Below are 57,671 nucleotides of genomic sequence, written 5' to 3' on the forward strand. Positions count from 1 at the left end.
TATCATCCTCCCAGCATATTTCTTCCTTCATCCTCCTAAACCAGTCAGGCAAGTGGGGCTTGTAGCCAGTGGCCAGTACCACGCGGTCGGCAGGAAGGTCAAATGAAGTATCTTCTTGCCATTGCCGGCAGTGTAATTGCCCTGATTCAAAGCCCGTCACTTCTGTTAACGGCTGTATATGTACATGCGGATCTTTTCCGTAAATCGAGCGATGATACAGCTCATCATAAATCGCTTTTAGCGTTGCTTCGTCTATGCCGTTGCGCAGATGCTCCAGTTCATCAAGTGACTGCTTGCGTGTTTCGTAGGACAAAGTTTTAAAATATGAAACGTAGTCCGGTGAAAACACTTCCTGGCCGAGCTTCCCTGATTCCAGCTGTGAAAAACCAGGGGCCCGGGTCAGCCATGAAAGCGTGTAGCCATGTGCTTCCTTTTCCTTGAGCAGCTCTAAAAAGATTTCAGCGGCGCTTTGTCCGGAGCCGACAACAGCGATGGAGGACCCTGTTTGAAGGTGTGCTTTATGCTGTAAAAAGAAATTGGAATGAATCACATCTTCAGACACATGGAAGCCGGGCGGCAGCATCGGTTTTGTGCCTGTGCCTAAAACGATGTGGCGTGCATAAATCGTTTCGCTTTGATTAACGGTTATTTTGTACAGGCCATCGACATACTGAACGTCGGTTGCTTCTGAGCTGAACCGGCAGGAGGAAAGCTGACCCGCTACCCATTTGGCGTATTCATTGTATTCGCGGCGGGGAATTTCCAGCCGCTGAAAAAAGAAAAAGGCATATAAGCGGTTTTTTTGATGCAAATAATTTAAAAATGTAAAGGGACTGGTCGGATCGGCAAATGTGACGAGGTCGGCTAAAAAGGGGACCTGTAAATCACTGCCATTAAGAAGCATACCCGGGTGCCAGTCGAAAGCTTCCTTTTTCTCTAAAAAGACTGCGTTTAAAGCTGTTCCTTCAGCAAGTGCGGCCATCCCCAGGTTAAAGGGGCCAATGCCAATGCCGCACATATCATAAATGTCTTTTTTCATTTATTGGTCATTCCTTTCTGTTTCATCGGGCGGTTTCTTATCAATTCCCGTAGCGGTTCTTTTTTAAAACCTGCCCTGTTTTTCCGCAAAAACGGAATTTCCGTGTTTTCGGAAAGAAAAAGAAGCTGAATTCCGCATTTGCGGAAGAGGGGGTTGTATAATAGCTGTCAGAACGTTCTTTTATCATTGGCACGCTCCTTGCATTTATATTTGTAAGCGTTTACTTTGAGGGGGTTGAAAAATGGATTTAGTCATCATTTTATTGTCACTGGGCTTACTGATGTTCACAGCATACCGTGGCTTTTCAGTTATTCTGTTCGCGCCGATTTGTGCGCTGTTAGCGGTTTTGTTGACAGAGCCAAGCTACGTACTGCCGTTTTTCTCAAATATATTTATGGAAAAAATGGTCGGCTTTATAAAATTGTATTTTCCTGTGTTTTTGCTTGGGGCCATTTTCGGCAAGGTGGTCGAGATGTCAGGCATTGCGGAATCGATTGCCAAGACGATTGTGAAGCTGGTCGGGGCAAAGCAGGCGATCTTGGCGATTGTGCTCATGTGTGCGATTTTAACTTACAGCGGCGTTAGCTTGTTTGTCGTTGTGTTTGCTGTTTACCCATTTGCGAAAAACATGTTTATGGAAGCGAATATTCCGAAGCGGCTTATTCCGGGGACAATTGCACTTGGGGCTTTTACGTTTACGATGGACGCGCTGCCGGGCACACCGCAGATTCAAAACGTCATTCCCACTACGTTTTTCAAGACGGACATCTATGCGGCACCGGTTCTTGGCATTATCGGTGCGATTTTCGTGCTGACTGCTGGAATGCTGTACCTCGAAATGCGCCGGCGCAAAGCTGCCAGGGCGGGCGAAGGGTATTATGGGCTCAGCCATGAGATTGTGGAAGAGGATGATGAGACGGTAGCAATTGAAGAAGAAACGACAACAGGGCGGAAGATTCTTGCCTTTGTTCCGCTGGTCCTGGTCGCTGTCATGAATAAATTTTTCACAGAAACACTGCCGCGCTGGTATCCGGACGGCTTTGATTTCGAAGCGATCGGTCTTGGAGCATTCGGAAAGGTGGAGCTTCCATCTGTGCTGGCCATCTGGTCGGTGGAAATGGCTCTTTTAACCGGTATCATCGCAGCGCTTTTTTACAATTGGAAGCGGGTGGAAGTGAATTTTCAAACAGGAATTAATACAGCGATCGGCGGGGCCCTGCTTGCGGCGATGAATACAGGCGCGGAGTATGGATTTGGCGGTGTCATCTCCTCACTGCCTGGCTTCTCGATTGTCAGCAAAGGCATTTCTGATACGTTTACGAATCCGCTTGTGAACGGCGCTGTCACAACGACGACACTTGCCGGAATCACCGGATCGGCATCAGGCGGGATGGGCATTGCGCTTAGTGCAATGTCAGACAAATATATGGAAGCGATTACGGTATACAATATTGACCCTGAGGTGATGCACCGGGTTATTTCAATGGCGTCTGGAGGGATGGATACGCTGCCGCACAATGGAGCCGTTATTACGCTGCTAGCGGTCACCGGTCTGACGCACCGCCAGTCGTACCGGGACATTTTTGCGATCACGATTATTAAAACCATTGCCGTGTTCTTTATTATTTTCATTTACAGCATGACAGGATTAGTATAATGAGGAGGTACAATCAATGAACAAAAAAACAGCGCTTATTACAGGGGCCGCGAGCGGCATTGGCCTTGAACTCGCGCGCTCTTTTGCAAAAGAAGGCGTCCGTGTGGTCATAACGGATCTGAACGAGGAAGCAGGCGAACGAGCGGCCGCTCAGCTGAAAGAGCAGGGGCTTACTGCGGTGTTTCATGTGTGTAATGTTACGAAGGAAGAACAGGTGAAGAAAAGCATTCAGTACGCGGTAGAGACGTTTGGTTCGCTTGATATTTTAATTAACAACGCAGGTATGCAGCATGTGGCGCCGCTTGAGGATTTTGCGACAGACCGGTTTGAGCTTCTTGTGAATATTATGCTGACGGCGCCTTTTACTGCGATCAAGCATGTACTGCCGATTATGAAAAAACAAGGCTATGGCCGCATTCTGAATATGGCGTCGATCAATGGAATGATTGGCTTTGCCGGGAAGGCAGGCTACAACAGCGCGAAGCATGGAGTGATCGGCTTAACAAAAGTGGCTGCTCTAGAAGCAGCCGCACACGGCATTACCGTTAATGCGCTTTGCCCGGGATATGTCGACACACCGCTTGTACGCGGTCAGTTTGAAGATTTGGCGAAAACCCGGAATGTGCCGCTGGAACGCGTACTGGAAGAAGTGATTTACCCGCTCGTTCCGCAAAGGCGGCTGCTGGCTGTAGAAGAAATCGCTGATTATGCGCTGTTTTTGTGCAGTGACAAAGCGAAAGGTGTGACCGGCCAGGCTGTTGTACTTGACGGGGGTTATACGGTTCAATAAGCGAAAGCTGCCTTACAGGCGGCTTTTTTTGATAAGATAGACGTAAAAAAGAGGAGGTTTATCATGAAAAAGCTTCCTTATGATTGGCTGGAGGAAATTATCAATCTGGCGGCTGAATGGGTCGTAGTGGTGGACAGAGAAGGCATCGTGCTGTTTATAAACGAGGCGTACTGTGATTATTTGGGCACAACGCAGGAAGCTGCGCTTGGCCAAAACGTCCGCGACGTCATCGAAAATACACGCATGCACATTGTGGCAAAAACAGCCCATGCGGAAATCGCCTCCATCCACACGATTAAAGGCAGTGAAATGATTGCCAACCGGCATCCTTTATACATAGGGGGAGAACTCGTCGGAGCGGTTGGCGCCGTCATGTTCCGTAATGCAGCGGATTGGATGGCATATTCGAACAAAGTTCAGCCATTAATCGAAGAGCTTGATTATTATAAAAAGCGCTTCGCCAATGAATTAAAAAGCAAATACAGCTTTCACGATCTGGCTGGGGAGACGGAGGTGTTTTTGCAGGCGAAGCAGCTGGCGGAGCGAGTGTCCTCCAGTCAGTCAGCTGTGCTCCTTACCGGGCAGTCCGGTACGGGCAAAGAACTGTTTGCTCATGCCATTCACGGTGCAAGCAGTAGATGTGCGTTCCCGTTTGTGCGTGTAAATTCTGCTTCTATTCCCGAACAGCTTTTGGAATCGGAGCTGTTCGGCTATGAGGAAGGCGCGTTTACGGGCGCAAAAAAAGGCGGCAGCAAAGGGAAATTTGAGCTGGCACATAGAGGCACTATTTTTCTCGATGAAATCGGGGATATGCCGCTCGCCATGCAAAGCAAGCTGCTCCGTGTTTTGCAGGAAAAAGAGATTGAACGGGTTGGCGGACAGGAAACGAAGCCGATTGATGTCCGGATTATTGCCGCCACGCACCGGGATTTAGAGGCAATGGTGAAGGAAGGTACTTTTCGCGAGGATCTCTATTACCGCTTGAACGTGATGAAAATTGATGTGCCGTCGCTGGCAGAGCGCAAAAAGGATCTCCCCCTGCTGGCAGCCGTTTTATTAAAAAAGCTGGCCCGCGCATTTGACCGTCCGCAGCTGACGCTTTCATTGGAAGCAAAAAACCGTCTCCTTCTTCACAGCTGGCCAGGCAATATACGCGAGCTTGAAAATATATTAGAAAGAGCTGTGAATGTGATGGATGGGACCGTCATTCGAATGAACCATCTTCCGCTTTATTTGCAGGACGATCCTGCTATGGAGCAGCGTTCATCAACTGAAGAAACAGCCATCATTCCGTTAAAGCATGCGGTCCAGCAGGCAGAAAAGCAGGCATTTAAAGCGGCACTTAACAGGTCCCCAAATAAAACAGAAGCTGCCCGCCTGCTCGGAATCGGCAAAACGAAGCTTTACGACAAGTGCCGGGAGTACGGTTTGTGATAAGATGACGTCGAAGTTATGTTGAGGAGGAGATCAGATGGAATCGATTAAACAATTTATTTTCACACGAAATGCGGCACTTGGGACAATTGCCAGCGTCCCAAAAGACAAGTGGGATCAAATGCCGGGAACGTCTTCGAATAATATTCGCTGGAATGCCGGACATATTTTCGTGTCAGCGGAAGGACTTTTGCATAAAGCAGACCCGACATATGTAGTGGAAAATGAAGGGTGGCAGGCTTTGTTCGCAACAGGCACACGCCCGGCAGACTGGCAGGGGGATATTCCGTCGGATGAAGCCATTGTAGAGGCGTTAAAGGAGCAGGTGGGGCGGATCGAACGCCACTTCTCAGCCAAGCTCGAACAAGAGGCCGCTCAGTCTGTTACAATCGGGCCGCTTGAAATGACAACCGTCAACGCCGTGCTGCAATTCGTGTCGTTCCATGAAGGACTGCACACCGGTGTTATTAAAAGCATGTCCAAAACCATTTGAACAAGCGCAAAAACGGGGTTGTGAAGAAATAGCAAAAAAGCCGGACGCCTAACAGGGCATCCGGCTTTTTTGCTGTTAAATTATTCGGTGCATTGGCATCAAGCAAAGGCTAACGCCGATAAAATAAATATAACGCCGGTATGCACCTGCCGATCGCCGGTATCTACATGATACCGGCGATCGGCTATTCGGTATCGGCGCTAATCAAAATATACCGGCGATAGCACCCTTCCTGTCAGCGCTGGTTGTTATCCTGCTGACTGCTCCTGCTTGATGGTTTTCTGAACGGGCGTAACCCGCTTCATAAAGAAAGCAAGGAACAGTGCGACAATGGCAATGAATACTGAAACCGTGAAGGAGAAGTTAATGCCGTTCAGCATGGCTTCATTTGCGATGTTTGCCATTGCGGACGGATCGCCGGCAGCTGATTCGGCCAGGCGTTCTGCTTCAGCGTTCGTCCGGTTTTGCATCAGTGTAACAAGGAATGCGGACCCGACCGCACCGGACACCTGCTGTAAGGTGTTGTTCATCGCGGTGCCATGAGGATTCATGGCAGGCGGCAGCTGGTTTAACCCGTTTGTCATCACCGGCATCATCACCATCGACATGCCGAACATGCGAAGAGTGTAAATAAACATAATGTAGCCGTAAGACGTATCCATCGTTAAGTTGCTGAACATAAACGTCGTTAAAATCGTAATGGACAGCCCGATGACTGCTAAAATACGTGCGCCGAATTTATCGAATAAAATGCCGGTGATTGGCGACATAATCCCCATCGCAATGGCACCCGGCAGCATTAACAAACCAGAGTCAAGCGGTGAAATGCCGCGAATGGTTTGAACATAGATCGGCATAAGCAGCATCGCGGAAAACATCGCCATCGCAAGAACGACTGAAATGGCGGATGACAGAGCGAACATCGGATACTTGTAAATGCGGAATTCAAGCAGCGGCTCCTCCAGTTTCATTTGGCGTAAAACGAATAACACCAGTCCGGTTACACCAGCGGCAATCGCTCCGTAGACGTGAATGGAGTCCCAGCCCCGCTCACCGGCAGAGCTGAATCCGTACAGGATACCGCCAAAGCCGATGCTTGATAAAACAAGAGACAGAACATCCAGTGAAATATTCCGCTGCGGTGTAATGTTTTTCAGCTTAAAGAAAGCAAACAGGAGCGTAATCGCCGCAATCGGAATCACAACGTCAAACAGTGTGCGCCATGAATAGTGCTCAATGAGCCAGCCGGAAAGCGTTGGACCGATGGCAGGCGCAGTAATCATCACAAGGCCGAAAATGCCCATCGCTGCTCCGCGCCGCTCGACCGGGAAGCTTGCCAGCATCACGTTCATTAAAAGCGGCATCATTATAGCGGAGCCGGACGCTTGAATCATTCGAGCGGCAAGAAGCACACTAAATGTAGGTGACAGTGTGGCGAGCACCGACCCTGCTGTAAATAAAATCATGGCTGTAATAAATAAATTCCGGTTAGTGAATTTTTGAATAAAAAACGCACTGGCCGGGATCAGGATGCCGTTCACGAGCATATATCCCGTCGACAGCCATTGAACGGCTGAGGCGGATACGTCAAATTCGTTCATAATAGACGGAAGCGCCACATTCAAAAGTGTTTCATTTAAAAGGGAAACAAACGCGCCGACAAACAAAATAGCAATCATTGCATAAGGCGGCTTATCAAGTCCTCCATGTGTGTTCAAGGTCATTCCTCCAGTACCATACTATAGGTTCAATATTTATACTCTTGTTCCAACAGGTATTTATAATATACCGGTTGTCCAAAAAAATCAACAAATAAATGACGGTTTCTTTTAAAGTGTTGAAATAAAAGTATTTTTAAAGTAATCTCGGATTAGACTGATAGTTCAAAAAGGATGTGCATCGATTGAATGAACGAAAGAAGAAGGTAATGGAAGCCGCGCATTCTTTGTTTATCGAAAAAGGGTACGCCGCAACGTCCATACAAGATATTTTGGAAAAAAGCGCTATTTCAAAAGGTACCTTTTATAATTATTTCCCATCAAAAAATGAACTGTTAATCAGCATTTTTGAAAAGATTCATTCAGAAACCGACCAGCTTCGGCAGGAAGTGATCGCAGGGCGTCCTGTTCAAGATAAAGAAGTCTTTATTGAGCAGGTCAAAGTGAAAATGGAAGTGAATAAACGAAACAATCTCTTTGCTTTGTTTCAAGGTGTATTTGCCTCTGAGGACGAAGAGTTGAAAAAATTCGTCAAGCAGCATCATTTGAATGAACTGCGCTGGATGCAAAGAAGGCTAATAGAGGTGTACGGAATGCGCATCCGTGCGTTTTCGCTGGATCTCGCCGTCGTTATGTTCGGCATTATTCAAAACATGCTTCACTTTGTGATTGCAATTGAAGAAAATGTAAAAGTGGAGGACGTGATTTCATACGCTATGCGCCGGGTTGATGCAGCAGTGGATGAGATCACCGTGTCAAAGGATGTACTGCTGGATACACGTTTGCTGGAAAAATGGCAGCCGAATGAATTGCAGGAGCAGGAACGAAAAAAAAGCAAGCTTCTTCAAGAAATCGGAGCCATGCAAACAAAGGCGGACAAACGGACGGATCAGCTGCTTGTTTTTTTGCAGGATGAAGTGAGAGAGGAAGCTCCGCGCCGGCTGATTATGGAAACGGTCGCAAAAGAAATTCCTCAAAATAAAGAGCTGGTTCGGCTGATGAATGATTTTTTTGATACGGATGCATAAGACGACCTTAAAGAGGGTTGTCTTTTTTTTGGACAAAACGTGGCTGTTCACAGGATAATGAATGAACAGGAGGGCGGTAGCATGAGTGGAGAAAAAATATTAATTGTAGAAGATGAAGAGCGGATTGCCCGTGTGCTTGAACTTGAGCTTGAGCATGAAGGGTATGAAACGAAAAAAGTGCTGGATGGGCTTGATGCCTTGTCCGCATTTCGGGAAGGCGAGTATGATCTTGTGCTGCTGGATGTCATGCTTCCGGGCATGGATGGAATGAGTGTGCTGCGCCGGATCCGGCAGGGTAGCGACGTTCCGGTCATTATGCTGACCGCAAAAGATGAAATAGCAGATAAAGTAAGCGGTCTGGATCTTGGCGCCAGCGATTACGTGACGAAGCCGTTTGATATGGAGGAGCTGCTGGCCAGGGTCAGGGCGGCTCTTCGCAAAGCCGTTCCCGCCACAACCCTTGCAGCGGCGGATCTGACTGTAAACGAAGAAGCGCGCGAAGTGACACGGGCGGGCCAGCTGATCGACTTAACGCCTCGTGAGTACGAATTGCTTCTTTACTTGCTGAAAAACAAGCGCCACGTTTTATCGAGAGAACAGCTTCTTGACGGAGTGTGGGGCTATGATTATTACGGAGACACCAATGTGGTAGACGTTTATATCCGCTACGTGCGAAACAAAGTGGATAAGCCGTTTGACAGAGCGCTCATTCAAACGGTTCGCGGCGTCGGCTATGTGCTAAAAGAATGATGAGGCTGAAAAACAAAATCCACCTCGGTACAAGCGTCCTCGTTGTGGTCATTGTGATCGTCATGAATACGGCCATTTATTCAGCTGCTTCGTACATGCTGAAGGAAGCAGATATGGAAAGGGCGGCTGATAACGCCGCACGGATGGCCGGCGGCATTTCAAATCCGGCGCAATCCATTACGAGCAGTGAGCTTCTCAGGGCCTATACGCCGGCAGACGGAATGGTGCGGGTGGTCCTGCCGGATGGAGCGGTTGATGGGGTATCGATTTCAGCCGATGCAGCCGCCTTGAGAGAGCGCGAGGCCGTTTTTGAAAGAGGAGAAAGCCGGTCGATCGTCGAGGAAGGAGGAACAGCTTATGCGCGGGTGGCTGTTCCGATCATATGGCGGGGCGGCGAAGTGGCTTCACTTGAGCGAATGGAGGGTCTGCAGGCAACGGAACGGATCTTGGCCATTTTACGGCTGATTCTCATTCTGGCGGCGGTCATCTCGGTCATTCCTGCTCTTTTTTCCGCCCGCATTCTCAGTGCCATTATTTCAAATCCAGTAGAGAAAATGACCGAAACAATGCGGCGGATTCGACAAAACGGCACGTATGAACGAATTCAAACAAACGAAAAGCGCCACGATGAACTGCAGGAAATGGCGATTACGTTTAATGAGATGATGGACTTGCTTGAAGAAAATTACCGCAAGCAGGAATCGTTTGTTCAAAATGCCTCTCATGAGCTGAAAACGCCCTTGACGGTTGTGGAATCGTACGCCAATTTGCTGAAACGGCACGGCAAGGAGCGGCCAGACTTATTTGATGAATCCGTCGAAGCCATTCACGAAGAAGCCATCCGTATGAAAGAGCTGACTCAGCAGCTGCTGACACTTGCGAGAAGAGGAGAAGTGTGGGATGTTCAGCCGGAAGAGCTGGATGTGGGCCCATTTATCCAAGAAGCGGCTGATTCGTTTGCAAAAGCATATAAGCGCCCTGTCCATGTTCAATTGATTGAACCGTTTTCTATCGAGACTGATCCAGCCAAGCTCCGGCAGCTGCTTTATATTTTCTTAGATAACGCGAGAAAGTATTCGGAAAAGGATCTTCGCATCGAGGTGCAGCATCCGCATATTCGTGTAGTGGACCGGGGAATCGGCATTCCGGACGAGGATATCGCAAAGGTGTTTGACCGGTTTTACCGTGTTGACAAAGCACGATCGCGCAAAACAGGCGGATTCGGCCTCGGGCTGTCACTGGCGAAAGAGCTCGCAGAAGCGATTCATGCGGAGGTGCGAATTGAAAGTGAAGAAGGAACAGGAACAACTGCTATTTTAACTCTTAGCGAATTCTCATTTTCTCCCGCTATACTGAAAGAAAAAGGAGAGGATTCGAGATGAAAACAAAAGGAGTTGCCGCTGCTGCTGTGATTGTCCTGGCAGTGCTTGCCTTTTTCTTTTACCGGAATGCTCAAACCCCCCCTGCGACGATGGCAGAAACGGGTGAGCAGATTGCCCGTCAATACAGTGGAACGGTTATCAAATCAGATGAGCAAAATGGTTTGTTTACGTATACGATTGAAGTGCCGGCACAGGGAGCGTATGAATTATCAGTGGATCCGGAAACGGGGGAAGTGGTTGACATGAACCGCTCGTTGGAAGAAGAAGCAGAATCCGCCGCGGAGGAAGAGGCTTCCTCAGGAGAAGAACCGGAGCTGTCAAAAGAACAGTCATTTTCTCGTGAAGAAGCAAAGCAGCTCACTCCTGAAGAAGCTGGCCAGATTGCGCTTGCGAAGGTGCCTGGCGTGATCGATGATATAGAGCTCGGTGATGAAGAAGAAACCGGCTTTTACATTGTGGATATTGACGCAGAAAACGGTGAAGAAGCAACGGTGCAGGTAAACACCGTGTCGGGAGAAATCGCCTCGATTTCATGGGACGACTAACGTTCTCATGAAACTCTCATTTTCTCCTCCCTTTTTTCTCATCTTGCCTGGTTATGATAAAAGCAAGAAAGAAAAACAAGGAGGAAAACAAAATGAAGAAAACAACGATTGCAGGCAGCTTTTTAACGGTAGGTCTTTTAGGCGGAGGCGTTCTCTGTGGTGTGCAAAACGATAAAATTCAAGCAGAGGTTCCGGGACTTGATGCGAAAGTAACGATGGAGGAAGCCAAAGCGATTGCGGAAAAAGAAACCAATTCAACTGTTGAAAGCATCGAGCTTGATCGCGATTTCACGGGTGCTGTGTACGAGATAGATACAAACGGCTTTGACGTAGATATCGATGGGAATTCAGGCGACATTTTGAAAAAAGAACGGGATGACGATGACGATGATATGGATGACGATCAAAGCGCCAATGCGAACGTGACGGTCACTCAGGATGAAGCGGTTGCCGCTGCACAAAAGCAAGTAAAAGGCAGTGTAAAGGACATCGAGCTTGACGACGGCTTTTACGAAATGGAAATCCGTGACGGTCAAAAAGAAACGGACGTATATGTCAACGGCACAACAGGTGAAGTTGTGATAGGAGAAACAGACCTGGATGATTAATCCGGGGCTGTTTTTTTTGCTTGTAAAAAGAGGTGGATAACTGCCATTATTGAATGACGAAGGAGAGTGTAACAATATGCCAAAACGATTCATTATTGCCGGCACAGGAAGCGGTGCCGGAAAAACAACGGCGACATTAGCGCTGCTCGGAGCGCTGAACCGCCGTGGTTTGACCGTCCAGCCATTTAAGTGCGGCCCGGATTACATTGACCCCACCTACCATACGGCAATATGCAAAAGGCAGTCACGCAATTTGGACAGCTGGATGGGTGACGCCGATACGATGAAGGATATTTTTGCCCGTACATCAAAGGATGCGGATATTTCTATTATAGAAGGTGTCATGGGCATGTTTGACGGAAAGGACCCGCTCAGCAACGAAGGCAGCACGTCTCACATCAGCGCTTTGCTTGAGGCACCCGTTCTGCTTGTTATTGATGCGTCCGGAACAGCCCGCAGCGCGGCCGCTATGGTAAAAGGATTCCAGGCAATGGCGCCCGGTCAGATTGTGGCGGTGCTTGCCAATAAAACTGGCAGCGACGGGCACTTTCGCATGATCGAAGCAGCGGTGATGCAGGAGTGCGGCATCCCGGTCGTAGGGCACCTGCTGAAGATGCCCGGCATTCATGTGCCCGAGCGTCATCTCGGACTTGTTCCGGCTGTTGAGCGCGGCGATTTACATCCGTTTTTTCAATCGCTGGCGGATGCGGCTGAGCAAACAATCGACCTTGATCTTCTGCTTCAGTGCGCGGAAGCACCGGAGATCCATGCTGAACCGACCGGTTTCTTTGATGAAAAACAGGGCAGCCCTGTAACCATTGCTGTGGCAAAGGATGCCGCCTTTCATTTTTATTATGAAGAGAATTTTGACATGCTTCGAGCATCGGGCGCAGAACTTCGTTTTTTTTCTCCTCTTGCTGGCGAGCCAGTTCCATCAGAGGCGGATGCCCTGTATATTGGCGGCGGCTTCCCTGAAGAATTTGCACCTGGCCTGGCCGCTCAATGTGAAGTGAAAGAGTCGATTCGGGCGGTTATTTCAGGCGGCATGCCGGCTTTAGCGGAATGCGGAGGGTTTATGTATTTAACGGAAGAGCTGGTGACGATCGACGGCCGTTTTCACTCCATGTGCGGCCTGATTAAAGGAAAAACGATCATGAAATCAACACGCGTGGCTCTCGGGTATCGTGAATTAACCTCGATGAATGGAGCATGGCTACCGGAAGGGCTAAGTCTGAAGGGGCACGAATTTCATTACTCCATGTTTGAGCAGCAGGAGGAGCTGGAGCCCGCTTTTCAATCGAAAAGCCGATTTGGCGAAAAGGCGGATGGATGCCTTGTTTTTAATGCAATCGCCGGCTATGCGCATTTGTATTTCCCTTCAAACCCGGCAGTGCCGGCCGCTTTTGTTGAGGCGGCACGGGCCTATCAGCGCCAGAGGAAAAACATGACAAAAAAATAACCATTTTTTCGTAAAAGTATTGTATTATAGTATCTGTTTGTTTACAATAATAAATGGAAGGTGCATCCAAAAAAAGCGTTATTGTAGGGGATATTATGAAGAATACAAAAGCCATTATCGTCCTGCTCGCGAGCATTTCATTGCTGCTGGCAATGGTGGCGGTGAATTTAATTGTGACAGCCGTCAGCCAGGATGAAATGGTTTGGGCAACAACCACTGTGAAATCGCCGTACGAGGGAATTGAAATCAAAACAAAAGAAGCAGCAGAAAAAGAGTACAAGCTCGTTTTTCAGTACCCTGCTGTCCAACATAAGGAATTAAATGATTCATTTGAACAATATATGAAGCAAAAAGAAGCGGCATTTTTTACAGAAGTGCAAAAAATCGATGCGAAAAAGCTGAAAAAAGAACCCGCCTCGCTGTCCGTGTCATTTGAAATAATTCCAGCCGGCCGTGACGTTTATTCTATTTTATTTACTGAAAAAGTATACTTAACCGCACACCATACATACGCTGAAACAGAGTCGTTTCTCATTGATCTGCAGGAGCCGGCTGTTACGTCAACTGAAGGCTTGTTTATCAACAGCGAAAAAGCGTCCACGGCGCTGCAACTGCCTGAAGCAATCAAAAGTTCCGTTTTATACATTCAGGAACAAAATATGATCGTTCAAGGCCAAAAAACCGGTGAGGATTCCCGCGTGCCGATGGTGAAAGCCGCTCCGTTTGTTCAAAAGGAATGGCGCAACCGCCTCGATTTTGCTGCAGCCGCCGTGAAGGACAACAGTGAAAAGAAAATTGCGCTGACATTTGATGATGGGCCGAATCCCTCTAGTACAGAAGCGATTTTAAAGACGCTGAAAAAACATCACGCAAAAGCGACCTTTTTCGTTCTTGGCAACCGGGTGGAGCGGTACCCGGAGCTGGTAGACAAAATCGTTCAGGAAGGACATGAAGTCGGCAATCATTCCTGGAGTCATCCGGACTTTACGAAGCTTTCACAGGAAAAAGTGAAAAATGAGCTGGATCATACAGCAGCACAAGTGGAACAGGCTGCCGGCGTGTCACCGATCGCTGTCCGCCCGCCTTATGGCGCAACGAATGATACTGTCAATGAAGTGATCGGCCAAAAGCCGCTGCTTTGGACGATCGATACACTTGACTGGAAATCACACGACCCAAAAGCCATCTGCTCCGTTGTCAAAAAAGAAGCGAAAAATGGTTCGATTGTTTTAATGCATGACATTCATCAAACGACTGCAGAGGCATTGGATCAACTTATAACGGATCTTGAAAAACAGGGCTTTCGGTTTGTTACCGTAAGTGAGCTTTGAACAAAACCAGTCTGGCATGCGCCAGACTGGTTTTTTTGTTAAATGAGAGAACGACGTGGTATGATAAGGAAAAAGATGATTGTACATAGGAGGTGGACGCTCCGATACCTGGAGCCTGTCATTGGAGATTGTAAATTTAGTTGGCATTGCCCTGCTCATTGCCCTAACCGCTTTTTTTGTGGCAGCAGAGTTTGCGATTGTCAAAATGAGAGCATCGCGTGTGGACCAGCTTGTAGAAGAAGGCAAGCCTGGTGCTTTAGCTGTGCAGCGTGTCACCACTCACTTGGATGAATACTTATCTGCCTGCCAGCTGGGCATTACGATAACGGCTCTCGGACTTGGCTGGATTGGAGAGCCGACGGTAGAAGCACTGCTGCATCCGCTGATAGACCGGTTTGAGCTGGCTTCATCGGTTACGTCACTTTTATCGTTTGTGATTGCTTTTTCAATTGTCACGTTTCTTCATGTAGTGGTCGGGGAGCTGGCACCGAAAACGGTAGCGATTCAAAAAGCAGAAGCCGTTACACTGGCTCTGGCGATGCCGCTGATCTGGTTTTACCGGATCATGTACCCGTTTATCTGGGCATTAAATGGATCCGCCCGTTTTATCACCGGCTTATTTGGATTAAAGATGACAGGGGAGCACGATGCTGTTCATACTGAGGAAGAGTGGCGGATGCTGCTGTCAGAAAGCTACAAGAGCGGTGAAATCAATCAAAATGAGCTGAAGTATGTAAACAATATTTTTGAATTTGATGAGCGCCTTGCAAAAGAAATAATGGTGCCGCGTACCGAGATGGTGAGCTTATCCGTTGAGGATTCGCTCGAAGAAGTCCTGGCTGTCATCAAAGAAGAAAAGTATACGCGTTATCCTGTGATTGACGGGGATAAAGACAACGTCATTGGAATTGTGAACTTCAAAGAGATTTTAAGTGTTGCTGTAAAAGAAAAGCCGATACCGAAAAAAGAACCGCTTCGGCAGTTTATTAAGCCGGTCATCCGGGTTTTTGAAAACATGCTCATTCACGATCTGCTTGTGAAAATGCAAAAAGAGCAAACCCACATGGCCGTGTTAATTGATGAATATGGCGGAACGTCCGGCCTCGTTACAGTAGAGGACATACTCGAAGAGATCGTCGGCGAAATTCGGGATGAATATGACACGGACGAAATCGCGGAAATCCGAAAAGTCAACGACGGCCATTATCTTCTCAGTGCAAAAGTGTTAATTGGAGAAGTCAATGGATTGCTTGGAACAGAACTTAGTGACGAGGATATTGATACACTCGGTGGCTGGTTTTTAACCGAGAAAATTGATGCGGCTGTCCGTGACCAGCTTGAAACAGATGAATGGGTGTTTACCATTAACGAGATGGAGGACCATCACATTCTGTATATAGAAGCGAAAAAGCGGCCGTAATGGCTGCTTTTTTTGTCGGAAAGAGAGAGGCGAACAGCGGTGCCGGCTATTGCCTGAACGGTCAAAAAGGTGTAGGATGATAGGAATGAAAAACGATGGAAAAGCAAAGGGAGTAAAAACAATGTCACGATATGAAGACGACAGCCTTGCCTTGCATACTGACCTGTACCAGATTAATATGGCCGAAACGTACTGGCATGATGGCATCCATACAAAAAAAGCCGTATTTGAACTGTATTTTCGCAAATTGCCGTTTGGAAACGGCTATGGTGTTTTTGCCGGCTTAGAAAAAATTGTCGACTATTTAGAAGAATTTCATTTTACCAGCAGCGATATTAACTACTTAAAGGAAATTGGCTATCCTGACGATTTTTTAGCTTATTTACAGGATATGACCTTTACCGGGACGTTAAAGAGCATGCGGGAGGGCGAGCTTGTTTTTGCAAATGAGCCGATCCTGCGCATTGAAGCACCTCTGGCAGAAGCGCAGATTGTGGAAACCGCACTGCTTAACATTGTGAACTATCAAACATTGATTGCGACAAAAGCATCCCGTATCAAGCAAGTGCTGGGGGATGAAACGGCGATGGAATTCGGATCGCGACGGGCCCATGAAATGGATGCAGCTGTGTGGGGAACACGTGCCGCGTATATCGGCGGGTTTGATGCCACAAGCAACGTCCGGGCTGGCAAGCTGTTTGGCATTCCGGTTTCAGGGACCCATGCGCATGCACTCGTTCAGACATATAAGGATGAATATAAAGCTTTTCATAAATATGCGGAGCGGCACCGCGACTGTGTGTTTTTAGTCGATACTTATGACACGCTCAAGTCCGGAGTGCCGGCAGCCATTCGCGTCGCAAAAGAGCTTGGTAACCAAATCAATTTTATTGGCATTCGCCTTGACAGCGGAGACATGGCCTATTTATCAAAGGAAGCACGGAAAATGCTGGATGAAGCCGGCTTTCCGCAGGCCCATATTGTCGCTTCTAATGATTTGGATGAGTACACGATTATGAATTTAAAAGCACAGGGTGCCAAAATAGATGTGTGGGGAATCGGCACAAAAGTGATTACGGCCTATGACCAGGCTGCTCTTGGAGCGGTTTATAAGCTTGTCTCCATTGAAGATGATGAAGGCGGGATGACAGATACGATCAAGCTGTCAGCGAACCCGGAAAAAGTCACCACACCCGGATTAAAACGGGTGTACCGAATTGTGAATAAATTGAACGGAAAAGCAGAGGGCGACTATATTGCAATGGATGAAGAAGATCCACAGCATGCAGAGCGGCTTAAAATGTTTCATCCGGTTCATACGTTCGTCAGCAAGTTCGTGACCGATTTTGAAGCGCGCGAGCTTCATGAGCTGATTTTTTTAAACGGTGTGCGTCTGTACGAGCTTCCTGACATTGACTCCATTCGAAAACGGACAGAGGGAAATTTATCTTTGCTGTGGAACGAATACAAGCGGGCTTTGAATCCAGAAGAATATCCTGTGGATTTAAGCCAGCAATGCTGGGACAATAAAATGAAAAATATCGAATCGGCTAAAGTGCAGCCAAAACAGCAGGTGTAAGTCAAAAACGGCGCCAAAAATGGTGTCGTTTTTTCGTGTATTCTTTGCCCCTGTGCAAAACAACGATTATAATAAAAGTAGTGAAAATGGGAGGTGCGTCTTGTGAAAGAGGAATTAAGCGAATTTTACGATATCTTTACGGGAACCAAAAAAGATATTGAAAGCTTTATGGGCATGCTCGACCCGGTGATCAACAATGCAAAGGATGATCATGAGCGTCTTTATTACCATCATATTTACGAAGAAGAAGAGCAGCGTCTTTCGCGCCTGGCTGAAATGATTCCGTTAATCGAAACGTTTCAGGCCGGCAAGGGAGGAGACTTTTCGCCATCTAATAATACATTTAACCGGTTGCTGCAGGAATTGAATCTTGAGAAATTCGGCTTACACAATTTTGTGGAGCACTTGGATTTGGCGCTGTTTCAGTTTAAAGATGCGGAACGGCAGGCGAAGCTGTCTGAAATGCGCGGTGCGAACCATAAAAGCTACCAGTTTGTAAAAGAAAAGCTGGCTGGTATTAATGAGCGGTTTGATACGGGCTATTCAGATCCGCATGCGCATCATGATGAGCATGGCGATCATTTGGATCATCACGTGCATGCTGCACCGGCACAGCCCGCAAAGCCAGCAAAAGCAAAACGGTCCTTTACCGTAGGATCCCTTATTTCAAAGTAAAAGGCAGGAGGAGTTTTTATGAGTAAACTACATTTATATCCGGATGCGCCGCTGTCGGCTTCCGATTTCGATGAGCTTGACCAAATTATTATTGAAGCAGCGAAAAAGCAGCTGACGGGACGCCGGTTTATCGAATTATATGGTCCGCTGGGCCGTGGTGTTCAAAGCATTCATACCGATATTTTTGCTGAAAAAAGTGCCGCTCACATGGATCTGCAAGGTTCATTTGACACGGAGATTGAGTCGGCCAAGCGCGTCAACTATACAATTCCAATGCTTTACAAGGATTTTGTTTTATACTGGCGGGATATTGAGCAGGCGAAAGCACTGGACATTCCAATGGACTTCTCGTCAGCGGCTAACGCCGCCCGTGACGTTGCGCTGCTAGAAGACGAAATGATTTTTCACGGGGCCCAGCAATTTGATATCCCCGGCCTAATGAATGTAAAAGGGCGCCAGACGCATTTGATCAGCAACTGGTACGAATCCGGAACAGCCTTCCAGGATGTCGTTGAAGCGCGGGGCAAGCTGATGGAAATGAATCATAACGGCCCATACGCCCTGGTGCTGTCACCAGAACTGTATGCGCTCCTGCACCGTGTGCACCGCGATACAAATGTGCTTGAAATCGAGCATGTGCGTGAGCTTGTCACAGACGGTGTATTCCAGTCGCCTGTTTTAAAAGGAAAAACCGGTGTGCTCGTTAACACAGGGCGCAATAATTTGGATTTGGCTGTGTCAGAAGACTTTGAGACCGCTTATCTTGGAGAAGAAGGCATGAATCATCCATTCCGTGTGTTTGAAACTGCTGTTCTCCGCATTAAGCGACCGTCAGCGATCTGCACATTCGCTGATCCGAAAGACGATGAATAAGAAAAAGTGGTCGGTCGGCTCCCTTATCCCTGGGCAGGAAACCATGTTTATCCCTGAAAATAAACTAGCCGTACCCTCTTTTAAACCGGAGAAAAAGGAAGAGCCTGCCCTTGCTGCTTCTGCTGTTCGCATACAGCAAGGGGGCTTAACGTGCTCTGTTCCGGTTAAGCCGGGCAGCACGCTGCTTGATGCGGCGCTTGCGAACGGCTGTGATATGAAGTACAAATGCCGAAAAGGGACATGCGGGCAGTGCGCGGTTGATGTAGTAGCCGGAGCGGAGTTTCTGTCTGCACGAAACACGGCAGAACAAAAAAAGCTCGGCTCATCAGCCAAACGGCTCGCTTGCCAGAGCGTTATGAGCCAGGTTAAATAGCGCCTGCCAAAAAACACGGCGACGGCGCAATTCACAACGAATTGCGCCGTAGTGAAGAGAGTTTGTTAAAAGTGAAACAGGACTGCTTTATAGGCAGTCCTGTTTCTTTGTATAAAAAAAAAGCCTTTACACAAGGCTTGTATGTGATATTAAGCAAATTTTTTCGTTTTCATTGATACGACATTGGATTCAATCTCGAAGGGCAGGTCAACATGCCGTTTTTCGAGTTCGCCGACGCTGACATCCCGGACAAGCTTCAAAGCTTCTTTTTTAAAGGAATGAGTGACGAATCCTTCGTTTACTTCACAAAGCTTACGTAAGTAACGGAGTGTTTCTTCAGTCATCATGTCCCGAACGGAAGCATTCTCAAGCTGACAGATCAATTTATGGCGAAGTCCCCGCATAATGCCGATCTGATCGACGTGAGCTGTGACATTTTCACCGTCTTCGGCAACAAAGCTGAATGATACATATTTTCCTTGTGACAAATCGACATTTGTAAAGACCGGATTCGTGTATGTCTCACCGGATGAAAGTGTAATTGACTCAGCTTCCGCGGCCCCGCCAAGCTTACGGCTGTTCGCAATGACCATGTGGATATCCTTGAGTCCGTGCAGCATTCCATTCATGAAGCGTCCCTCTTTCCATCGTCGTTGTACCTTTATCTTAAAGGGAATGAGAATCATTGTCAACAAGAAAATCACATAGAGGGCAGCCTATGTTATTCTTCTATCACTTGTTTTAAAATGACGAGCGCCTGCTGAACACGAGGAAATCCGTTGTAAGGCAAACATTGAATGATGCATTCGGCAAGCTGTTCTTTTGTTAATCCGGCGTTCAGGCCTCGTTTAATATGAGTAGCGAGCTGCGTATGAGCTCCTTGAGTCACAAGCGATGCGATGACAATCAGCGCCCGTTCCTTTTTATCAAGGTGGGGACGCCCGTAGATTTCGCCGTATGCTTCAATAATCCACCGGCGGAAATCGGGTGCCACGGAATCAAGCGGATCTTCCATTTGTCCGTTTTTAGGCTTTTCCCATCCATCGTCCATATACTCACTAAACACATCTAACCCTTTTTCAAATCGGTTCATATAATATTCCTCCTTCTAAAATGTATATTCTTCATTATTCAGAAAATTCCTTCATTATGCAAAATGTATTCACTTTCATGCAATAAAATACAAAAAAGGTCGTTTTTTAGTGAATATCAATGCATAAAAATAAATTTTTCTGTTAAAAAGGATTGAGTTTTTAGTAGGAAAGGGTTATTATCTTACTATACAAAAAATTTAAAGGGGTTTTTACAATGACCTATTCAATTAAAAAGGCAGCTGCGGCCATCATCGCAAGCAGTGCGCTTCTTTTAGCAGCATGCGGCGGCGGAGAAGAAGAAGCGGGTACAGGCTCGGGCTCAGAAGATAAAAAAGTATTAAACGTCGGAACGGAAGCAACCTTTGCGCCATTTGAATTTATGGATAAAGGCGAAGTGTCCGGTTTCGATGTTGACCTTTTAAATGCAGCAGCGGAAGAAGCGGGCTACGAAGTGGATATTCAAAATACCGGCTGGGACGCAATGCTTGCAGGCCTTCAAAGCGGGCAGCTTGATATCGGGATGTCAGGAATCACGATCACAGAAGAGCGGAAAGAAACGTATGACTTTTCAGCTCCTTATTTTGAATCTGTAACGATGATCGCCTATAAAGAAGGGGCGGAGATTGCGTCTGCTGACGATTTAAAAGGCAAAAAAGTGGGCGTTCAAAACGGAACGACGGGTCAATTTGCGGCTGAATCCATTATCGGCCAAAATGACAGCTCGATTTCCAAGTATGAAACAGCGGCATTAATGTTCCAGGCTCTTCAAAGCGGGGATGTTGAAGCTGTTGTGACGGACATTGCTGTAGCTGTTGAATATGCGAAATCCAATCCGGATGCTGGTGTTGAAACGATCACGGATGAGCAGTTTGTGCCGGAATTCTACGGCATCGCATTCCCGAAAGGCAGCGAATACAAAGCCGAATTTGATGAAGCGTTAAATGCGCTTTATGAAAACGGCACATATGCTGAGATTTATGAAAAATGGTTCGAAGAAGAGCCGGATATGGAAGCGTTAAAGCAAGCAGCACAATAAGATGAAACGGCTGTCCAACGTTTAGCGGACAGTCGTTTTTTTGGACAGAAAGGAGCAGCAACATGGATTTTCGTTTTGATATTGTCACGGATTATATGCCGTTTTTTCTAAAAGGAATGGGCATTACCATTGGTGTATCTCTTGCCGGTGTGTTGATCGGTCTAATATTAGGTCTTTTTATTGCGCTTGGCAAAATGTCATCGAACAGGTGGATTCGTCTTCCGTTCAATATATACATTAATATTTTCAGAGGAACGCCGTTACTGGTGCAGCTTCTGATCATTCACTTTGGCGTCGTTCCATTGTTTATGTCGCCATCGAATCCGCTCGTTTCCCTGGTGATTGGTCTTTCCTTAAATGCGGCCGCCTACATTGCGGAAATTTTCCGTGCGGGCATTCAGTCTATTGATAGAGGACAGATGGAAGCAGCCAGATCGCTCGGAATGACACGCGTTCAAGCGATGAAGCTTGTTATTTTGCCTCAGGCAGTAAAACGAGTGATTCCGCCGCTTGGCAATGAATTTATCGTTCTTTTAAAAGAGTCGTCACTTGGGTCCGTCTTAGCAGCACCAGAGCTTATGTACTGGGGACGTGCCGCTGCCGGGCAGTACATCCGGGTCTGGGAGCCGTATATTACGGTCGCGCTCATTTACCTTGTGCTGACGCTGTCACTGACGTATTTGATGAACTACGTTGAAAGGAGATTAAACACCGATGATCAACGTTAAAAATTTAAAAAAATCGTTCGGCGATAATGAAGTGCTGAAGGATATTTCACTCCATGTTTCCACTCAGGAAGTGGTTGTCGTTATTGGTCCATCCGGATCAGGAAAATCAACGTTTATCAGATGCCTGAATATGCTGGAAGAAGTAAACGGGGGCCAGGTCCTTATTGATGGAAAAGATTTAACCGATAAAAAAACAAACATCAATGAAGTGCGTACGGATGTCGGCATGGTGTTTCAGCACTTTAATTTATTTCCACATAAAACTATTCTAGAAAACATTACCCTTGCCCCTATGAATGTACGGGGATTGAAAAAAGCAGAAGCAGAAGAAAAAGCCCGTACGCTGCTTGCGAAAGTCGGGCTGGCTGAAAAAGCCGCTGCTTATCCGGATTCATTATCCGGCGGCCAAAAGCAGCGTGTGGCGATTGCCCGCGCGCTGGCAATGGAGCCGAAAGTGATGCTGTTTGACGAACCGACATCGGCGCTCGATCCGGAAATGGTTGGGGAAGTGCTGGAAGTGATGAAGCAGCTGGCCAAAGACGGCATGACGATGATCGTCGTGACGCATGAAATGGGCTTTGCCCGTGAAGTCGGTGACCGCGTCATCTTTATGGATAATGGGTACATTGTGGAGCAAAACGAACCGAAAGCACTATTCGATGCTCCGCAGCATGAACGGACAAAATCATTCCTGAGCAAAGTACTGTAATGAAAAGAAAGGCTGCCCCCGGCGATGGGGGCAGCCTTTTATGCTTCGTGAATCAGTGATTCGACTTCAGCGCCGTCGAGTGTTTCTTTTCTCATTAGGTCTTCAACGAGACGGTCAAACGCATCACGGTTTTCTTCGATTAGCGTTTCTGACCGCTCCAAAGCGACCTCAAACAGCTCATTCATTTTTGTTTCCTTATCAGACTGGCGGAATGTCAACGAAAAGCGATCCTGGAAGATGCCGGTATCCACCATCCGTTCTAAAATCTGCTTCGCCTGCTGGACATCGCCGCTTACCCCGATGGAATGCTCGCCAAGATAAAGACGTTCTGCCACGCCGCCAGACAAGATCATGGCCACCTGATCAATGAGCTCGCTCGCTGTGGACAGGTGCAATTCTTTTGGCACCGGCGCCACATAGCCTAGTGCCTGCCCGCGTGGGATGATCGTTGCCTTTCGGACGGAGCCGGGCTTTGTTAAAGCGGCAACAAGCGCATGGCCTGCTTCGTGGATCGCGACCCGCCGTTTTGTGGCAGGATCTGCGAGCGGTCTCGTTGTGGTCCCGAGAATGGTCCGGTCCAGTGCATAATCAAAATCCTTTTTCTCGATCGTATCACGGCCGCTGCGGATGGCGCTTCGGCTTGCGGTTTCAAAGAGCGCCGATAATTCTGCTCCGGAAAAGCCGACGGTCGATTCCGCTAAATCATGAAGCATAGCGGAGGCGTTATCGGTTAGATTCCGTCCTTTTGCGTGTATATCAATAATCTCTTTTCTTCCCTTTGCATCAGGAAGCGTTACATGAAAGGAGAAATCGACACGGCCGGGACGAAGAAACGCTTCATCGAGCATATCCCGTCGGTTGGTCGCGGCAATAAACAGAACGCCATCATTATCGTGGCCGCCATCGAGCTGAACGAGCAGCTCCGTCAGTGTTTTTTCTCCTTCCTCGCCGCCCTGTGCTTTTCGTCTGCCGGCTAACGCATCGACCTCGTCAATAAAAATAACAGCGGGCTTTTGCTTACGGGCTTCTTTGAACAAGCTTCTTACACGAGAAGCACCGACACCAACGAACAATTCAGTAAAAGCAGAACCGCTGGACGAAAAGAATGAAGCGCCAATTTCACGGGCCATCGCCTGTGCGAGCAAGGTTTTCCCTGTGCCAGGCGGTCCGTATAGAAGGATGCCGCGCGGCGGTTCGATGCCGAGACGGGTAGAAAGATCCTTTTCTTTTAAAATCGACAGCGTTTGCAAAATGTCTTCCTTCATTTCGTCAGACAAGCCCCCAACATCCTCTAGTGTAATATCGGGAAGGGGGCGCGCCTGCGACAAGCTGTTTTTCATTGAATGTGCAACGCCAATGCCGCCTTTTTTGCGGTAAAAATAAAAACCGATGCCAGCCGCGAGCAATAGCAGACCGATTAACACCCAGTTTTCATACGCTTCCGAAGCAACATATTCATAGCGGATATTATACGTTTCATTCAAGCGATCCACCGCGTCGCTGTCAGGGGAAATAAAGGATGTATATTCACCGTTTTGGGTGAACACGTGAAGCTCGCCGTCACGGTGTTCTTCAAGCGTAACGAGCCGTCCATTTTCTTCTTGAATAATCTCCTCTACAGAGGAAAAAGGGATGACCGTTGTTTTATTTGCATCCTGTACGTACCAGAAAACGCTCGCTGCTGCTACCAGCAACAGGGCAGCTGCTTTCCACCACAGTCCGGGACGTGTTGCCATATTCATCACACTCCCTCGTATTCTCTTATTCATATTATAGAAGAAATGATATAGAGATGAAAGCGGAATACTTTCCCGGGGTGCATCGTTGTTTTAAAAACGGAAGGTGCGTGGTATGATAAGAAGGAGTAAAATTAAAGGAGCGATTATTTTGGCGAAAAAAGGCTATATCCAAATGAAAGACGGAGCAAAAATCGAATTTGACCTGTTCCCTGAAGCAGCACCAGGCACAGTTGAAAACTTTGAAAAATTAGCAAACGAAGGCTTTTACAATGGTGTTGTGTTTCACCGTGTTATTCCGGGCTTTGTAAGTCAGGGCGGCGATCCAACGGGTACTGGTATGGGTGGACCTGGTTACACCATAAAATGTGAAACAGCGGGCAATCCTCATACGCATCAGGAAGGTTCTCTTTCGATGGCGCATGCCGGAAAAGATACAGGTGGAAGCCAGTTCTTCATCGTTCATGAGCCACAGCCGCATTTAAACGGTGTTCACACAGTGTTTGGACAGGTAACGTCAGGCATTGAAGCAGTAAAATCGATGCAAAACGGCGATACGATGGAAAAAGTAGAAGTATTCGAAGCGTAATGAAGCAGGACCGGCGATACATAGCCGGTCTTTTTTTGCGTGAACAGTTGACGATTCGAAGCCAATTGTGTGAAAATAAAGCAGACAATTTAAAAAAAGACTACTGGGGGTGCCTTCGGGCTGAGAGAAGAGGTGTTCTTCAACTCCAACGACCTGATCCGGATCATACCGGCGGAGGGAAGTAGCAATCACTGACGAAAAAGACGAATCAGCGTATTGCTGATTCGTCTTTTTCGCGTGAAGGAGGAATTCAATTTGTTTACGCCGAAAAAAATGGCGGTCATGGCTTTGTTTGCGGCGATCGGGGTTCTTGGCGCCACCTTTATTTGGTTTCCGGCAGGCGCAGCGAAAGCATTTCCGGTTCAGCATGCGATTAATGTGATGGCAGCGATTTTGCTGGGTCCGGGACCGGCCGTTGTCATTGCGTTTTTAATTGCAGCGGTCCGCAACCTGCTGGGCATCGGAACCATTCTCGCTTTTCCGGGAAGTATGATCGGTGCGCTGTTAGCCGGGTACGTTTATAAAAAGTGGAAGTCGCCATCAGCTGCAGCGCTGGGTGAAATGATCGGGACAGGCGTCATAGCCTCGCTCGTATCGGTGCCGGTCGCGAACCTCTTTCTTGGCATGAATGCAGCCGCGCTCGCCTTTATGCCCGCTTTTCTGATCAGCAGTATAACAGGAGCGATTCTCGGCCTGCTTCTAGCGGTCCGGATTGCGAAAACACGAGCAGTAAAATCCATTTAATCAAAAAGAGAAGGGGAGAACGCAAGTGACTCATCAATTTACAGCAGACCTTTTAGAAAAGGTCCGGGCTGAAAAGCCGCTTATTCATAATTTAACGAATACTGTCGTGACGAACTTCACAGCCAATGGACTGCTTGCTCTCGGGGCTTCGCCAGTCATGGCGGACGCTGTAGAAGAAGCAGCGGATATGGCGAGTATCGCAGGTGCGGTTGTCCTGAATATCGGCACACTGACAGCCGCGAAAGTAGAAGCGATGATTTTGGCAGGGAAGGCGGCCAATGAAAAAGGGATTCCAGTTTTGTTTGATCCCGTTGGAGCAGGAGCCACGCCGTACCGGACTGAAAGTGCAAAACGCATTTTAAAGGAAGTGAAAGTGGACGTTTTGCGTGGGAATGCAGGAGAAGTCGCTGTGTTATGCGGCCGTGCCGTACAAGTAAAAGGAGTGGATGGCGGGGGTCACGAAGAAATTCGGGGGCTGGCAAAGGAAGCATCCGATTTGCTCGGCTTAACGTGCGTGATCACCGGCAAGGAAGATGTAGTAGCTGGGAAGCATAGCTACGCGGTTCAAAATGGTTCATCGATCTTAACGAAAGTGACTGGAACAGGATGCCTGCTCGGCTCAGTGATCGCCGCTTTTTGTGCGGTTGAAAAAAACTATGCCAAAGCATCAGCTGCGGCTCTTTCTTTTTACGGCGTAGCAGCGGAACGAGCAGCAGCTGTATCGGGTCAGGAGCAGCCGGGAACCTTTGCTGTTCAATTCATCAACGAGCTTCATCAAACAGCCCGCACTGAAGTGGAAGCTAGTGGGCGAATCGAGGTGTTACAATGAGTGTTCGCAGAGCGTTAACGATTGCAGGGTCAGACAGCGGAGGCGGAGCAGGCATCCAGGCGGACTTAAAAACATTTCAGGAGCTTGGGGTGTTTGGCATGTCAGCCGTAACTGCGGTCACGGCTCAAAATACGCTTGGTGTCCACGGCGTTTATCCGATGACGGCCAAAGCAGTCGAACAGCAAATAGATGTGGTTTTATCTGATATTGGCGTGGATGCGGTGAAAACAGGCATGCTGTTTTCAGCAGATATTATTGAAGCAGCCGCCCGTAAATTGAAGGAGCACCAATGCGAGAACGTAATTGTGGACCCCGTCATGATTGCGAAGGGAGGCGCTTCTCTTTTGCAGGAGGAAGCAACGGAAGCGCTGAAGCAGGTTCTTCTTCCAATCGCACTGGTCGTTACACCGAATATTCCAGAAGCAGAAGTGCTTACCGGGATGAGCATCCAGTCCGAAGCGGATAAAAAAGAAGCGGCTATAGCGATTGCATCATTAGGGGTGAAAAATGTGCTGATCAAGGGCGGTCATGACAAAGGGGCAAAGACAGTCGATTTATTATATGACGGCTCCGCTTTTCACACCTTTACGGGCACGCGAATCGATACAAAGGATACACACGGGACGGGCTGCACCTTTTCGGCAGCCATGACAGCAGCCATTGCAAAAGGCGCTTCTGTTCGAACGGCTGCTGAAACGGCCAAGCAGTTTATTCAGGCAGCGATCGAGGATGGTCTTCATATCGGCCAAGGACACGGACCAACCAATCACTGGGCGTACCGTCAGCGGGGTGGGTGCTGATGAACAGCGAACAGCTGGCCGTGTACTTTATTGCGGGTACGACTAATTGCCTTAAACCGATTGAACAAATACTTCAAGAAGCCATTAAAGGCGGCATCACGATGTTCCAGTTTCGTGAAAAAGGAGCAAATGCGAAAACAGGGGAGGAAAAGAAAGCACTCGCCTTAAAGCTGCAGTCTATTTGCCGAAGTGCTGACATTCCCTTTATCGTGAATGACGACATCGATCTCGCTGTGGAAATAGAAGCGGATGGTGTGCATATTGGGCAAGAGGATGAAGCGGCTTCCGTCGTGCGTGAAAAAATCAAGGGTGGCATCGTTGGCGTGTCTGTCCATACGATGGAGGAATTTGAAAAAGCGGTGGCAGATGGGGCTGATTACGTTGGGACAGGCCCTGTTTACCCGACCGCAACAAAATTGGATACCCGGCCTGTAGCCGGTACGGTCTTGATACAGCAAATGAAGAATCAGCAGCCATCATTCCCGATCGTCGGAATCGGCGGCATTACAGTCCAAAACGCGGCAGAGGTGATGAAAGCCGGAGCGGACGGTGTGTCGGTTATAACCGCCATCAGCATGGCCAAATCCCCTGAAGCAGCAGCTGCACGATTTGTTGAAACATGTAAATAAACAATTAGACCGCGCTTGAACAAGTGCGGTCTTCATGTTGTTGAAAAAAGGATGTGTCAATGAAAAGTAGGTGACATTTTCTCTTTTTCAAAGTTAATGTGCTTGCGCGAACACAGTCCGGGCGGCTTCTGCAGGACTTCGCGTTCGGAGGGGCGGACGGTGAGCTAACTTTTGTCGCTTTGCTCCAAAAGTGGATCTCACCTGCCCCGCTGATCCCTCCCGAGTCTTCGTCCTGCGCCAGCCGCCCTAGTGGGGAGGAAAAGCAGATTGCAAAACCAAAAATGGAAATGGTTCTGAGTGGAAAGAAAGCGATGAGAACCCTCTAATCTTCATTATATAGGAAAAGCGGGCTTCCTCTTGATGTCAAACGTTTTCAAGAATAGCCGTCAGTCATTCACTCCGTTCCTTTAGAACCACTTCGGGCGGAGGGAGGCCGGCGTAGACTTCCGCGAAACTGGCGGGCAGGTGAGATCCGGCTTTGGCGCGCCAGCGACAAAGACTAGCTCACCGCCTGCTTCGCAGAAAAGCGGAGCCGGCAGCCCGGAGCCCCTGAATGTTCTTTTCTAGAAAAATAGCCTATTTTTTGCTAAGGAAAAAAGGAAATAATCCCTAAAAAACATCCGTTCTCTCTTGACCAGTTTGTTTTTCAACACTATGTAGACCATGCTTGAACAAGTGCGGTCTTTTTTTTGAAAACCACCAGGACTTTTTTCATGGTATGATGAAAGAAAATGCGAAAAGACAAGGCAGGGTGAAGCAATGTATGTGTTTATCGTGAACCCATCCTCGGGAAACGGCAGGGCTGTATCGCTATGGGAGCAAGTGGAGAAAAGAATCATCAAGAAAAACGTTCGATATGAAGCGTTGATCGGCGGATCGGAAGCGGCGGCCCGCCAGTTTGTCTGGGAGCAATTACAAAAAGGACGTGTGAAGGCAGTTGGTGTGATCGGCGGAGATGGCACCTTTAACGCGGTGCTTCAGGATGTCGTTCATTCAGACACAGCGATCGCACTGCTGCCAGCAGGCTCCGGCAATGACATTGCCCGCATGTTCGGCCTGACGAGAGATCCGCACCTTTTTGCTGAAAAGCTCATCTCAGGAGAAACGAAACGAATCGATGTGCTAAAAGTGAACAACAGCTTCGGCTTAACGGTTTCCGGCATCGGACTGGATGCCGAAATTGCAGTGAGAGCAGCCGGAGCGTTTTATAAAAAGCCTCTTAATAAGCTTTATGCAGGAGGCCTTTCCTATAAGATTAGCGCGCTGGAGGAGATTTTACGCTATAAGCCATTTAAAAGCACCGTGACGATCGATGGCGATCAATATGTATCAGATCGGACGTGGATGATTGCGTGTGGGAATACAACACTTTACGGCGGTGGGCTTGTCATTTGTCCGTATGCACATCCAATAGATGGGGTTGCTGATGTGACGATGGTCCACACGGTTAAGCGAAGCAATCTGCTTTTTCGTTTGTTTCCAATGTTAATGAAAGGCAAGCCGGTATTGCGTACAGGGGTGACGTATAAAAAAGGAAAACAAATCCGTATTCAAACAAGCCGTCCTGTTTCCGTTATGATAGATGGCGAGTCAATCGGGACAACACCAGCGGTCATTTCCCTTCATGAAAAAGCTGTGAAACTCCTTATTTCCGCGAAATAAGCAGCAGATTTTTGCATAAAGATTCTTCATTTGGGGTATGAAATGGAGAGGACCATACAGTCAGCAAAGTGGAGGAATAGACATGGATAAAATGAACCGGGGTATTTTAACGGCATTATCAGCAATTGGCATTGCGCAAGGCTTAAAGATCGTCACGCACAAGAAAGTGAGCGGGGAGTGGGACTGGAAGCAGGCATTTACAACTGGCGGCATGCCAAGCTCCCATTCAGCGGGTGTGGCTGCTCTTGCTTCGTATGTAGCGGCGAATAAAGGATGGCGCCATACAGAAACGTCACTTGCCACTGTTTTTGGCGTTATTGTCATGTATGATGCGCAGGGAATTCGTCGTCATACAGGTGAGATTGCCCAGCTTGTGAATGATCTGGAGGATAATATCGCGAAGTTTTCAGGCGAATTCCCGAGCTTTGAGTATGTACAGCGTGAAAAAGAACTGAAAGAATTGCTCGGCCATCAGCCTGTTGAAGTGGGTGCGGGTGCGCTGCTCGGTATCTTGCTCGGCGTGGCGTCTGCTAAAATAGAGGATGGCGTCAGGCGGTCAGAACAGCGCCTTTCAATCGAGCAGATGCACGAACAATAAAAAGCACCCGCGACGGGTGCTTTTTACTTTGCAATTTGGAATACGATTTGATGTTTCATGACCGGTTTCAGCTTGTAAAGAACGTGGGCAGCCACTTCTTTTTTCATAACCGCTGAGACGGCCGGCGTGAGGGTCAATGATTGGATGAAAAGTGTTGCGCGGCGTTCAATGTAGCGGATAATTTGATCTTCGTAAAACAAGTCGCGCTTAGCGATTTTCTCCTCAATTTCGTTTGTAAGCTGTACCGCGAATTGCGTGACAGAATACTCGACTCCTCCGTAAAATTCAGCTACTGTCATAGCTCATTCACTCCTTCCTCCGTTTCCTATTTGTCAATAGTTACACATATATCTTAACATAAAATTTACAAAACTTTAATACTTACACGATATTTATTTACAATTCCTTTTTAGGTTATGCTTTAAACATTTTTTTATGCATAAAAAACCCGGAACAATACAAGAAAAGTTTTGTTCCGGGCTTTTATGGTCATCGAGCAGGCTGAGAAGAAGCCGTTGTTATCGAACTGTTACGGGCTCGCTACCTGACTTTAATGAAGCAAGCTGAATCGTTTTCTGGCGGATTTCTTCTATGGCTACTTGTTTTCTCGCAACACCTGAATCCATCGCAGCCTGGGCAACCGCAGCGGCCACTTCCGGCGCTACCCGAGGGTCAAAGGCAGATGGAATAATGTACTCTTCTGTCCGATGTTCATCGTCTATTAACGAAGCAATGGCATGAGCAGCCGCCATTTTCATTTCCTCATTGATGTCCGATGCTTGTGTGTCAAGTGCACCGCGGAAAATGCCCGGGAAAGCCAGGACGTTGTTTACTTGATTCGGGAAGTCGGACCGGCCTGTGCCGATAATACGAACTCCTGCTTTTTTCGCTTCTTCTGGCAAAATTTCAGGGTTTGGATTGGCCATCGCAAAAACAATCGGATCGCTGTTCATCGTTTGGATCATGGCTGGCGTCAATGCACCGGCAACAGAAACGCCGATAAAGACATCGCTGTTTTTAATAGCTTCTTTAAGCGGCCCTTTCATTCGATCAGGATTGGTCAGAGCAGCGATATCTTCTTTTACCGGATTCATGCCTTCTGTCCGCCCTTTATAAATCGCTCCTTTTGTATCACACATCACAATGTCTTTCACACCGAATTGATAAAGGAGCTTGGCGATGGCCACACCTGCAGCGCCGGCTCCATTCATGACAACCTTTAGCTCTGCGAATGTTTTTCCGACCATTTTCAGCGCATTGATCAAGCCGGCTGCTGTGACGATAGCCGTCCCGTGCTGATCATCATGAAAAACGGGGATGTCCATTTCTTTTTTCAACCGCTCTTCAATAATAAAGCAATTGGGTGCTTTAATGTCCTCCAGGTTGATGCCTCCAAAGGAAGAAGCCGTTAATTTAACGGTTTTGATAATGTCTTCAATATCATTTGTATTAATGCAGATTGGAAAAGCATCGACCCCGCCAAAATTTTTGAATAAAATCGCTTTTCCTTCCATAACAGGCAGGGACGCATCGGCCCCGATATCTCCAAGGCCTAGCACGGCTGAGCCGTCTGACACAACAGCTACCGTATTTGCTTTCATCGTGTAGTCGTACATGTCCTGGCGATTTGAATGAATTGCCAGACATGGCTCTGCAACGCCAGGCGAGTATACCAGACTAAGGTCGTTCGCATCGGTAACAGACATTTTTGCTGTTGTTTCCAGTTTTCCCTGGTAGCGACGGTGAAGATCTAAAGCAGATTGTTTAAATGAACTCAATGAAGGCCTCTTTTCTCTGTTATATAACAGATGTATTTGTTATGTATAATATAATACAGATGGACGGATGGCAAGTGAATTTTCTGAAAATTTACTTTTGTATTGTATCGCCTTTTTAAATGAATGTAAATAGAATCGGGCGAAAAATGTCCCGGAAAATGGTGTTGACATTCTATTGGAATAACTTATAATACAAATAAATCCGATTTAACAAATAAGGATTATATAATAAGTAGGTGATCTGTTCATGCTTCTGCAAATTAACGATGTAAATAAACAATATACAAACAATAAAGTCACAAATACGGTGCTGGATCATGTGTCGGTTTCTGTTAAAGAAGGAGAGTTTATTTCCATTCTTGGTCCATCCGGATGTGGGAAATCCACCCTGCTATCAATGGTGGCGGGTCTTGTAAAACCGACTAGCGGCACTATTATGCTGGACGGACAGCCGATTCAAAAGCCAGGAAAGGACCGGGGCATGGTGTTTCAGCAGTCAGCGCTGTTTCCATGGCTGAATGTAGAGGAAAATGTCATGTTTCCCTTTAAGAAAGAAATGAACAAGCAAGAAGCACTTCAAAAAGCCAAACATTATTTACAAATGGTGCAGCTTTCAAACTATGGAAAGCACTACCCGCACGAACTGTCGGGCGGCATGCAGCAGCGTGTAGCCATTGCCCGTGCGTTTACGATGGATCCGAAGGTGCTGTTAATGGATGAACCCTTTGGTGCGCTTGATGAACAAACCCGGACGCGGATGCACGGTGAATTGGAACGAATTTGGCTGGACACGAAAAAAACAGTGCTGTTTGTTACGCACAGCATTTCGGAGTCGATTAAGCTGTCCGAACGGATTATTGTCATGGGAACACGGCCGGGCCGGATTATCGCTGATATCCCTGTTACACTCCCGAGGCCGCGCCGGTTTGATGCCCCGGAAACGATCCAATTAGAAAAGCAGATTAATCATTTGTTAAAAGAAGAAATCGATAAAGTCGTAAAAGAGGAATTGTCATATGCAGAGAATCGGTAAGCAGCTTGTTTTTTTCGTTGGGTTAGTGATTGCTTGGGAATTGATTGTACGGGCAGGTGGCTGGACACCGGACGTGATGCCAAAGCCGACAGATGTATGGGAAGCCATGAAGCGGGGTTTTTCAGACCGGACATTGGTGTACGATTTGCAAGCAAGCTTTACGCGTTTATTCATTGGCCTTGTGATTTCACTGGCACTCGGAACTGCTCTTGGTATTTTGCTTGCCAAGTCTAAAACAGCGGATGATACATTAGGTGCACTCATATTGGCTCTTCAAAGCGTGCCGAGCATCGTTTGGCTTCCGCTTGCGATTATGTGGTTCGGATTAAATGAAAAAGCCGTTATTTTCATCGTCGTTCTTGGCGGTACGCTCGTCATGACGATCAACATGCGAATGGGTATTAAAAACGTGCCGCCGCTCTACATCCGAGCGGCAGAAACAATGGGTTCAAAAGGAATCGACCAATTTATCCGCGTCATTTTGCCGGCCTCGGTGCCGTACGCGGTGACGGGAATGCGGCTGGCATGGGCATTTGCGTGGCGGGCACTAATGGCCGCTGAAATTTTAAGCACGGGTCCAGGGCTCGGGTATACGCTGAAGTACGCGTCTGATTTCGGCGATATGAGCCTGGTGATTGCCGTCATGATTTTGATCGGTGTGATCGGCTCGATTGTCGATTTGCTTTTATTCCAGCGTGTGGAACGAAACGTCATGAAGCGCTGGGGACTTGAAACGAATTAAGGGGGACATAAAGGTGAAAAAGAAAAAGTGGAAAGCAGCGATCCTTGCAGCAGCTGCGGCGATTGGGCTGTCTGCCTGCGGATCAGGTGAAGAAGGAGCAGACGGAAAAGAAAAAGTAGTTATCGGTTATTTTCCAAACCTTGACCACGTACCGGCTATCGTAGCGAAAGAAAAAGGGTATTACGAAGAGGCATTAGGCGATCAATATGACGTTGAATATAAAACATTCCCGGATGGCGGCGCGTTTATGGTGGCGCTGAAAACCGGCGATGTCGATGCGGGACTTGTAGGGCCCGGTCCTGTGATGAATAATTTCACAAACGGCGCAGATGTCAAAGTGGTCGCTGGCAGTTCATCCGGCGGCACTGTTATCGTAGCCCGGGACGGAAGCGGCATTGAAACAGTGGAGGACTTCGAAGGGAAAACGTTCATTACGCCCGGTGTCGGCTGCACACACGATGTTCAAATGGAAACGTTCATTAGTGACTATGGCATCGAATCCAATCGAATTGGCGGCACACTAAAGCATACGACAGGAAAGCCGGCGCAGTATGCGGGGCTGTTTGAGTCAGGAAAAGTGGATTTAGCGGCTGTACCGGAACCGTGGGGCTCTCTTTTAGTCAAAGAAGAAAATGCGAAGATTGTTGTCGACAGTACGGAAATCTCATACGGCACGACATTGCCGAATTCTGTTCTTGCCACGAACGGTACATTAGTGGAGGAAAATCCGGAAATGGTTCAATCGATTGTCAGTGCGCACCAAAAAGCGATCGAGTTCATTAATAGCAATCCAGATGAAACAAAAGAGCTGACGATTGCGGATATTAAAGAAACAACGAAGCAGGAGCTTCCGAAAGACGTTGTGGACAGTGCGTGGGAGCGAATCACCTACACAGCGGATATTAACGAAGAAGTTGTTCAGGAATTTGCGAATTCATCTTATGATTTGAAATTTTTAAAGGAACAGCCAGACTTTACAGCGTTAATTGACCAGCAGTTTGTTCAATAAAAAGGTTGTCAGGTTTCCGTTTTTCCTGTACATTTAAAAAATAAGACCAACTAAACAAACCTTATCAAGAGAAGCGGAGGGACTGGCCCGATGATGCTTCAGCAACCGGCCTGACAAAGGCAAAGGTGCTAAATCCAGCGGGCTGACACCGTCCGGAAGATGAGAAGAAGTGTAAAAACAAGCCTTCTTCCATGGAGGCTTGTTTTTTTATTATAAAGGAGCGATTGAGATGACGAATATTGAAACGAAGCTTGCCCAAATCGGCAACCGGACGGATAATCCAACAGGCACTGTGAACCCGCCCGTTTACTTTTCAACGGCTTACCGCCACGAAGGAATCGGCATGTCAACGGGGTATGATTACGTCCGGACAGGCAATCCGACCCGCGAAGTAGTGGAAAAGGCGATTGCAGATCTAGAAGGAGCAGACGCGGGCTTTGCCTTTTCTTCCGGCATGGCAGCGATTCACACACTGTTGTCACTGTTTGAACCAGGAGATCACTTTTTAGTATCGGCGGATTTGTACGGAGGCACGTACCGTTTGTTTGAAAAGGGCTGGAAAAAATTCGGTCTTGATTTTACATACGAAAGCTTTGAACAGCTTGACGAAACAGAAAAAAAGGTCACCGATAAAACGAAAGCCATTTTTCTTGAAACACCGACCAATCCGCTTATGAACGAAACAAACATTGAAGAAGTAGCGGCGTTTGCGAAAAAACACCACTTGATTCTTATAGTGGATAATACGTTCTACACACCGGTGCTGCAGCGCCCGATCGAGCAGGGGGCAGATATTGTCCTTCACAGTGCAACAAAGTATTTAGGTGGACATAATGACGTATTGGCCGGATTAATTGCGGTGAAAGGAGAAGAGCTGTCAGCGAAAGTGTTTGAATTTCAAAATGCTATTGGTGCAGTGCTGTCGCCGTTTGACTCGTGGCTGCTGGCGCGTGGCATGAAAACATTGAGCCTGCGCATGAAGCAGCATACTGAAAACGGGCAAAGGATTGCCGCGTTTCTTGAACAGCATGAGGATATTTTAGACGTTTTATATCCTGGACAGGGCGGCATGCTGTCTTTCCGTCTCCATGATGAAAACTGGGTAAACGGATTTTTGCAGCATATGCAGCTTGTTTCGTTCGCGGAAAGCCTTGGCGGGGTTGAAAGCTTTATTACGTATCCGGCCACCCAGACGCACATGGATATACCGGAGGACATTCGAATCGCGAACGGTGTCTGTAACCGGCTGCTTCGCTTCTCCATTGGCATTGAGCACGCAGACGATTTAATCGCAGATCTTTCGCAGGCATTCGACAAAATGAAAGGGTGAAAAGCATGAGCCACTATACATTCCAGACAAGACTGCTTCACAATGAACATAAATTTGATCGGGCGACTGGGGCGGTCAGTGTGCCAATTCAGCATGCGTCCACGTTTCATCAGGCGGATTTTGATTCGTTCGGTGAGTATGATTACAGCCGGTCTGGCAATCCGACACGAGAGGCGCTTGAGACCGCAATCGCAGAGCTTGAAGGCGGTGTACGCGGCTTCGCGTTTGCGTCAGGCATGGCGGCAATTTCCACTGCCTTTCTCCTCCTGTCAAAGGGAGACCACGTCGTAGTAACAGAGGATGTGTACGGCGGCACCTTCCGGATGGTGACATCGGTTTTAAACCGTTTCGGCATCGAGCACACATTTGTTGATATGACCGATCTGGACGCCGTTGCAAAAGCGATCCAGCCGAATACGAAGGTCATTTATATGGAAACGCCGTCTAATCCGCTGCTGAAGGTGACAGACATTGACGGCATCGTGAAACTGGCGAGGGCGAATGACTGCCTGACTTTTTTGGATAACACGTTTTTAACGCCATATTTGCAGCGGCCGATTGAGTTTGGTGTGGACCTGGTCCTGCATAGCGCAACGAAGTTTTTGTCCGGTCATAGTGACGTGCTTGCAGGTCTTGCTGTCGCAAAGGATGAAGAGCTTGCGGCAAAACTATATACGCTTCAAAACTCATTCGGTGCGGTTCTTGGTGTACAGGACTGCTGGCTTGTACTGCGGGGATTAAAAACGCTGTCGGTGCGCATGGAGCAGTCGCAAAAAGGAGCAGCTGAAATTGCTCATTATTTAGCGGCTCATTCGAAAGTGAAAAATGTGTATTACCCTGGGCTCGCGGATCATCCCGGCCATGCCATTCATTTCCGCCAGGCAGCAGGAGGCGGCGCTGTTTTATCGTTTGAACTTGAAGGTGAGGATGCCGTGCGCAGATTCAGTGCGGCTGTACAAATCCCTGTTTTTGCGGTCAGCCTTGGAGCAGTTGAATCTATTTTGTCGTATCCGCCAAAAATGTCTCATGCGGCTATGCCGGACGCGGAACGGAACAAACGGGGCATTACAAATGGGTTGCTGCGTTTGTCTGTTGGACTGGAATCACCTGATGACCTTATCCGTGACTTTGAGCAAGCCTTTCAAAAATAAAAAAACGGAGCGACTGCAAAAGAGGCAGTCGTTCCGTTTTTTGTATCAAGTCATTCGATTGATTACGCGTGGCGCATTTTTTTAAGGATAAAGCTAACGATCGCAACAAGAATAACTGCACCGATTAATGCTGGAATAATCGCCATGCCGCCGATTGTCGGACCCATGTCACCAAGAAGAGCGCCGCCGATCCAAGCACCGATAATACCTGCGATGATGTTGCCGATGATTCCGCCTGGAACATCCTTACCTAGAATAAGTCCTGCAAGCCAGCCGATGATCCCACCGACAATTAAGAAAATAATGAATCCCATAATGTGTTTCCTCCTAAAAATATAATTTGTAATGCCTTGATGGTTTATGTATTCCCGATAACCGCAATATAAAACCATAAAAGTTAATAAAAATGAATTTAAAATATTCCGGCAATTTAAATATATAAAAAAAGAAAGAGCCGAAGCCCTTTCTTAGTATTTCCGGATTGAAAAATCACATTCGCCTTCGAGCGCTTTTATGAGCGGGCAAAGTCCACTTGCCTCATCAATCACACGCTGATCCAGCAGCTCGTTAAAACGGCCGCCGTAAAATTTCACATGAAGCATGACATGAAGGCGATGACCGCCTCGCTCAGGGTCTTTCAAAACGTCCACTTGTGCGGCTACATCTGCAAATGCTTCCTCCACATGATCGTCAATGCCGGCCGCCTGCTGAACGGCATTTTGATAACAGGCCGCAATGGAAGCACCGAATAACTCAAGATAGTTTGTACGAAGCTGGCCTTTCCCGCCTAAAATAGCCGGAGTCGTTACGTCAAGCTGAAGCGGGCCTTCCTCTGTAAATACACTGCCTTCCCGTCCGCCTTTGGCATTCACCGTTACACTGTATACTGGCTCCATCCACAATCGCTCCTTATCAGGTTCTTTTTTTATCTTTATCTTTCTTCCCCTGATTCGACATGCTCAAACTAAGGGAGAAGCGCTTCTGTAGTGGCTGAAAAAAAAGAAGCGACCGGTCATGGCCACTTCTGCAATTCGCTGATTAAATGAGCATGCCGGCGATGGCCGCGCTGAGAAGGGATGCGAGCGCACCAGCGATCACTGCCTTTACGCCAAGGCGGGCAATATCGTTTCGGCGTGTTGGCGCCAGGTTCCCGAGGCCGCCAAGCAAGATCGCCAGGGAGGAAATGTTAGCGAAGCCGCAAAGCGCAAAGCTTAAAACCGCCACTGTTTTGTCGGATAAATTGCCGATTTCTGGAGCAAAATTAGAGTATGCCACAAATTCGTTAATCACGAGCTTTTGTCCGATGAAATTTCCGGCTGTAACGGCTTCGTTCCACGGGACACCGATCGCAAAAGCAAGAGGGGCAAACAGGTAGCCGAGAATTAGCTCAAGCGACAGCTGGCCGAATCCAAACAAGCCGCCGATAAAGCCGAGCAAGCCGTTGATCATCGCAACAATGGCGATAAAGGCAAGAAGCATGGCACCAATGTTCAGCGCCAGCTGCAAGCCGACTCCGGCGCCTTTAGCAGCTGCGTCGATCACATTTGCTGCATCCTCGTCCGATTCCATTTTGAATTCGGCGGGCTCCGGATCATCAGACGTTTCCGGAACGAACAGTTTCGCCATCACAAGACCTGCAGGTGCCGCCATAAAGCTTGCCGCAAGCAAATATTCAAGCGGCACACCGAGAAGGGAATAGCCGACGAGCACAGAGCCTGCAACCGATGCAAGACCGCCTGTCATGACCGCAAACAGCTCGGATTCAGTCATTCGGGCAATATACGGCTTAATGACGAGCGGCGCTTCCGTCTGTCCGACAAAAATATTCGCTGCCGCCGACATGGACTCCGCTTTCCGCGTGCCAAGCAACGTAGAAAGAGCGCCGCCGATCAGCTTGATGAAAAACTGCATAATTTTTAAATAGTACAAAACCGATATAAGCGCTGAAAAAAAGATCACAACAGGCAATACGTTTAATGCGAATACATACGTAATTCCGGACTGCTCTGAATAAAGACCGCCGAATAAAAAATTAATGCCTTCATTGGCATAGCTGATGATCGCGTTCACCACTTCGGTCAGCTTCAGCATCATTTTTTGGCCAAAATCCCATTTCAGTACAATAAAAGCGAAAATAAGCTGAAAAGCAAGACCTCCAAGTACGGTACGCCAGTTAATGCGCTTTCTATTTGTAGAAAAAAGGAAACCGATACCAAGAACGACTGCAATGCCGAAAAGTCCCCACACGAATGTCATTTCACTCACTCCTTCAATTTTAGTTACACATCCTCATCTGACTAGTTTATAATTAACACCGTCGGCTCTTCAACTGTTTGAAAAAAGACGTAAAATTAAAATAATACTTACTTATATATGTTATCTGAATCAACAGAATATAAACGTGTAAGGAAAGAAAGGAAGAAAAGAATGACTTCATTTAAAGAAGAGGTATTATCAAGACGGACATTCGCGATTATCTCCCATCCGGATGCCGGTAAAACAACGATGACAGAAAAACTGCTTCTGTTCGGAGGCGCCATTCGTGACGCTGGAACCGTAAAAGGAAAGAAATCAGGCAAATTTGCGACATCGGATTGGATGGAAATTGAAAAGCAGCGGGGGATTTCTGTAACATCCTCTGTGATGCAGTTTGCGTATGAAGGCTACAATGTAAACATTCTCGATACACCGGGTCACCAGGACTTTTCAGAGGATACGTACCGTACGCTGATGGCTGTCGACAGCGCCGTCATGATTGTCGATGCGGCAAAAGGAATCGAGGCACAGACGCTGAAGCTGTTTAAAGTGTGCCGGATGCGCGGCATTCCGATTTTCACCTTTATTAATAAGCTTGATCGCCAGGGGAAGCTGCCATTAGAGCTGCTTGAGGAGCTTGAGGAAGTGCTCGGCATCCAGTCGTATCCAATGAACTGGCCGATTGGGATGGGGAAGGAATTTTTCGGCATTTATGATCGCTACAACAAACGGGTAGAGCAGTTCCGCACAGAAGAAGCGGACCGGTTTTTGCCGCTGGACGAAGAGGGCCATATTGCAGTCGATCATCCGATTAAGGAGTCGTCGCTTTACACAGAAGCAATGGATGACATTCTTCTCCTGAACGAAGCAGGCAACGACTTTTCCCGTGAGAAAATTAATTCAGGCGAGCTGTCTCCTGTGTTTTTCGGAAGTGCGCTGACAAACTTCGGCGTTCAAACATTTTTAGAAACGTATTTGGAGTTCGCACCGGCGCCGCAGCCGCGCCAGGCAGACACGGGCGAAATCGATCCGTTAAACGAACAGTTTTCCGGTTTTATCTTTAAAATTCAAGCAAATATGAATCCGGCCCATCGTGACCGCATTGCGTTTCTCCGCATCTGCTCAGGCAAGTTCGAGCGCGGCATGGCGGTAACATTAGCAAGAACCGGGAAAACAACGAAAGTATCGCAGTCTACCCAGTTTCTTGCCGATGACCGGAGTACCGTAAATGAAGCAGTCAGCGGGGACATCATCGGCCTTTACGATACCGGAACGTATCAAATAGGGGATACGCTGACAGGCGGCAAGCCGATTTTTCAATTCGAAAAGCTGCCGCAGTTTACACCGGAGCTGTTTGTGAAGGTGGCGGCGAAAAACGTTATGAAACAAAAAAGCTTTCATAAAGGAATCGAGCAGCTCGTGCAGGAAGGCGCTATTCAAATGTATAAAACCGTCCGGACCGAGGAGTACATTTTGGGTGCAGTCGGCCAGCTTCAGTTTGAGGTGTTTGAGCACCGGATGAGCGGTGAATATAACTCTGAGGTTCGCATGGAGCCGATCGGACAAAAAATTGCCCGCTGGGTTGAAAACGAAGAAGACATTACAGATGCGATGTCATCGTCACGCAGCACACTCGTCCGCGACCGCCACGGCAAGCTTGTCTTTCTGTTTGAAAACGACTTCGCCCTGCGCTGGTTCCAGGACAAGCACGAAAACATCCGCTTGTATAATTTGATCGGCTAACCAGCAAGATCTTTTTGCAACATAATAATGAAGGGGCTTCTTTTCGGAGAAGCTTCTTTTTTTCTAGGGAAAAAGCGTTCATTTTGGTCAGTGACGCTGACATTCGGTATAGTTAAGGAATAGCTATTTCGGGAAATTAAAGGAGGAACAAGGATTGAAGATTAGCAAGTTTTCGATTGATCGGCCTGTTTTTACGACGGTCGTGATGTTTTTAGTGATTATTCTGGGGATCGTTTCGCTTATGCGGATTCCATTAAAGTTAATTCCGGATTTAAATCCGCCCATCGCGGTCGTCGTCACAACCTATGAAGGAGCCGGTCCGACAGAGGTATCTGAAAAAGTGACGAAACCGTTGGAAGAAAGCCTGTCGACGCTGCCGGGCATTGAAAATATTTCGTCCACGTCACAGGAAGGCTCAAACTTTATTTTACTGGAATTCTCCTGGAGCACGAATATCGACAGTGTGCAAAACGATGTACTGCAGCGGATTGGACAAACGCCAATGCCGGAAGGAGCCGGTGAGCCGCAGTTTTTGAAATTCGACCCATCGCAGTTTCCCATCATCCAGCTTTCTCTTCAGTCTGACGGGGAAGCGGATCTTGAACAGCTGGCTGAAACCCTACAGTCCGACCTTTCATCTGTTGAAGGTGTGGCGAATGTGAACGTCACGGGCATTACAGCAGATGAAGTGATTGTGGAGCTGGATGAAGCGAAAATGGAAGAGTATGGCGTTGGTCAGTCGGACGTTGTGCAGCTGATCCAGGCAAACAACATTTCCCTGCCGGGCAGTACGGTGGAGTCAGAAGGAAAAACGTTAACGACACGTGTCGTCAGTCAGTTGACGACGGTAGAAGACATTCAAGGCTTGAGCATTTCCGTGAACCCGCTGAATGGGGAGGAAGTGACCGTTGCTGATATAGCCACTGTAGAACGAAAGCCATTGAATGAAGATACGATCACAAGAGCTAACGACAAGCCGGCTGTGCTGCTGAGCATTTTACAGGAATCGAATGCCAACACGGCCGACGTATCCGAGGGCTTTCAGGAAAAGCTGGATGAAATGCTGTCCCGTGATCAATATGCTTCTGTTCAAGCGGATATTTTGTTTGACCAGGGAGATTACATTCGCCTGGCGATCGGCAACATTGCCAACTCGCTTCTTGTCGGCGGTGCACTTGCCATGGCGGTGCTGTTTTTCTTTCTTCGCAACATTAAAAGCCCGCTCATTATTGGGGTAGCAATTCCCTATTCGGTTATCGTGACATTTGTTCTGATGTACTTTGCCGGCTTCAATTTGAACATTATGACACTCGGTGCGCTGGCACTTGGCATTGGGATGCTCGTCGATAATGCCATTGTGGTTATCGAAAATATTTACCGGCACTTATCAATGGGGAAAGACCCGAAAAGGGCTGCTTATGACGGAGCGAGGGAAGTGGGCGGCGCCATTACCGCTTCGACGCTAACGACCGTCGCTGTCTTTTTGCCGGTTATCTTTATCTCCGGCATCCTCGGGCAAATTTTTAAAGAGTTTGCTTTGACAATCTCATTTAGTTTGCTGGCCTCTCTTGTGGTGGCGTTAACCGTTATTCCGATGATGGCGAGCCGGTTTTTAACAGCTGTTCCGGCAGATCTTGAATTAAAACGCCAGACGTCGAAGCGTCTCATGACGTTTGAAAAAGCGGTACGCTGGTCGCTTGGTCACCGGACGATTGTTCTTGTTACAGCGCTTTTGCTGCTGGCCGGTGGAGTATTTGGCTTAACAAAAGTAGGTACCCAGTTCCTGCCCCCAACAGATGAAGGGTTTGTGAGCGTCCGGGTGGAAACGGAAAACGGCACATCTCTTGAAGAAACGAATAAAGTTGTTCAAGCGGTGGAGAGCGTTTTGTCAGAAGAAAAGGATACGCAAGTGTATGTGAGCTTAATCGGTTCGACGCAGGAAGAAGCGTCACGCGGAACGGGAGAAGCAAACGAAGCAGAAATGTATGTGAAAATGACGGAGGAGCGGGAACGGTCTATTTTTGAATTCGTAGACGACGTCAAGCCTGCTGCTGAACAAGCGGCAAAAGCCGTCAATGAAACAGCGGAAGTTTCCTTTAATTTGCAGTCTGCTTCCGGAACAGCCCCGCAAACATTGACATTCAGCGTTCGTGACACTGATTCAAATCGTTTAACGGAATCCATTGAACAAATTCAGTCAGAAGTAGAAACGATTGAAGGTGTAACGGATGTACAAACGGACCGGGATGAAACGGTGCAGGAAATTCAGATGACGGTGAATCGGGAAGAAGCACAGTCAGCCGGCTTTGCCCCTGCTCAAATTGCCCAGATCGTTAATAATGCCACGCGTGGTGTGTTTGCTACACAAATCATTGAAAGCGAGACATCGGAAGTAAAAACGGTGTTTGTTCGATATGATGAAGAGGTGACAGCAAATTTAGAGAAATTAAGACAAATGCTCGTCAAAACACCAGCAGGCAATTTCGTTCCGCTTGAATCGCTGGCCGACATTGCCGTGACCGACGGACCTGTTAATATCCGGCACATTGAGGGCCAGGATGCGGTTCAGTTCACGGTCACGTATGGAGCGGATGAAAACCTGGGTGACATTTCAACGGCTGTTGACGAAAAGGTGGAAAGCCTTAACTTGTCAGAAGAGACGGTTCTGTCTTACAGTGGCGACCAGGAGCTGTTGGATAACTCCAAGGACGATATGATTATGGCAATGGTGTTAGCGGTTGTGCTGATTTACATTGTTATGGCGGCCCAATATGAGTCCTTTAAATATCCGTTCGTTATCATGTTTACTGTGCCTCTTATGGTGATTGGCGTGGCCTTGTCTCTTATTGTCGCACAATTGCCGCTTAGCATTCCGGCTATTATCGGTGTGCTCATTCTCGTCGGCATTGTTGTCAATAATGCGATCGTCATTGTGGACTATATTTTGCAGCGGAAGCAGGAAGGCTATTCAGGGACAGAAGCGATTGTCCAATCGGTAAAAGATCGGGTGCGCCCTATTTTAATGACCGCTCTGACAACCATCCTTGGCTTAATTCCGCTGGCTTCCGGAATTGGTGATGGAACGGAAATCAACCAGCCGATGGGCATCACGGTTATTGGCGGCTTAATTTCCAGTACGTTCTTAACTCTATTCGTCATTCCCGTTGTGTTCAGTTTGTTTGATAAAGAAACGCGCAGAAAAAAACAGTTTACAGAAGAATCATAAAGCCGTATAATAAACCATGTAGAAAAATTGAATTTTCTTTTGACGAATAGTCGAAGGGGAGTAGCGTTAGGTGTATACCTAAAACAGTGTCGTCAATTCATGGATCTGCTATCCATCGGCACTGTTGGCATGAAGACGAGACATGCTCAGCGAGACCTTTGCCTGTACCCACAGGCAGAGGTCTCGCTTTTTGTTTTCTTGCTGGGCTATTGAGTTCAATTTAACGGAAGGAGAGAGACGTTTGGATACAGCATTATTACTCGAATACGCATGGGTGCTCGGTGTCCTCATTATTCTTGAGGGGATTTTAGCAGCTGACAATGCCGTCGTTATGGCGGTTATGGTGAAGCATTTGCCAAAAGAAGAACAGAAAAAAGCATTATTTTACGGCTTGCTGGGAGCTTTTGTTTTCCGGATTGCCGCCCTATTCTTGATTTCATTCCTTGTACAGGTTTGGCAAGTACAGGCTCTAGGCGCCCTTTACTTGTTCTTCATCTGCTTTAGTCATTTGTACAAAAAGTGGAAGGAACGAGAAGAATCCATCGAAGGACATGGCATTGAGAAAAAAGAAGCAAAAGGCTCTTCTTTCTGGATGACCGTGTTGAAAGTAGAAATTGCTGATATTGCGTTTGCGATTGATTCTATGCTGGCGGCTGTTGCGCTTGCAGTGACGCTTCCAGAGACAGGATGGGGTCAAATAGGCGGTATCGATTCCGGTCAATTCCTCGTCATGTTCCTTGGCGGATTTGTCGGAGTCGTGATCATGCGTTTTGCGGCCACTTGGTTCGTCCGTGTTCTTCAAAAATACCCGACACTCGAAACCGCTGCTTTCTTAATTGTCGGCTGGGTTGGGGTAAAGCTTGCTGTATTCACCCTTTCGCATCCATCGCTTGCCATCCTCGATCAGCATTTCCCGGAATCAAAACCGTGGAAAATTACGTTCTGGGTTGTGCTTGTTGGAATTGCCGTTGGCGGCTACCTTGTTGCTCGTGCTAAAGGGCCTGAACAAAATATTGAAGAGACAGGTCTTTAATCCAAACACTCCGAATGGCATCATTCGGAGTGTTTTTTTTTGTTTGAAAGAACAAAATAAAGCGTATATATATAACTATCAAATAGTGAAATGAGGATATGACGATGGACTTAAAAACAGGCAGATTGTATTGGCCGGCTACATATAAAGAACCACAAGCTTACCCGAGTGTAGAAGCAGATCTAGAATGCGATGTGGTGATCATCGGGGCGGGTGTGTCAGGTGCCTGCACCGCTTACGAGCTAAAGGATACCGGACTTGATGTAATCGTGATCGACAAACGCACAGTGGCTGCTGGCAGCTCCAGCGCGAACACAGGACTGCTCCAGTTTTCAAATGATCAGCTTTTGTTTGAAGCGATCCGTTCATTTGGGGAAAAGGCAGCCGTAGATCACTATTGGCGCTGTTATGATGCCATCAGCCGGCTTCGTGATGAAATCGTTCCGTCTCTTTCCGTTGATCCGGATCTGATTATGAGAGACAGCTTGTTTTTTGCCAGCAACGAAGAGGAAAAAGAAGTGGTGGAGCAGGAATACCAGGCTCTCAAAAAAGCCGGATTCGATGCAACGTATCTTGAACCGGATGAAATGGAAAAATGGGTTCCGTTCAAACGGCCAGCCGCCATGCTGACAAAAGGGGACGCAGAAGTGAACCCGTATAAGCTGACGTATGGCTTAATTCAGGCGGCAGCTGATTCGGGTGTCCGCATTTTTGAACAAACAGAAGTGTTCCTGAAAAAAGCGGACGACGAAGGGGTGCTGCTTCGGACGGAAGGCGGCTACATCATTAAAGCGAAAAAAGCAATCTTTTCCCAGGGGTATGAAACGCAGGAAACCGTAAAGGAAAAAAACGCCGTTATTGAAAGCAGCTATGCCATTGTAACCAACCAGCTAAAAGATTTGTCTTTTTGGAAAGATAACGTCATGATTTGGGAATCGGCCCGACCTTATTTCTATGCGCGGTCAACGGCGGATGGACGTATTGTGATGGGAGGGCTTGATGAACGGACGTCAGATCCGGACAAGCGCGATCAAATGATTGTCTCTAAGCGAAAGCAGCTGCTTGCTGAAATTGAAAGCTGGTTTCCACAGCTGAAGGGAGAGGTTCAGGCTGATTTTGAATGGAGCGGCTCATTCGCCCATATGCACGACGGACAGCCGGTGATCGGTCAGTACGACCGGGTGCCGAACAGCTATTTCCTGCTCGGATACGGCGGCAACGGCATCGTTTACAGCCTGTTTCTATCTAAATTAATCGCCCGGCATTTAATGGGGGAAAAGGATGAAGCCTTTTCCTTTTACTCACACGAGCGGGTGTATGAAACAACCTGAAGGAGCTTGGGACAGAAGAGAAGGATTTGAATAGAAGAAAAAGCCGAACGATCACATCGTTCGGCTTTCTTTAATAAGCTGTTTCGGCTAATGATTCAGTTAGAAAGAATAGTCTTGATCCTGTGCCGTCCGGGTTAAAGTAAGCGAGCAGCCAGCCGTCTTTTTGTATCCATTCCCCGTTTTTCTTCTGCATCGCAACAGGCTCAAGAATGGTATGCTTATGAAGCTCTTTTTCGCGCAGCTTCAGTGAGGCAAAAGATTCACCAAGCAGTTCTGGGCTGTTCGCGAGCTTATTATACAATGCATTTTGAACATCCCCTGCTTCAGAATCCCACCATGGCTTGCGCGGCTTAAAGCGCTGGTTGTGCAGGTAATCATATTTCATAATGCTTTCTGCCTGATGTGCAGCATGCGGATAAGCCGACAGCAAAAAGGCATGAAGCCGCTTGAATAAATCTTCAAGCTGATGCCCGATTCTGCCCCAGCCCTGTTCCTCCCAATAAGCACCGAAGTCCTGGAAAAAGTCGAATGGAGACCGAGCAAGAAAGTGCACGATATAATCGATCGTTTCATCTGTGCGGTGATCGTTCCAATACTTTTCAAGCACATCCTCTGTTTGTTTAATCCGGATCACATCGTCAAACGGCAGAACCCGGTTTGACAGCATCTCGTACGGGGCTTGGTCCATGTATTCATAGCCATACTGGCGCGCACTGAGACGAAGGCCTGTACCGCGAAGCAGCTTTAAAAAGCCGAGCTGCATTTCTTCCGGACGCAGGGCAAACACATCATTAAATGTGTTGCGGAAGGAGGAGTAGTCTTCCTCTGGCAAGCCGGCGATCAAGTCTAAATGCTGATCGATTTTGCCGCCGTCCTTCACCATCGTGACCGTTCGAACAAGCTTATCCCAGTTTTGCTTTCGCTGCACCAGCTCATTCACGCCATCATTCGTGGACTGAACGCCGATTTCAAACCGGAACAAACCGGCTGGTGCGTTCTCATTTAAAAATTGAATAACTTCAGGGCGCATAATATCGCCTGTTATTTCAAATTGAAACACGGTGCCGGGAACATGCTCGTCAATTAAAAATTGAAACATCTCCATCGCATAGCTGCGGCTAATATTAAACGTGCGATCCACAAATTTAATCGTTTTGGCTCCGTTGTTCATCAAGTAGCGAATATCTTCCTTTACTTTTTCGCGGTCAAAATAACGGACGCCTGTTTCAATGGAAGACAAGCAAAACTGGCAGCGGAACGGGCAGCCCCGGCTCGTTTCAATATACGTAATTCGTTTGCCGAGTGAATCCCGGTCTTCCGGAAATCGAAACGGGGAAGGCATATCACGCAGATCAATTTTATTTGTTTGCGGACGGATTTCCTGCTTGCCATTCTCTCTGTACGCTATACCCGGAACAGAAGAGAAGTCCTGTTCTCCTGACAATTGATCGAGCAGCATACGAAATGTTTTTTCGCCTTCTCCTATAACGATAAAGTCTACGTCCTGCAAGCGTTCAAGCCAGTAAGGCACATCATATGTGACTTCAGGGCCGCCAAAGATAATGGTGCACTCAGGCAGTACTTTTTTCAGCATGCCGGCTACCCGAATCGATTCCTCGATATTCCAGATGTAGCAGCTGAATCCGACCACATCAGGCTTTTGGCTGTACAGGTCCGATACAATGTTCATCACCGGGTCTTTGATCGTATATTCGGCAATTCGAATGTTGTACGCATCCTCGCAATACGATTTTAAATAGCGGATGGCGAGATTCGTATGGATGTATTTTGCATTTAATGTGCAAACAGTAATATTCACGATTTCTTCTCCTTTTTTGTTAAAAAGCCAGGCCTTTTCTGTTCAAGGAATGGCCGGAACAGAGCAGCGGTCAGCGGTGAAGCTAAAATGAGTGTTAACACAACCGCCGTTATAAACAGAACAAACAGCGAAGGGGGCAGCTCGAGTGTATCCACACGGCGCGACGACTGAACAAAAAAGCCATGCAGCAGGTATACATATAACGTGTTTCGTCCCCACGACGTAAAGAAAAATGGCTTTCTTGGCACGAACGACAAACAAAATGCAATCATGATCACATTCAATGCATACACAAGCAGCCGGTACGTCAATCCTTCTGCCGCTCCCGCTTCGAGTGCAGCGTAGGACTTTGATCCGAATAGCCATTCAATTTGAAGATGGGTGTGATCGTAAAAATAAACGAACAGAATGACCGCTGCGACAAGCAGGGGCAGTCTGACGGACAGCTTGAATAACGGCTGAAACCATTCTTTTTTTACGTAATATCCGGCTAGAAAGAACGGGAAAAATACAAATGTCCGGCCGATGCTCAGCACAGTGAGCGACTCGGTAACCAGCCCGATCAAAAAACCAGCGGCAAGAGCAAGCAGCATAGCAGGGAGCGGCTTCAGCCACTTTACCGCGCCGAGCAGCAGGACATGCCAGAAAAACAAGCTGATTAAAAACCAGAGTGACCATTCCGGTATGAGCAGGCTGACGGAAGGGGCATCCTCGTGTTCAATCCAATAATAAAAAACAGCGTAAATAACCTGGAAGATCACGAGGGGAATCAGCAGCTTGCCGGCTGTTTTTTTTATGTAGCCGGGGCGCATAATTCCTTTGGCAAAAAAACCGGAAATGAAAATAAACGCCGGCATATGAAACGAATAAATCGTCATATATAACGCATAGATCGTCGGATTGTCATAAACATATGGCCTCATTAAATGGCCGAATACGACCAGAAAAATAAGAAAAAACCGTACATTATCAAAATATTCATCACGCTTTTTCATCATCCATCACCTGTACAATAGGATAAACACATGACGCTATTATACACGACGGTGATAAGAAATCGAGTGAAAACTAAAAGCAGAAAAAAGAAAAGAACAGTTAGCACTTTAAAAATGGAAAGAAAATGTGTAACGTATAGTGAGAAAAAATGAATTAGACAGGGGAATAAAAAATGAGCGACAGCCAATCATCCTTAAAGTTATTTATCGTGCTTTCACGTGCTTATAAAGTGGTCAATGAACAAGTCAACGCGTCCATCCAAAAATCGGGGCTGAATCCAACTGAATTTGCTGTTTTAGAACTGTTGTATCATAAAGGACCACAGCCGCTTCAGCATATTGGCGGCAAGATTTTGCTGGCGAGCGGAAGCATTACGTACGTTGTTGATAAATTGGAAAAAAAGAACCTGCTCAAGCGCGTGTCCTGTCCGACAGACCGGCGCATTACACACGCATCGATTACAGAAGAAGGGACTGAGCTCATCGAACGCCTTTTCCCGGATCATGAGCAAAATATTCACGAGCTGATCAGTGTACTGTCAGAGGAAGAAGTAGAGCAGGCGACAGCTATTTTAAAAAAACTCGGCCTTTCTATTAAAAATCTATCATAAGCTTTTTTGCTCAATCTGAGTTTTGTATGGTAAAATAACTCGGATTGATGAAAGGGGCTTTACAAAATGGCTTTATGGAAAGACGGGCGTTTCATTCTCGGGGTTGCTGCCGCTTATATTCTTTTATATGTAACCTTCCTGGACAAAGATATTTTCTGGTATATTTACACGGCAGCTTCCTTGTTTTTTATAAGTATTTCGATTGTCAGTGAATCGATTGACGATCAGCAGAATACCAATCGTTTTATGCTGTATGGCGTGGCTTCAGGTGTGGTGTTATACGCATTATTTGCAGCAGGCTACGCGCTTTTAAAGCTGCTGCCTGTTTCGGCCGAAGAGCACGTTTCTTCTATCTATGCGCTTTTCAGCCCCGTTTTTATATGGCATTATATTGTGCTTGTGCTCATTATTATTCCGGGTGAAGAACTGTTTTTCCGAGGATTTATTCAAAAAAGACTGACTCATTATATGAATCAATGGATCGCGATGCTTCTTGCAGCCCTGTTTTACGCATCCATTTATATCTTTTCAGGTGAATGGCTCTGGATGGCAGCGGCTCTCGTCGGAGGTCTTTTCTGGGGAACGCTGTACATATGGCGGAAAAGCATTCCGCTGCTGATCATTTCCCACTTGATCTTTGACCTGCTGTTTATCGTCTTTTTCCCGTTGGCTTAACAATAGACATATTCAACGAAGGCGCAATTCAAAAAGAATTGCGTTTTTTTTGTTGAGCAAAATAGTTGAAAGTCAGGAAAGGTCAAAGTATAATCAGATTATAGTCAAAGATAGTCAAAGTCAAATCAAAGGGGATGACGTGGATGAAATGTCAAAAATGCCAGCAGCATGAAGCGAATGTGCAGATGAGTGTCCGGGTCAATGGACAGTCTAATCAATATTACTTGTGTGATGAATGTTTTCAAAAAGAAAAACAAGCCGTTGGAGGAATGAAGATGAACTTTCAATCATTTGGCTTTCCGTTTGATGAATTGATGAAGCAAATGCAGGCCGGACAGCCGCAGCAATCGATGAAGCAGGCACCCCCAGCAGAAGCGGACCGCGGAGGCGGAGGTATTCTGGATCAATATGGCCGGAACCTGTCTTCGTTAGCCCGTGCGGGATTAATCGATCCGGTGATCGGCCGTGATAAAGAAGTGAGCCGAGTCATTGAAATATTAAATAGAAGAAATAAAAACAATCCGGTTTTAATTGGCGAGCCGGGTGTCGGAAAAACAGCAATCGCAGAAGGCCTTGCGAGCTGCATTGCAGAAGGGCGTGTACCGAACAAGCTGTTAAATAAGGAAGTATTTGTATTAGATGTGGCCTCTCTCGTTGCCGGTACCGGTGTAAGAGGGCAATTTGAAGAGCGGGTAAAACAGGTGATTTCAGAAGTGAAAGAGCGGAAAAACGTGCTTCTTTTTATTGATGAAATCCACCAGCTGGTCGGCGCAGGCTCGGCAGAGGGCTCGATGGATGCAGGCAATATATTAAAGCCAGCCCTTGCAAGAGGCGAATTGCAGCTGATTGGCGCCACGACGCTGAAAGAATACCGTCAAATTGAAAAAGATGCCGCACTCGAACGCCGTTTTCAGCCGGTTCAGGTAGCCGAACCAACTGTTGAGGAAACGGTGAAGATTTTAAAGGGTCTTCAAAAGCACTACGAAGACTACCATCAAGTATCCTATACAGATGAAGCCATTAACGCATGTGCGAGCCTTTCCCATCGTTACATTCAAGACCGGTTTTTGCCGGATAAAGCGATTGATCTGCTCGATGAATCCGGTTCGAAGATGAACCTGACAATTGATCACACAGATACCGCTTCGCTGCAGGAACAGCTTTCAAACGTGATGAAGCAAAAAGAAGCGGCCTTGAAAAAAGAAGCATATGAAGAAGCCGCAAAATGGCGCGATGAAGAAGCTGCGCTTGAGCAGCAATTGGCAAAAGGAGAATCCTCAGCTTCTCACACGCCGGAAGTAACAGCAGAATTGATTCATTCGTTAATTGAAAGCAAAACCGGTATTCCTGTTGGAAAGCTTCAGCAAAATGAGCAGGAAAAAATCAAGCACCTGGAGGCTCATTTAACAGGGAAGGTCATTGGCCAGGAAGCCGCAGTGCAAAAAGTGGCTAAAGCTGTTCGCCGCAGCCGGGCTGGATTAAAAGCAAAAAACCGCCCGATCGGCTCGTTTTTATTTGTTGGACCAACAGGCGTCGGGAAAACAGAATTAACGAAAGCGCTGGCTGAAGAGCTGTTCGGCTCGAAGGAAGCGCTCGTGCGTCTCGACATGAGTGAGTTTATGGAAAAGCACAGTGTATCAAAGCTTATTGGGTCACCTCCGGGCTACGTTGGATTTGAAGAAGCCGGGCAGCTGACAGAAAAAGTGCGGCGCAATCCGTACAGCATCATTTTGCTGGATGAAATCGAAAAAGCGCATCCGGACGTTCAGCACATGTTCCTGCAAATCATGGAAGATGGCCGTCTGACTGACAGCCAGGGGCGTACAGTAAGCTTTAAGGAAACAGTGATTATTATGACGAGCAATGCAGGTGCCGGCAGAAAGAATGTAACGGTTGGGTTTGACAAACGGTCAGAAGAATCTTCGACAGGCATCCTTGAGTCATTAGCCGATTATTTTAAACCGGAATTTTTAAACCGTTTTGATTCGATTATTGAGTTTGATGCTCTTGGCAAGGAGCAGCTCGTACACATTGTGGATTTAATGATGGAGGAATTGAATGACATGATGGCCGAACAGGACTTGTCGATTGAGGTGCAGAAAGAGGTGAAAGATAAGTTAGCTGAGCTTGGCTACAGCCCGCAATTTGGTGCGCGTCCACTTCGCCGCGTGATCCAGGAGCGGATCGAAGACAGCATTGCTGACTTGATCCTGGACCATCCACATGCAAAGCGCTTTGAAGCAGTGCTTGAAGAAGATAATATTAAGATTAAAGCGATGTAACGAACAAAAAAAAGAGCGGATATTGCGTCCGCTCTTTTTTTTCATGAATAGACGATGATATAGTTTTTATGGTTAACAACCGTTTTTTCTTCTAATTCAAGCTCTTCGAAATCCTCCATAATGGTGAGATCAACGATAACGGAGTTTTCATTTACTTTTTCGACGATCCCGCGAAGACCGTCTCTAAATTCGATAATGTTGCCGACTTCTGCTTTTGTCATCTATTTCGCTCCTTTTCGACAATTGACGATACCATTTTTGCTCGTTTTCTTTTATAATAAAAGACGTCAGCGAAAGGTATTAAAATAGATTTTGCCTTATTTTTTGAAAATAGTAAAGGATTTTACACTGTGTTGTGTTAATTTTTTGACTATTTTGATAGGAGGATGGTAGATTGACGTCCGAACAAGCTGTTCAAACAATCGAAGCCCTTCGTACAGGGGCTGAGACACGGGTGAAAGTTCAAAAAGAAGACTTTCTGGTTTTCCGGCAGGAACTCATTATACAGCCTGATTTCAAACAGTTCCGTGGAATCGCCAGGCACGGAGGCAATACTGAATACGAATATATGCAAACACCCAGAAGCTGAGGAGTGAGAATATGTTTGAAGGAAAAACAGTCATTGTCACTGGAGGAGCAAAAGGGATAGGAAGAGCAGTTGCACGGGCTTTTGCGCAAAAAGGTGCCATTACGTTTATTTTAGATACAGACGAAAAAGCGGGAAAAGCAGCTGTCCTGGAATGGGAAGCAGAAGGGCTTGAAACGGCTTTTTACAAGGCGGATGTAGCAAATATAGAAGAAGTAGCGTCTATTTTTGCTCAAATAGTTGAAAAATGCGGTGAAATTGATATTCTTATTAATAATGCAGGCGTTTCTTCATTTGGCTCTATCTGGGACATAAAAGTAAGTGACTGGGACAAAATAATGACCACCAATGCAGCAAGTGTTTTATTTCACTCTCGTGAAGCGGCAAAGTATATGAAAAAAGGCAGTGCAATCGTGAATTTGTGCTCGACCCGTCAAAGCATGTCTGAAGCCAACACTGAATTGTACTCAGCGTCTAAAGGCGCTATCTATTCGTTGACTCACGCGCTTTCCATCACATTAAGCGAAAAAGGAATTCGTGTGAACAGCATTAGTCCGGGCTGGATTGAAACAGGGGATTATGACGGGCTGCGTCCGGAAGACCATGAGCAGCATCCGGCTGGCCGGGTTGGCAAACCGGATGATATTGCAAAAGCTTGTTTATATCTGGCTGATCCGGATAATTCATTTGTAACAGGTGAAAACCTGGTCATTGATGGCGGCATGACCCGTAAAATGATTTACCGGCCTTGACTTTTTTGTTTCTTCAGCTGTTCTTTTGTGTACACTTTTAAGGAAGAAACAATTTGATCACGCAATGCACTGCTGCCGTCACTTTGCACACCGTATTCAAACGATCCGCCGGCGTTGCGTTTACGAATCAGCTGTCCGGTGAAGTGAATGAGAGTGCCAGCCAGCTGAAAGGAAAAGATGAGAATAAACTCGTCTTTCAGCTCTATATCCGTTTTTGAAGCGGCTCTCATTCCATTTGGGCTAATATCCAGAATGTACGCGTCGAATGTTTGGATTTTTACTTTCGTGTCGTTTATATACTGATATACTTCGCATATAGCGGGAATCGACTCAGGAAAAACGTAGCGGAAAGCTTCCTGTCTTTTATAATACATGATAAAATCTCCCTTGTTTTGTCTATATTTGTCTATTCTAAAAGATTCATGCAGGAAGAGCAATACAAGAAAGCTCGATCATTGAGGGAAATTGAATTTAGTGCTATTCTCTATGAAGAAAATGATGAAGGAGAGACAATATAATGTCGAAAAAAACATTTACCGTAACAGCCGATACAGGAATCCATGCACGTCCCGCTACACTGCTTGTACAGGCAGCCAGCAAATATTCAAGTGATGTGAACCTTGAATTTAACGGGAAAAAAGTGAACTTAAAATCAATCATGGGCGTTATGTCACTAGGAATCGGCAAAGGGGCTGAAATTGTCATTTCTGCTGATGGCAATGATGAGGAAGCAGCGATTAATGCAATTGACACATTGCTGAAAAGCGAAGGGCTGGCAAACTGATGGCGGCGATATTAAAAGGAATCGGCGCATCTGACGGAATTGCCTTTGCGAAAGCGTATCGCTTAATGGAGCCGGATTTAACGGTTGAAAAAAAAGACGCAGCAGATGTTGCAGCTGAAGCAGACCGTTTCCGCGCAGCCTTGAAAAAATCAGAAGCAGAGCTGGAAGTCATTAAAGAAAAGGCACGAAAAGATTTGGGCGATGACAAAGCGGCTATTTTTGAAGCGCATCTTCTTGTCCTGAATGATCCTGAACTAACGGGCCCGATTGAAGACAAGATCAAATCAGATGCTGTGAATGCGGAATTTGCCCTGGAAGAAACAGCGAACATGTTTATTGGCATGTTTGAAGCGATGGACAACGAATACATGAAAGAGCGCGCAGCAGATATTAAAGACGTGACGAAGCGTGTGCTGGCGGCTTTATTGGGTGTTGATCTTCCTGCACCAGCCCTCATCGCAGAGGAAGTTGTGGTGGTAGCGGAAGATTTAACACCATCGATGACGGCGCAGTTAAACCGTGAATTCGTGAAAGGTTTCACGACAGATATCGGCGGCCGTACATCCCATTCGGCGATTATGGCGCGTTCATTGGAAATTCCTGCCGTAGTGGGAACGAAAAATGCTACAGCTGATATTCAAAATGGAGATCTTATTATTATTGATGGCCTTCAAGGCGAAGTCCACATCAATCCAACAGAAGAAGTAGCAGCAGAATATAAAAAGCGTGCAGAAGCGTACGCGAAGCAAAAAGCGGAGTGGGCAAAGCTTGTCAACGAAGAAACCGTGACAGCAGACGGCCATCATGTGGAGCTTGCAGCGAACATCGGAACGCCTGCTGATCTTGACGGCGTCAAATCGAATGGCGGAGAAGGCGTCGGCTTATACCGTACTGAATTTTTGTACATGGGCCGTGACAACCTGCCAACAGAAGAAGAGCAGTTTGAATCATACAAAGCCGTTCTAGAAGGCATGGAAGGCAAGCCAGTAGTTGTCCGGACACTCGATATCGGCGGTGACAAAGAGCTTCCATACTTGAATCTGCCGCATGAAATGAATCCGTTCCTCGGCTTCCGTGCGATTCGTCTTTGCTTAGAGGAGCAGGATATTTTCCGTACACAGCTTCGTGCCTTGCTTCGTGCCAGCGTATATGGAAACTTAAAAGTCATGTTCCCGATGATTGCAACCGTCAATGAATTCCGTCAGGCAAAAGCGGTTCTTTTGGAAGAACGTGCGAAGCTTGAGGCAGAGGGAACAGCCGTTGCAGAACACATTGAGCTTGGCATTATGGTTGAAATCCCATCAACCGCAGTTATTGCGGATCTGTTCGCGAAGGAAGTGGATTTCTTCTCAATCGGAACGAATGACTTGATTCAATACACGATGGCAGCAGACCGCATGAATGAACGCGTGTCCTACTTGTACCAGCCATACAATCCTTCTATTTTGCGCCTGGTGAAAATGGTGATTGAAGCAGCGCATAAAGAAGGCAAATGGGCGGGCATGTGCGGTGAAATGGCTGGAGACGAAACAGCGATTCCATTGCTTTTAGGTCTTGGTCTTGACGAATTCTCCATGAGCGCAACATCGATCTTAAAAGCACGTGCGCAGCTGAAAAACCTGTCGAAAACAGACATGGAAACACTAGCTGCAAAAGCAGTAGAAATGTCTACGGCTGAAGAAGTAGTGGAACTTGTTCAAGCGATCGAAAAAAAATAAGAAAAAAAGGTGTAAAAAAGAAAAAAGCGGGAATAATACTAACGTAACCAGTTTTTCATTCTCCATTTCTCTCACTTTTGCCCGGACGAACGCCGTCCGGGCTTTTTTATGTCGAAATAAAAGCCGAACAACTGTGAAGTGCAGTCGTTCGGCTTCCTAGTGTTGAAAAACAAACACGTCAAGAAAAACCAGATATTTTTTCCTTTTTTCTTAGCGAGGAAAAGGCTGTTTCTCTTTACACATACCCTTGCATTAAAATGTTTTAATGAACGCTTCGATACGGGAAAGACCTTCTTTTATTTCTTCAATCGTACACGCATAGGACAAGCGGAACCAGCCTTCACCTGCTGATGAGAAAGCACTGCCCGGCACAACAGCCACTTTGTATTCTTTCGCTAAGGTTAGGCAGAAGTCGAAGGAAGAGCCGTTATAGGCATCGGGAACTTTGACGAAAAAGTAAAAAGCGCCGTCTGGATTTACGGTGTGAAGCCCTGCTTTTTGCAGCGCAG

General features: G+C 47.1%; 57 protein-coding genes and 2 riboswitches (2 of these 59 running past the window's edge). Of the genes, 42 read left to right on the forward strand and 15 right to left on the reverse strand.

The window, feature by feature from the left end; genetic code table 11:
* Positions 1-1,039, reverse strand: partial view of a lysine N(6)-hydroxylase/L-ornithine N(5)-oxygenase family protein gene (locus BW952_RS07030; RefSeq protein ID WP_045851609.1) — the 5' portion only. The gene continues 239 nt to the left of window position 1, outside the view; only the first 1,039 of its 1,278 coding nucleotides appear in the window; it begins with the start codon at positions 1,037-1,039; its stop codon lies off the left edge, out of view.
* 241 nt (positions 1,040-1,280) lie between these two features.
* On the opposite strand from BW952_RS07030, the gene BW952_RS07035 reads away from it, so the two are divergent.
* The 4 genes from BW952_RS07035 to BW952_RS07050 all read left to right on the forward strand — a co-directional run bounded on the left by BW952_RS07035 (position 1,281) and on the right by BW952_RS07050 (position 5,413).
* Positions 1,281-2,696, forward strand: a complete 1,416-nt coding sequence (locus tag BW952_RS07035) for a GntP family permease (protein WP_045851608.1) — start codon at positions 1,281-1,283, stop codon at positions 2,694-2,696.
* A gap of 16 nt (positions 2,697-2,712) precedes the next feature.
* Positions 2,713-3,486, forward strand: a complete 774-nt coding sequence (locus tag BW952_RS07040) for a 3-hydroxybutyrate dehydrogenase (RefSeq protein WP_045851607.1) — start codon at positions 2,713-2,715, stop codon at positions 3,484-3,486.
* Positions 3,487-3,549: 63 nt separating this feature from the next.
* Complete coding sequence (locus BW952_RS07045) at positions 3,550-4,920, forward strand: sigma-54 interaction domain-containing protein (RefSeq protein ID WP_045851606.1); 1,371 nt, start codon at positions 3,550-3,552, stop codon at positions 4,918-4,920.
* Positions 4,921-4,957: 37 nt separating this feature from the next.
* On the forward strand, positions 4,958-5,413 hold the full coding sequence (locus BW952_RS07050; protein WP_045851605.1) for a DinB family protein: 456 nt from the start codon (positions 4,958-4,960) through the stop codon (positions 5,411-5,413).
* Between the two features lie 248 nt (positions 5,414-5,661).
* Here BW952_RS07050 and BW952_RS07055 read toward each other — a convergent pair whose 3' ends face one another.
* Positions 5,662-7,137, reverse strand: a complete 1,476-nt coding sequence (locus BW952_RS07055) for a DHA2 family efflux MFS transporter permease subunit (RefSeq protein WP_045851604.1) — start codon at positions 7,135-7,137, stop codon at positions 5,662-5,664.
* A gap of 179 nt (positions 7,138-7,316) precedes the next feature.
* Between BW952_RS07055 and BW952_RS07060 the strand changes: the two genes are divergently transcribed.
* The 12 genes from BW952_RS07060 to BW952_RS07115 all read left to right on the forward strand — a co-directional run bounded on the left by BW952_RS07060 (position 7,317) and on the right by BW952_RS07115 (position 19,154).
* Positions 7,317-8,159, forward strand: coding sequence for a TetR/AcrR family transcriptional regulator (locus tag BW952_RS07060; RefSeq protein WP_076496244.1), 843 nt, complete (start codon positions 7,317-7,319; stop codon positions 8,157-8,159).
* 81 nt (positions 8,160-8,240) lie between these two features.
* Complete coding sequence (locus BW952_RS07065) at positions 8,241-8,909, forward strand: response regulator transcription factor (RefSeq protein WP_045851602.1); 669 nt, start codon at positions 8,241-8,243, stop codon at positions 8,907-8,909.
* Positions 8,906-10,291 carry a sensor histidine kinase gene (locus BW952_RS07070; RefSeq protein WP_052698490.1) on the forward strand — a complete coding sequence of 462 codons (1,386 nt, stop codon included), beginning with the start codon at positions 8,906-8,908 and terminating at the stop codon, positions 10,289-10,291. Before BW952_RS07065 ends, BW952_RS07070 begins: the two co-directional genes overlap by 4 nt.
* Positions 10,288-10,836: a PepSY domain-containing protein gene (locus tag BW952_RS07075; RefSeq protein ID WP_052698489.1), complete on the forward strand. Its 549-nt coding sequence runs from the start codon at positions 10,288-10,290 to the stop codon at positions 10,834-10,836. Before BW952_RS07070 ends, BW952_RS07075 begins: the two co-directional genes overlap by 4 nt.
* A 92-nt stretch (positions 10,837-10,928) precedes the next feature.
* Positions 10,929-11,444 (forward strand): PepSY domain-containing protein, encoded by a 516-nt coding sequence (locus BW952_RS07080; protein WP_045851601.1) that lies wholly within the window; start codon positions 10,929-10,931, stop codon positions 11,442-11,444.
* A gap of 76 nt (positions 11,445-11,520) precedes the next feature.
* The gene (locus tag BW952_RS07085) at positions 11,521-12,903 is read left to right on the forward strand and encodes a cobyrinic acid a,c-diamide synthase CobB (RefSeq protein WP_045851600.1); all 1,383 of its coding nucleotides are present in this window, start codon (positions 11,521-11,523) and stop codon (positions 12,901-12,903) included.
* A gap of 95 nt (positions 12,904-12,998) precedes the next feature.
* A complete protein-coding gene (locus BW952_RS07090; protein WP_052698488.1) occupies positions 12,999-14,234 on the forward strand; it encodes a polysaccharide deacetylase family protein in 1,236 nt (411 codons plus the stop codon).
* 121 nt (positions 14,235-14,355) lie between these two features.
* A complete protein-coding gene (locus BW952_RS07095; protein ID WP_045851599.1) occupies positions 14,356-15,654 on the forward strand; it encodes a hemolysin family protein in 1,299 nt (432 codons plus the stop codon).
* Between the two features lie 85 nt (positions 15,655-15,739).
* Positions 15,740-17,233, forward strand: coding sequence for a nicotinate phosphoribosyltransferase (locus BW952_RS07100; RefSeq protein ID WP_414735819.1), 1,494 nt, complete (start codon positions 15,740-15,742; stop codon positions 17,231-17,233).
* Between the two features lie 102 nt (positions 17,234-17,335).
* A complete protein-coding gene (locus BW952_RS07105; RefSeq protein ID WP_045851598.1) occupies positions 17,336-17,908 on the forward strand; it encodes an IMEF encapsulin system ferritin-like cargo protein in 573 nt (190 codons plus the stop codon).
* A gap of 18 nt (positions 17,909-17,926) precedes the next feature.
* Positions 17,927-18,781 carry a family 1 encapsulin nanocompartment shell protein gene (locus BW952_RS07110; RefSeq protein ID WP_045851597.1) on the forward strand — a complete coding sequence of 285 codons (855 nt, stop codon included), beginning with the start codon at positions 17,927-17,929 and terminating at the stop codon, positions 18,779-18,781.
* Positions 18,782-18,824: 43 nt separating this feature from the next.
* Entirely contained in the window at positions 18,825-19,154 is a 330-nt protein-coding gene (locus BW952_RS07115; RefSeq protein WP_052698487.1) for a 2Fe-2S iron-sulfur cluster-binding protein, read from the forward strand.
* Positions 19,155-19,303: 149 nt separating this feature from the next.
* Here the strand turns inward: BW952_RS07115 and BW952_RS07120 are convergent, their stop codons facing one another.
* Together BW952_RS07120 and BW952_RS07125 are read right to left on the reverse strand one after the other, a co-directional pair.
* Positions 19,304-19,783 carry a hypothetical protein gene (locus BW952_RS07120; RefSeq protein WP_045851595.1) on the reverse strand — a complete coding sequence of 160 codons (480 nt, stop codon included), beginning with the start codon at positions 19,781-19,783 and terminating at the stop codon, positions 19,304-19,306.
* Positions 19,784-19,875: 92 nt separating this feature from the next.
* Positions 19,876-20,247 (reverse strand): carboxymuconolactone decarboxylase family protein, encoded by a 372-nt coding sequence (locus BW952_RS07125; protein WP_045851594.1) that lies wholly within the window; start codon positions 20,245-20,247, stop codon positions 19,876-19,878.
* A 215-nt stretch (positions 20,248-20,462) separates the two neighbouring features.
* On the opposite strand from BW952_RS07125, the gene BW952_RS07130 reads away from it, so the two are divergent.
* The 3 genes from BW952_RS07130 to BW952_RS07140 all read left to right on the forward strand — a co-directional run bounded on the left by BW952_RS07130 (position 20,463) and on the right by BW952_RS07140 (position 22,721).
* Positions 20,463-21,284, forward strand: a complete 822-nt coding sequence (locus BW952_RS07130) for a basic amino acid ABC transporter substrate-binding protein (RefSeq protein WP_045851593.1) — start codon at positions 20,463-20,465, stop codon at positions 21,282-21,284.
* A 62-nt stretch (positions 21,285-21,346) separates the two neighbouring features.
* Positions 21,347-22,012: an amino acid ABC transporter permease gene (locus BW952_RS07135; RefSeq protein ID WP_045851592.1), complete on the forward strand. Its 666-nt coding sequence runs from the start codon at positions 21,347-21,349 to the stop codon at positions 22,010-22,012.
* Complete coding sequence (locus BW952_RS07140) at positions 21,999-22,721, forward strand: amino acid ABC transporter ATP-binding protein (RefSeq protein ID WP_045851591.1); 723 nt, start codon at positions 21,999-22,001, stop codon at positions 22,719-22,721. The genes BW952_RS07135 and BW952_RS07140 overlap by 14 nt, the downstream gene beginning before the upstream one ends.
* A gap of 38 nt (positions 22,722-22,759) precedes the next feature.
* Here BW952_RS07140 and BW952_RS07145 read toward each other — a convergent pair whose 3' ends face one another.
* Positions 22,760-24,457: an AAA family ATPase gene (locus BW952_RS07145; protein ID WP_045851590.1), complete on the reverse strand. Its 1,698-nt coding sequence runs from the start codon at positions 24,455-24,457 to the stop codon at positions 22,760-22,762.
* A 151-nt stretch (positions 24,458-24,608) separates the two neighbouring features.
* Between BW952_RS07145 and BW952_RS07150 the strand changes: the two genes are divergently transcribed.
* The 7 genes from BW952_RS07150 (at position 24,609) to BW952_RS07185 (ending at position 30,308) form a co-directional block, all read left to right on the forward strand.
* Positions 24,609-25,046, forward strand: coding sequence for a peptidylprolyl isomerase (locus BW952_RS07150; protein WP_045851589.1), 438 nt, complete (start codon positions 24,609-24,611; stop codon positions 25,044-25,046).
* Positions 25,047-25,141: 95 nt separating this feature from the next.
* Positions 25,142-25,243, forward strand: a riboswitch (TPP riboswitch).
* Positions 25,244-25,301: 58 nt separating this feature from the next.
* A complete protein-coding gene (gene thiW, locus BW952_RS07155; RefSeq protein WP_082084643.1) occupies positions 25,302-25,790 on the forward strand; it encodes an energy coupling factor transporter S component ThiW in 489 nt (162 codons plus the stop codon).
* A 25-nt stretch (positions 25,791-25,815) separates the two neighbouring features.
* A complete protein-coding gene (gene thiM, locus BW952_RS07160) occupies positions 25,816-26,619 on the forward strand; it encodes a hydroxyethylthiazole kinase (RefSeq protein WP_045851587.1) in 804 nt (267 codons plus the stop codon).
* Positions 26,616-27,419 carry a bifunctional hydroxymethylpyrimidine kinase/phosphomethylpyrimidine kinase gene (gene thiD, locus BW952_RS07165; RefSeq protein ID WP_045851586.1) on the forward strand — a complete coding sequence of 268 codons (804 nt, stop codon included), beginning with the start codon at positions 26,616-26,618 and terminating at the stop codon, positions 27,417-27,419. The genes thiM and thiD overlap by 4 nt, the downstream gene beginning before the upstream one ends.
* A complete protein-coding gene (gene thiE / locus BW952_RS07170; RefSeq protein WP_045851585.1) occupies positions 27,419-28,048 on the forward strand; it encodes a thiamine phosphate synthase in 630 nt (209 codons plus the stop codon). The genes thiD and thiE overlap by 1 nt, the downstream gene beginning before the upstream one ends.
* Before the next feature lie 759 nt (positions 28,049-28,807).
* On the forward strand, positions 28,808-29,710 hold the full coding sequence (locus BW952_RS07180; protein ID WP_045851540.1) for a diacylglycerol/lipid kinase family protein: 903 nt from the start codon (positions 28,808-28,810) through the stop codon (positions 29,708-29,710).
* An 82-nt stretch (positions 29,711-29,792) separates the two neighbouring features.
* Positions 29,793-30,308, forward strand: coding sequence for a divergent PAP2 family protein (locus tag BW952_RS07185; RefSeq protein ID WP_045851539.1), 516 nt, complete (start codon positions 29,793-29,795; stop codon positions 30,306-30,308).
* Between the two features lie 23 nt (positions 30,309-30,331).
* Here the strand turns inward: BW952_RS07185 and BW952_RS07190 are convergent, their stop codons facing one another.
* Positions 30,332-30,607, reverse strand: a complete 276-nt coding sequence (locus BW952_RS07190) for a hypothetical protein (protein WP_045851538.1) — start codon at positions 30,605-30,607, stop codon at positions 30,332-30,334.
* A gap of 219 nt (positions 30,608-30,826) precedes the next feature.
* On the reverse strand, positions 30,827-32,086 hold the full coding sequence (locus BW952_RS07195) for an NAD(P)-dependent malic enzyme (RefSeq protein ID WP_045851537.1): 1,260 nt from the start codon (positions 32,084-32,086) through the stop codon (positions 30,827-30,829).
* Positions 32,087-32,333: 247 nt separating this feature from the next.
* Between BW952_RS07195 and BW952_RS07200 the strand changes: the two genes are divergently transcribed.
* From BW952_RS07200 to metC, 5 genes are all read left to right on the forward strand, one after another.
* Complete coding sequence (locus tag BW952_RS07200; RefSeq protein WP_045851536.1) at positions 32,334-33,119, forward strand: ABC transporter ATP-binding protein; 786 nt, start codon at positions 32,334-32,336, stop codon at positions 33,117-33,119.
* Positions 33,103-33,861, forward strand: a complete 759-nt coding sequence (locus tag BW952_RS07205; protein WP_045851535.1) for an ABC transporter permease — start codon at positions 33,103-33,105, stop codon at positions 33,859-33,861. The genes BW952_RS07200 and BW952_RS07205 overlap by 17 nt, the downstream gene beginning before the upstream one ends.
* A 13-nt stretch (positions 33,862-33,874) precedes the next feature.
* On the forward strand, positions 33,875-34,870 hold the full coding sequence (locus BW952_RS07210) for an aliphatic sulfonate ABC transporter substrate-binding protein (protein WP_045851534.1): 996 nt from the start codon (positions 33,875-33,877) through the stop codon (positions 34,868-34,870).
* 58 nt (positions 34,871-34,928) lie between these two features.
* Positions 34,929-35,036: riboswitch (SAM riboswitch) on the forward strand.
* A 63-nt stretch (positions 35,037-35,099) separates the two neighbouring features.
* The gene (locus BW952_RS07215) at positions 35,100-36,200 is read left to right on the forward strand and encodes a methionine biosynthesis PLP-dependent protein (RefSeq protein ID WP_045851533.1); all 1,101 of its coding nucleotides are present in this window, start codon (positions 35,100-35,102) and stop codon (positions 36,198-36,200) included.
* A 5-nt stretch (positions 36,201-36,205) separates the two neighbouring features.
* A complete protein-coding gene (metC, locus tag BW952_RS07220) occupies positions 36,206-37,351 on the forward strand; it encodes a cystathionine beta-lyase (protein ID WP_045851532.1) in 1,146 nt (381 codons plus the stop codon).
* Positions 37,352-37,413: 62 nt separating this feature from the next.
* Here the strand turns inward: metC and BW952_RS07225 are convergent, their stop codons facing one another.
* The 3 genes from BW952_RS07225 to BW952_RS07235 form a co-directional block, all read right to left on the reverse strand.
* Positions 37,414-37,665, reverse strand: coding sequence for a GlsB/YeaQ/YmgE family stress response membrane protein (locus tag BW952_RS07225; RefSeq protein WP_045851531.1), 252 nt, complete (start codon positions 37,663-37,665; stop codon positions 37,414-37,416).
* Positions 37,666-37,818: 153 nt separating this feature from the next.
* Entirely contained in the window at positions 37,819-38,247 is a 429-nt protein-coding gene (locus tag BW952_RS07230) for an OsmC family protein (protein ID WP_052698485.1), read from the reverse strand.
* A 142-nt stretch (positions 38,248-38,389) separates the two neighbouring features.
* Positions 38,390-39,607 carry a NupC/NupG family nucleoside CNT transporter gene (locus BW952_RS07235; protein WP_045851530.1) on the reverse strand — a complete coding sequence of 406 codons (1,218 nt, stop codon included), beginning with the start codon at positions 39,605-39,607 and terminating at the stop codon, positions 38,390-38,392.
* Positions 39,608-39,778: 171 nt separating this feature from the next.
* Here BW952_RS07235 and BW952_RS07240 point away from each other — a divergent pair, with 171 nt between their 5' ends.
* From BW952_RS07240 to BW952_RS07255, 4 genes are all read left to right on the forward strand, one after another.
* On the forward strand, positions 39,779-41,350 hold the full coding sequence (locus tag BW952_RS07240) for a peptide chain release factor 3 (RefSeq protein WP_045851529.1): 1,572 nt from the start codon (positions 39,779-39,781) through the stop codon (positions 41,348-41,350).
* Between the two features lie 154 nt (positions 41,351-41,504).
* Complete coding sequence (locus BW952_RS07245) at positions 41,505-44,576, forward strand: efflux RND transporter permease subunit (RefSeq protein ID WP_045851528.1); 3,072 nt, start codon at positions 41,505-41,507, stop codon at positions 44,574-44,576.
* Between the two features lie 241 nt (positions 44,577-44,817).
* On the forward strand, positions 44,818-45,609 hold the full coding sequence (locus BW952_RS07250; RefSeq protein ID WP_045851527.1) for a TerC family protein: 792 nt from the start codon (positions 44,818-44,820) through the stop codon (positions 45,607-45,609).
* A 104-nt stretch (positions 45,610-45,713) separates the two neighbouring features.
* Complete coding sequence (locus BW952_RS07255) at positions 45,714-46,940, forward strand: NAD(P)/FAD-dependent oxidoreductase (RefSeq protein ID WP_045851526.1); 1,227 nt, start codon at positions 45,714-45,716, stop codon at positions 46,938-46,940.
* 70 nt (positions 46,941-47,010) lie between these two features.
* On the opposite strand, the gene BW952_RS07260 is transcribed toward BW952_RS07255, so the two are convergent.
* Together BW952_RS07260 and BW952_RS07265 are read right to left on the reverse strand one after the other, a co-directional pair.
* Positions 47,011-48,759, reverse strand: coding sequence for a B12-binding domain-containing radical SAM protein (locus BW952_RS07260; RefSeq protein ID WP_045851525.1), 1,749 nt, complete (start codon positions 48,757-48,759; stop codon positions 47,011-47,013).
* Complete coding sequence (locus BW952_RS07265) at positions 48,756-49,754, reverse strand: acyltransferase family protein (RefSeq protein WP_045851524.1); 999 nt, start codon at positions 49,752-49,754, stop codon at positions 48,756-48,758. Before BW952_RS07265 ends, BW952_RS07260 begins: the two co-directional genes overlap by 4 nt.
* Before the next feature lie 173 nt (positions 49,755-49,927).
* On the opposite strand from BW952_RS07265, the gene BW952_RS07270 reads away from it, so the two are divergent.
* From BW952_RS07270 to BW952_RS07280, 3 genes are all read left to right on the forward strand, one after another.
* Positions 49,928-50,365 carry a MarR family winged helix-turn-helix transcriptional regulator gene (locus BW952_RS07270; protein ID WP_045851523.1) on the forward strand — a complete coding sequence of 146 codons (438 nt, stop codon included), beginning with the start codon at positions 49,928-49,930 and terminating at the stop codon, positions 50,363-50,365.
* A gap of 66 nt (positions 50,366-50,431) precedes the next feature.
* Complete coding sequence (locus BW952_RS07275; RefSeq protein ID WP_045851522.1) at positions 50,432-51,040, forward strand: CPBP family intramembrane glutamic endopeptidase; 609 nt, start codon at positions 50,432-50,434, stop codon at positions 51,038-51,040.
* A 143-nt stretch (positions 51,041-51,183) separates the two neighbouring features.
* Complete coding sequence (locus BW952_RS07280) at positions 51,184-53,322, forward strand: ATP-dependent Clp protease ATP-binding subunit (protein WP_045851521.1); 2,139 nt, start codon at positions 51,184-51,186, stop codon at positions 53,320-53,322.
* A 41-nt stretch (positions 53,323-53,363) separates the two neighbouring features.
* Here BW952_RS07280 and BW952_RS07285 read toward each other — a convergent pair whose 3' ends face one another.
* Positions 53,364-53,543: a YkvS family protein gene (locus BW952_RS07285; protein WP_045851520.1), complete on the reverse strand. Its 180-nt coding sequence runs from the start codon at positions 53,541-53,543 to the stop codon at positions 53,364-53,366.
* A 173-nt stretch (positions 53,544-53,716) separates the two neighbouring features.
* On the opposite strand from BW952_RS07285, the gene BW952_RS07290 reads away from it, so the two are divergent.
* The gene (locus tag BW952_RS07290) at positions 53,717-53,911 is read left to right on the forward strand and encodes a hypothetical protein (protein ID WP_045851519.1); all 195 of its coding nucleotides are present in this window, start codon (positions 53,717-53,719) and stop codon (positions 53,909-53,911) included.
* Between the two features lie 11 nt (positions 53,912-53,922).
* A complete protein-coding gene (locus BW952_RS07295) occupies positions 53,923-54,660 on the forward strand; it encodes an SDR family oxidoreductase (RefSeq protein WP_045851518.1) in 738 nt (245 codons plus the stop codon).
* Here the strand turns inward: BW952_RS07295 and BW952_RS07300 are convergent.
* Positions 54,648-55,034 carry a PilZ domain-containing protein gene (locus BW952_RS07300; RefSeq protein WP_045851517.1) on the reverse strand — a complete coding sequence of 129 codons (387 nt, stop codon included), beginning with the start codon at positions 55,032-55,034 and terminating at the stop codon, positions 54,648-54,650. The two genes, BW952_RS07295 and BW952_RS07300, sit on opposite strands and share 13 nt — an antisense overlap.
* 143 nt (positions 55,035-55,177) lie before the next feature.
* Here BW952_RS07300 and BW952_RS07305 point away from each other — a divergent pair, with 143 nt between their 5' ends.
* Both BW952_RS07305 and ptsP read left to right on the forward strand, forming a co-directional pair.
* On the forward strand, positions 55,178-55,444 hold the full coding sequence (locus tag BW952_RS07305) for a phosphocarrier protein HPr (RefSeq protein ID WP_045851516.1): 267 nt from the start codon (positions 55,178-55,180) through the stop codon (positions 55,442-55,444).
* Positions 55,444-57,162 carry a phosphoenolpyruvate--protein phosphotransferase gene (gene ptsP, locus BW952_RS07310; protein WP_045851515.1) on the forward strand — a complete coding sequence of 573 codons (1,719 nt, stop codon included), beginning with the start codon at positions 55,444-55,446 and terminating at the stop codon, positions 57,160-57,162. The genes BW952_RS07305 and ptsP overlap by 1 nt, the downstream gene beginning before the upstream one ends.
* Positions 57,163-57,414: 252 nt before the next feature.
* Here the strand turns inward: ptsP and BW952_RS07315 are convergent, their stop codons facing one another.
* Positions 57,415-57,671 carry the final stretch of an aminotransferase A gene (locus BW952_RS07315; RefSeq protein ID WP_045851514.1) on the reverse strand. 895 nt of this gene lie beyond the right edge of the window, so only the last 257 of its 1,152 coding nucleotides appear in the window; its start codon lies beyond the right edge, outside the window — the gene reads right to left on this strand; it ends in the stop codon at positions 57,415-57,417.

The sequence above is a fragment of the Domibacillus enclensis genome (assembly GCF_900156125.1).
In the GTDB taxonomy this organism is placed as follows: Bacteria; Bacillota; Bacilli; order Bacillales; family Domibacillaceae; genus Domibacillus; species Domibacillus enclensis.

Coding starts and splice junctions, on each gene's coding strand:
- BW952_RS07035 (WP_045851608.1), top strand. CDS start 1,281: ATGGATTTAGTCATCATTTTATTGTCACTGGGCTTACTGATGTTCACA.
- BW952_RS07040 (WP_045851607.1), top strand. CDS start 2,713: ATGAACAAAAAAACAGCGCTTATTACAGGGGCCGCGAGCGGCATTGGC.
- BW952_RS07045 (WP_045851606.1), top strand. CDS start 3,550: ATGAAAAAGCTTCCTTATGATTGGCTGGAGGAAATTATCAATCTGGCG.
- BW952_RS07050 (WP_045851605.1), top strand. CDS start 4,958: ATGGAATCGATTAAACAATTTATTTTCACACGAAATGCGGCACTTGGG.
- BW952_RS07055 (WP_045851604.1), bottom strand. CDS start 7,137: ATGACCTTGAACACACATGGAGGACTTGATAAGCCGCCTTATGCAATG.
- BW952_RS07065 (WP_045851602.1), top strand. CDS start 8,241: ATGAGTGGAGAAAAAATATTAATTGTAGAAGATGAAGAGCGGATTGCC.
- BW952_RS07070 (WP_052698490.1), top strand. CDS start 8,906: ATGATGAGGCTGAAAAACAAAATCCACCTCGGTACAAGCGTCCTCGTT.
- BW952_RS07075 (WP_052698489.1), top strand. CDS start 10,288: ATGAAAACAAAAGGAGTTGCCGCTGCTGCTGTGATTGTCCTGGCAGTG.
- BW952_RS07080 (WP_045851601.1), top strand. CDS start 10,929: ATGAAGAAAACAACGATTGCAGGCAGCTTTTTAACGGTAGGTCTTTTA.
- BW952_RS07085 (WP_045851600.1), top strand. CDS start 11,521: ATGCCAAAACGATTCATTATTGCCGGCACAGGAAGCGGTGCCGGAAAA.
- BW952_RS07090 (WP_052698488.1), top strand. CDS start 12,999: ATGAAGAATACAAAAGCCATTATCGTCCTGCTCGCGAGCATTTCATTG.
- BW952_RS07100 (WP_414735819.1), top strand. CDS start 15,740: ATGAAAAACGATGGAAAAGCAAAGGGAGTAAAAACAATGTCACGATAT.
- BW952_RS07110 (WP_045851597.1), top strand. CDS start 17,927: ATGAGTAAACTACATTTATATCCGGATGCGCCGCTGTCGGCTTCCGAT.
- BW952_RS07115 (WP_052698487.1), top strand. CDS start 18,825: ATGTTTATCCCTGAAAATAAACTAGCCGTACCCTCTTTTAAACCGGAG.
- BW952_RS07120 (WP_045851595.1), bottom strand. CDS start 19,783: ATGAATGGAATGCTGCACGGACTCAAGGATATCCACATGGTCATTGCG.
- BW952_RS07125 (WP_045851594.1), bottom strand. CDS start 20,247: ATGAACCGATTTGAAAAAGGGTTAGATGTGTTTAGTGAGTATATGGAC.
- BW952_RS07130 (WP_045851593.1), top strand. CDS start 20,463: ATGACCTATTCAATTAAAAAGGCAGCTGCGGCCATCATCGCAAGCAGT.
- BW952_RS07135 (WP_045851592.1), top strand. CDS start 21,347: ATGGATTTTCGTTTTGATATTGTCACGGATTATATGCCGTTTTTTCTA.
- BW952_RS07140 (WP_045851591.1), top strand. CDS start 21,999: ATGATCAACGTTAAAAATTTAAAAAAATCGTTCGGCGATAATGAAGTG.
- BW952_RS07145 (WP_045851590.1), bottom strand. CDS start 24,457: ATGGCAACACGTCCCGGACTGTGGTGGAAAGCAGCTGCCCTGTTGCTG.
- thiD (WP_045851586.1), top strand. CDS start 26,616: ATGAGTGTTCGCAGAGCGTTAACGATTGCAGGGTCAGACAGCGGAGGC.
- thiE (WP_045851585.1), top strand. CDS start 27,419: ATGAACAGCGAACAGCTGGCCGTGTACTTTATTGCGGGTACGACTAAT.
- BW952_RS07180 (WP_045851540.1), top strand. CDS start 28,808: ATGTATGTGTTTATCGTGAACCCATCCTCGGGAAACGGCAGGGCTGTA.
- BW952_RS07185 (WP_045851539.1), top strand. CDS start 29,793: ATGGATAAAATGAACCGGGGTATTTTAACGGCATTATCAGCAATTGGC.
- BW952_RS07190 (WP_045851538.1), bottom strand. CDS start 30,607: ATGACAGTAGCTGAATTTTACGGAGGAGTCGAGTATTCTGTCACGCAA.
- BW952_RS07200 (WP_045851536.1), top strand. CDS start 32,334: ATGCTTCTGCAAATTAACGATGTAAATAAACAATATACAAACAATAAA.
- BW952_RS07205 (WP_045851535.1), top strand. CDS start 33,103: ATGCAGAGAATCGGTAAGCAGCTTGTTTTTTTCGTTGGGTTAGTGATT.
- BW952_RS07215 (WP_045851533.1), top strand. CDS start 35,100: ATGACGAATATTGAAACGAAGCTTGCCCAAATCGGCAACCGGACGGAT.
- metC (WP_045851532.1), top strand. CDS start 36,206: ATGAGCCACTATACATTCCAGACAAGACTGCTTCACAATGAACATAAA.
- BW952_RS07225 (WP_045851531.1), bottom strand. CDS start 37,665: ATGGGATTCATTATTTTCTTAATTGTCGGTGGGATCATCGGCTGGCTT.
- BW952_RS07230 (WP_052698485.1), bottom strand. CDS start 38,247: ATGGAGCCAGTATACAGTGTAACGGTGAATGCCAAAGGCGGACGGGAA.
- BW952_RS07235 (WP_045851530.1), bottom strand. CDS start 39,607: ATGACATTCGTGTGGGGACTTTTCGGCATTGCAGTCGTTCTTGGTATC.
- BW952_RS07240 (WP_045851529.1), top strand. CDS start 39,779: ATGACTTCATTTAAAGAAGAGGTATTATCAAGACGGACATTCGCGATT.
- BW952_RS07255 (WP_045851526.1), top strand. CDS start 45,714: ATGGACTTAAAAACAGGCAGATTGTATTGGCCGGCTACATATAAAGAA.
- BW952_RS07265 (WP_045851524.1), bottom strand. CDS start 49,754: ATGAAAAAGCGTGATGAATATTTTGATAATGTACGGTTTTTTCTTATT.
- BW952_RS07270 (WP_045851523.1), top strand. CDS start 49,928: ATGAGCGACAGCCAATCATCCTTAAAGTTATTTATCGTGCTTTCACGT.
- BW952_RS07275 (WP_045851522.1), top strand. CDS start 50,432: ATGGCTTTATGGAAAGACGGGCGTTTCATTCTCGGGGTTGCTGCCGCT.
- BW952_RS07280 (WP_045851521.1), top strand. CDS start 51,184: ATGAAATGTCAAAAATGCCAGCAGCATGAAGCGAATGTGCAGATGAGT.
- BW952_RS07285 (WP_045851520.1), bottom strand. CDS start 53,543: ATGACAAAAGCAGAAGTCGGCAACATTATCGAATTTAGAGACGGTCTT.
- BW952_RS07295 (WP_045851518.1), top strand. CDS start 53,923: ATGTTTGAAGGAAAAACAGTCATTGTCACTGGAGGAGCAAAAGGGATA.
- BW952_RS07300 (WP_045851517.1), bottom strand. CDS start 55,034: ATGTATTATAAAAGACAGGAAGCTTTCCGCTACGTTTTTCCTGAGTCG.
- BW952_RS07305 (WP_045851516.1), top strand. CDS start 55,178: ATGTCGAAAAAAACATTTACCGTAACAGCCGATACAGGAATCCATGCA.
- ptsP (WP_045851515.1), top strand. CDS start 55,444: ATGGCGGCGATATTAAAAGGAATCGGCGCATCTGACGGAATTGCCTTT.